This is a genomic window from Stakelama saccharophila (assembly GCF_032229225.1).
GTDB lineage: Bacteria > Pseudomonadota > Alphaproteobacteria > Sphingomonadales > Sphingomonadaceae > Sphingomonas > Sphingomonas saccharophila.
Genome location: NZ_CP135076.1, coordinates 2026026 through 2083696, shown reverse-complemented (window position 1 = coordinate 2083696; position 57671 = coordinate 2026026). Strand labels below are relative to the sequence as shown.

The following is a 57671-nucleotide window of genomic DNA, read 5'->3' as shown; positions in this document are numbered from 1 at the left end:
CCGATGCGCCGATCCATTTCGGCGGGCCGGTGGAACCGCGCCGCGGCTTCATCCTGCATTCGCCCGATTGGGGCGGGCAGGATACCATCGACGTGGCCGGCCGCTGGCGCCTGAGCGCGACGGTAGACATCCTGCGCGCCATTGCCGAGGGCAGCGGCCCGGAACACTGGCTGGTGGCGCTCGGCTATGCCGGCTGGGGCGCCGGGCAGCTCGACGAGGAAATGACCCGGCACGGCTGGTTCAGCACGCCCGGCGATGCGGACATTTTCTATCGGGTAAAGGCGAACGGCCGCTGGGAACGCGCCTTCGCCGATGCCGGCATCGATCCCCGGCTGCTCGCCAACAGCGCCGGCAACGCCTGACCGCATCGCTTCGCCCGGCATATAAAGGAATCTTTATATTGCGTTTGATTTCGGCGGGCGGAATCACTAGGTGAGGGGCTCCGGCGGCCGGGCGCGTTTCGCGCGGGCCGTCTGCACGGGTTTTCAAAACGCAGGAGATCGTACCAGTGGCAACCGTCGCCGAACGCGCAGATCACGTCATCAAGGATATCAGCCTCGCCGGCTGGGGTCGCAAGGAAATCGAGATCGCCGAGACCGAGATGCCCGGCCTGATGTCGGTTCGCGAGGAATATGGCGCGCAGCAGCCGCTCAAGGGCGCGCGCATCACCGGCTCGCTCCACATGACCATCCAGACCGCCGTCCTCATCGAGACGCTGACGGCGCTGGGTGCCCAGGTCCGCTGGGCCACCTGCAACATCTATTCGACGCAGGATCATGCCGCCGCCGCGATGGCGGAGCGGGGCATTCCCGTCTTCGCCGTAAAGGGTGAGAGCACGGCCGATTACTGGGACTATGTCGGCAAGATTTTCGACTGGGGCGACGATCAGACCGCCAACATGATCCTCGATGACGGCGGCGACGCGACGATGTTCGCGCTGATGGGCGCCAAGCTCGACAATGGCGAGACGCTGCCCGAGCCGGAGAATGAGGAAGAGGTCGAGATGCAGCGCGCGCTCAAGGCGTTCGTGAAGCGCAAGCCCGGCTATCTCGCCAGGTCGGTGGAGAACATCAAGGGCGTCTCGGAAGAGACCACCACCGGCGTCCACCGGCTTTATTCCATCGCCAAGAAGGGCGAGCTTCCCTTCCCGGCGATCAACGTCAACGACAGCGTCACCAAGTCGAAGTTCGACAATCTGTACGGCTGCAAGGAATCGCTGGTCGACGCCATCCGCCGCGCCACCGACGTCATGCTGGCCGGCAAGGTCGCCTGCGTCGCCGGCTTCGGCGATGTCGGCAAGGGCTCGGCGCAGAGCCTGCGCAACGGCGGCGCCCGCGTGCTCGTGACGGAGATCGACCCGATCTGCGCGCTGCAGGCGGCGATGGAGGGCTTCGAGGTCGTGACGATGGACGAGGCCGTGAAGCGTGCGGACATCTTCTGCACCGCCACCGGCAATGCCGACGTCATCACCGCCGAGCACATGAAGGCGATGAAGCCGATGTCGATCGTCTGCAACATCGGCCATTTCGACAGCGAGATCCAGATTTCGGCGCTGTCCAACTACAAGTGGACCGAGATCAAGCCGCAGGTCGACGAGGTCGAATTCCCCGACGGCAAGAAGATCATCGTGCTGGCCCGCGGCCGCCTGGTGAACCTGGGCTGCGCCACCGGCCATCCCAGCTTCGTGATGTCGAACAGCTTCACCAACCAGACGCTGGCGCAGATCGAGCTGTGGAACAACAACGGCGACTACAAGAACGACGTGTACGTCCTGCCGAAGCATCTCGACGAAAAGGTCGCGGAACTTCACCTCGAAAAGCTGGGCGTGAAGCTGGAGAAGCTGACCGACAAGCAGGCCGCTTATATCGGCGTGCCGAAGGAAGGCCCGTTCAAGCCGGACCACTACCGCTACTGATCGGCCTGATCCGATCGAGAAAAAAAAGGCCGCGACCTCCGGGTTGCGGCCTTTTCTTCATGTGCTCGGACCGGGCCAGCATTGGCAATATGGCGGAATTGTCTTCGCCTGCGGATTGTGCTTCCGACGATGAAGAAGGATACCACCGTATATGGGTTCCGCGAAGGCGGAGGCGGCTTGCCGGCCCTTTTTTCTCGTCGGTGCTTCCGGCCGGTGCTTCTGGCATTTCGCTGAGCGGCGCGATCGCCTAAACCCGGTGCGATGGCGCAGCGCAGGGCACGACTTCCAAGATGACGGACACGATCACCCTATCGGTCGGCGCGGCGGTCGGGGCGGGGAGCATGCTTGCGATCCTGCTGTTCGCCGGCATCGCCATGCTGGCCCTGGGGCTGCGCGATCGTGCCCGCGCCGGTGCGGACCAGGCCATGCGCCTTCGCCGCGATGTCCTGCTGGAACGGTCCCCCGCGGTTGCCGCGGTCGTGCGCGGTGACGGCAGGGTCGAAACCTCGCGGCGGCTGGGCGACTGGCTCGGCGGCGGCGATGCTCCCGATCGCTGGGACGTCCTGCTCGCCGCGCTCGAGGATGTCGACGCCGCGGCGCTTTCCGATGCGGTGGTCGCGGCGCAAAAGGCGGCACGGCCGTTCCGGCTCACCGTTCGCGCGCGCGGCGCGGCGCGGGTGCTGCTCGTCACGGGCGAGCGGGCGCCCGATCGGCTACACGCGCCGGGCGGGGCGCTGATCTGGTTTTTCGATGCGTCGGAACTGCAGGGCGAGGTAGAGCGCTTCGCCGGCGAGGCGGCGCAGTTGCAGGGCGCCTTCGATGCGCTGACCGGGCTGATCGAGGCCGCGCCCCTGCCGATGTGGTATCGCGGCGCCGATCTCCGGCTGGCGATGGTCAACAGCGCCTATGTCCGCGCGGTCGAAGCCGGCGATGCGGCGGACGTGGTGGCGCAGCAGGTCGAACTGGTCGAGGATTCCGGGCTCGGCGGTCCGCTCGCCAACGCCGCGATCGCCCGCGACAGTGGCGAGCCCCAGATCAGCGTCGTTCCCGCCACGGTCGGCGCGGCCCGGCGCATGCTGCGCGTGCACGACATCCCGCTGCCCGATGGCGGTACGGCCGGGTTCGCGATCGACGTGGAGGAGCTGGAGCAGGCCCGCGGCGGACTGAAGCGTTTCGCCGAGGCGCAGCGCGCGATGCTCGACCGCCTGTCGGCCGGCGTGGCGCAGTTCGGACCGGACCGGACGCTGCGCTTTTCCAACCAGCCGTTCGGCCGCATCTTCGCGATGCGCCCGGAATGGCTCGCCGACCGGCCGGAATTCGACCGCGTGCTGGAACGCATGCGCGAAGTGAAGCGTATGCCCGAGGTCCGCGATTTCCCCACCTGGAAGGATGAGCGCCGGGAATGGTTCCAGGCCCCGGATGCGGAGATCGAGGAAAGCTGGCACTTGCCCGGCGGCACCCATCTGCGCGTCGTCGCGCAACCGCTGCCGGATGGCGGGCTGCTGCTCATCTTCGAGGACCGTACCGAGCAGGTTCAGTTGGCGAGCGCCCGCGACACGCTGCTGCGCGTGCGCACCGCGACCTTCGACAATCTGTTCGAGGCGCTGGGTGTGTTCGCCGCCGACGGGCGTCTCCAGCTCTGGAACAACAAGTTTCGCCTGACCTGGGGGTTCGAGGAAAAGATGCTCGCCACCCATCCGCGCGTCGATGCGCTGGCGGAAGCGGGGGCGAAGCGGCTCGCCAATCCCGACCGCGCGTCGCTGATCGGCCAGCTCGTCCGTTCCGCCACGGTCGAACGCAAGCAGCGCGGCGGCCGCGCGGTGTTCGCCGACGGGCGCCATTTCGAATTTACCGCGGTTCCGCTGCCGGACGGCAATGCGCTGTTCACCATGCTCGACATCACCGACAGCCGGCGGATCGAACAGGCGCTGCGCGACCGCAACGAGGCGCTGGAGGCCGCCGACCGGGTCAAGACGGCGTTCGTCGCCAATATGAGCTACGAACTTCGCACGCCGCTCACCTCGATCAAGGGTTTCGCAGAGATGCTGCACGGCGGCTATGCCGGCGATCTCAGCGACAGCGGGACGGAATATACCGAGGCGATCCTGGCATCGGTGACGCGGCTGGGCGGATTGATCGACGACGTGCTCGACCTGACCGAAGGCGATGATGCCGATCTGGAGCGCGAACGCGTCGATCTCGAACTGCTCGCCCGCGCGGCGGCGGACGCCATCGCCCCGCTCGCCACGGACAACGGCGTCGAACTGGCGCTGGAGGTCGACGGGACGGCCGGCTCTGTCATCGGCGATCAGCGCCGGCTCGGCCAGGTGGTCGAACATCTCCTGCGCCATTCGCTCGGCACGTTGGAAGGCGGCGGGCGCGTATTGCTCCTGGTCGACGGGGACGAGGCCCATGCGCGGATCGTGGTCTCCGACGACGGCCCCGGCCTTACGCCCGACGAGGCCGCGCGCGCCTTCGAACGGTTCGCCCAGCCGGAGATCGCACGCGACGGTGAGCGCGCGCTGGGCCTCGGTCTGCCCCTCGCCAAGCATTTCGCGGAGGCGCATGGCGGCAAGATCGACCTGGTCTCCGAACCGGGCGAGGGCACGATCATCACCATCGAGTTGCCGCGCGCATGATCCTCGCCACCCCCGATGCCAGCCACCGGCTGGGCCGCGAGCTTGCGGCACTCGTCCGGCCGGGCGATGTGGTGGCGCTGTCCGGTCCCCTGGGCGCGGGCAAGACCAGCATCGCGCGCGGCCTGCTCGAAGCGCTCGGCCTGGAAAGCGAGGCGCCGTCGCCCAGCTTCGCCATCGTGCAGCCCTATGACCCGCCGGAGGTGCGGCTGCCCGTGCTGCATGTCGATCTGTACCGGATCGAGGCGCCGGAGGAGGCCGGGGAACTGGGCCTGGACGATGCGCGCGCGGATTCGCTGCTCGTCGTCGAATGGCCCGAGCGGCTGGGCGAGGGGGCCTGGCACGACGCCTTGTGGCTGGCGCTGGAAATGAACGCCGACGGCACGCGAACCTTGACAGCGCGAGTGCCGGCGGCATGGAAGGACCGATGGCCGTCGACATGAATCCGCCCGCCGCCGCCGGGGCCTTCCTCGCCCGAGCCGGCTGGGAAGACGGCGACGTCCTGCCGCTTGCCGGCGATGCGTCCTTCCGCCGCTATTTCCGCATCGTCGCGCCGGGGCGCAGCGCGATCCTGATGGATGCGCCGCCGCCGCAGGAGGACCCGCGGCCCTTCCTGGCGATCGCCCGCTGGCTGACGGAGCGCGGTTTCGCCGCGCCGGAAATCATCGCCGACGATCTGGAGAACGGGTTCGTCCTGCTGGAGGATTTCGGCGATTCGCGCATGCGAGAGACGGTGGACGGCGCACCGGAAAGCGAATTGCGCCTCTACGGCGCGGCCGTCGACCTGCTGATCCGCCTGCACCGCCATGATGCCGCGCCGGTGCGCGCTTATGATGAACCCGAATATCTGCGCGAGGCGGACCTGTTCACCGAATGGTATTGCCCGGCGGTCGGCCTCACGGTGGATTCGGAGGGCTACCGCGCGGCGTGGCGACAGGTGCTGCGCTGCGTCACCGACAGCGCGCCGGTAACGGTTCTGCGGGATTATCACGCCGAAAACATCATGCTGATCGACGGCAGCGATCATCTCGGCCTGCTCGATTTCCAGGATGCGCTGGCCGGCCATCCGGCCTACGATCTCGTTTCGCTTCTCCAGGACGCCCGGCGCGATGTCCCGGCCGAGCTGGAGGCGGCGATGCTGGACCGCTACTGCCGCACGACCGGCGCCGGTTCCGATTTCGCGACCGCCTATCACGTCCTCGGCGCACAGCGGAATGCGAAGATCGTCGGCATCTTCACGCGGCTTTGGAAACGCGACGGGAAGCCGCGTTATGCCGGCATGTGCCCCCGGGTCTGGCGGTATCTGGAGCGGGATCTCGCCGATCCCGCGCTCGCGCCCGTGCGGCGATGGTTCGATGCCAACGTGCCGCGCGGCCGGCGCGGCGATCCGATGGAGCTTGCGGCGCAATGAAGACCGGAAAAACGCTCGCGATCCGACCGCGGCCCGGCGCCGCGGTGCCCGAAACGGCGATGATCATGGCCGCGGGGCTGGGCAAGCGGATGCGGCCGCTGACGGCCACCCGGCCAAAGCCGCTGATCAAGGTCGCCGGCAAGCCGCTGATCGACCATGTCTTCGATCGCCTGCGCACAGCGGGCGTGAAGCGCGCGGTCGTCAACGTCCATTATCTCGCCGATGCGCTGGAGGCGCATGTCACGCGCCGGGTCGAGGATATCGAGGTCGTGCTGTCGGACGAGCGGGCGCGACTGATGGAAACCGGCGGCGGCCTGGTGCAGGCCCGCGACCTGATCGGCGACAAACCGTTCCTGTGCGTCAACAGCGACAATTTGTGGGTGGACGGCCCCACCGACGCGATCCGCACGCTCGCCGCGCAATGGGACGATGCGCGGATGGATGCGCTGCTCTTGCTGGTGCCGCTGGCGGACGCGCACAATCATGGCGGCCAGGGCGATTTCCACGTCGATGCGCAGGGGCGCATCACCAGCCGGCGATCGCCGGGGCGGCTCGCACCCTTCGTCTTTACCGGCGTTCAGATGCTGTCGCCGCGCCTGATCCGGGATTGGCCGGAAGGGCCGTTTTCCACCATGCTGTTCTGGGAGCGCGCGATCGAGGCCGGGCGGGCCTACGGCGTCGTCCATGACGGGCTGTGGTTCGACGTCGGCACGCCGCAGGCGATCGGGGCGACGGAGGCGGCGCTCGCCGATGGCTGAGCGGAACCGTCCGCTCGTCTACAGCATCCCGCCGCACCGGGCGTTCGCCGACGCGCTGGCCGCAGGGCTGCTGCGGCGCTACGGCAAGGATCATCTGGCCTTCGCCCGCGCTGTCATCCTCGTCCCCAACAACCGCGCGCGGCAGGCGATCACCGATGCGTTCGTGCGGCGGGCGGACGGCGGTCTGCTCTTGCCGCGGCTGGTGGCGATCGGCGATCCCGAACTGGATGAGGCGGCGGGACCGCTGGTCGATCCCGCGGGTGGTGCCGAGCCGATTCCGCCGGCGGTCGATCCGTTGCAGCGGCGCCTGATCCTGGCCCGCCTGGTCGGCGAGGAACGCGCGCGCGCCGGCGCGCCGATCGACGCGGCGGAGGCGGTGCGCCTCGCCGGCGACCTGGCGCGCACGCTCGATCAGTTGCTGGTCGAAGAGGTCGATCCGGCCGCCCTGCGCACCCTCGAACTCGACGATCTGCTGTCGCAGCATTGGCGTCGCTCGCTGTCGCTGTTCGAACTCGTGCTCGATCGCTGGCCGGAGGAGCTGGCGAGGCTGGGACGGATCGACCTTGCCGACCGCCGCCGCCGGCTGCTCGACCGGGTCGGCAGGGCCTGGCGCGCCGCGCCGCCGCCATCCTTCGTCTGCGCCGCCGGCATCACCACGGCGGCCCCGGCCGTTGCCCGGCTGTTGCGCGTCGTCGCCGACCTGCCGCAGGGCATGGTGCTGCTGCCGGGGCTCGCCACGACAATGCCGGATGCGCAGTGGGATGCGCTGGGTCCGCACGAACCCGATCCCGAGACCGGTCGGCGCCGGCGCGCGGTCGAGACGCACCCGCAATTCCATCTGAAGCTGCTGCTGGACCGCATGGGCGTCAATCGCGGCGAGGTCTCGATGTGGCGCGGCGGTGGCGAGCACGACGCCGCGCCGGCGCGCAGCCGGGCGATCGCCAATGCGATGGCGCCGCCGCAATTCACGCATGACTGGACCGGTCTGCCGCCCGGCGAGCGCAGCCTGGCGGGCGTCCGCATTCTCGACGCCGCCATTCCCGAGGAGGAGGCGCAGGCCATCGCCATCGCGCTGCGCCAGGCGCTGGAGGAACCGGGCAGGACGGCTGCGCTGGTGACACCCGACCGCGCGCTCGCCCGCCGCGTGGCGGTGCATTGTGCGCGCTGGGGCATCGCGGTCGACGATACCGCCGGCCAGCCCTTGTCGCTGCTGCCGCCGGGCACGCTGCTACTGGCCCTGGCCGATGCCGCGGCGCAGGATTTCGCGCCGACACCGCTGCTGGCGTTGCTGAAGCATCCGCTGGTGCAGGCGGGTGAGGGGCGCACCGCCTGGCTGGACGATGTCCGGCGGCTCGATCTCGCCCTGCGCGGCCCGCGGCCGGCCGGCGGGCTGGCGGGGATGGAGGCGCATCTCGCCGCCGAAGACGTGCGCGATGCGCAGGTGCGGCGCGCAGGCCTTTCCGCCTGGCAACGGATCGGTCCCGCGCTCGCGCCGCTGGCCGATGCCTTCGCTGGCGGTGCGCGCGCGCTGCCGGTGTTCGTCGCCGCCCTTCGCGAGGCGGCACAGCGGCTGTGCGGCGACGCCGTCTGGTCGCGGCCGGAGGGGCGGGCCGCCGCGGACCTGCTCGAACGGATGGAGCGCGACGCCGCGCTCGGCCCGGAACGGGTGGAGGGCGGGTCGGTCGCGCCCATGCTGCGCACGCTGATGGACGAGATCGCGGTGCGGCCGCCGCAGGGCGGGCATCCCCGGCTCGCCATCTACGGCTTGCTGGAGGCGCGGCTGCAATCCGCCGATCTGATGATCCTCGGCGGCCTGAACGAAGGTGTCTGGCCGGGACTGCCGGCGCCCGATCCGTGGCTGGCGCCGCGTATCCGGGCCGAACTCGGCCTGCCGGGGCTGGAGCGCCGCATCGGTCTTGCCGCCCATGATTTCGCCGGGGCGCTGGGCGCGCCCGATGTCCTGCTGACCCGCGCCCGGCGCGATTCGTCGGCGCCGACGATCGCCTCGCGTTTCTGGCTGCGGCTGGAGGCGCTGTCCGGCGGGCTGAAACCGGCCGCGGACCTGCTCGCCTGGGCGCAGGCGATCGACGATCCGGGCGACTACCGTCCGGCCGAACGCCCCGCGCCGTGCCCGCCGGTCGGTGAACGCCCGCGCCGGATCTCGGTGACGGAGGTCGATCGTCTCAAGGCCGACCCCTATGCCTTTTATGCCCGGCGCATGCTGCGCCTGCTGCCGCTCGACGCCGTCGATGCCGATGCCGGCCCGGCCTGGCGCGGGACCGAGGTGCACCGCGTGCTGGAGGCATGGGCCAGGCGCGACGATTGCGCGCCCGACCGGCTGCACGCCCGCGCGCAGGCGATGCTGGCGGAGGCGCATCCCCTGATGCGCGCGCTCTGGGCGCCGCGGCTGATGGAGGCGGTGGACTGGATCGCCGCCACCATCGCGGAGCAGCAACGCGCCGGCCGCGCCGTCGTGGATGTGGAGCGCAAGGGCGGGATCACCGTTTCCGGCGTCGATCTTTCCGGCACCTATGACCGGATCGACCGGCTCGCCGACGGCACGCTGGCGATCATCGACTACAAGACCGGCAAGCCGCCCTCGGCGAAGGCGGTGCGCGCCGGCTTCAGCCTGCAACTCGGCCTGTTGGGCCTTATCGCGGAGCGCGGTGGGTTTGAAGGTGTATCCGGCACCGCGACCGCCTTCGAATACTGGTCGCTTTCGCGCAACCGCGACGGCGGCTTCGGCTATATCGAATCGCCAGTCGATCCGAAGAAGCGCGAGCCCATTCCGGCGGAGGATTTCGTCGCCATCGCCGCCGACAATTTCCGGGCGGAGGCGGCGAAATATCTGACCGGCGGCGACCCCTTCACCGCCAAGCTTCACCCCGAATATGCGCCCTATGCGGATTACGACCAGTTGATGCGCCGCGACGAATGGTATGGCCGTGAGCGGCAATAGCACCGGCGCCCTGCCGCGGCTGGCGGGAACCCAGCGTGATGCCAGCGATCCCGATCGCCATGTCTGGCTGTCGGCGTCGGCCGGCACCGGCAAGACGCAGGTGCTCACCGCGCGCGTCTATCGCCTGCTGCTGCGCGGCGTCGATCCGGGCGCCATCCTGTGCCTCACCTTCACCAAGGCGGGCGCGGCGGAAATGGCGTCGCGGATCAGCGCCCGGCTCGCGCGCTGGGTACGCCTGCCGGAAGCCGATCTGCGCAAGGACCTGTTCGCGCTGGGCGAGGATGCGAACGATGCGGACCTGCTCGCCCGCGCCCGCACGCTGTTCGCCCGCGTGCTCGATGCGCCCGGCGGCGGCATCCGCATCCAGACGATCCACAGCTTCTGCCAGACCCTGCTCGCCGCCTTCCCGATGGAGGCGGAACTGGTGCCGGGCTTTCGGCCGCTGGAGGCGCGGGAGGAAAGCGTCATGGCGCGCGAGGCGCTGGCGGCGATGCTGGCGCAGGAAGCGGCCGATGGCGGCACGCGCCATGCCGAAGCGATCGGCGCCCTCAGCCTGCGGCTGGGCGAGGGGCAGGCGGAGGCGTTCCTCCATGCCTGCGCGCGCTCGCTGCGCATGCTGGAGGCGCTGCCGGAGGGGATTGCCCCCTATCTCCGCCGCGCGCTCGACCTGCCGTCCGGAGAGATCGAAGCCGAACTGGTTCGCGCTTGCGCCGACGATGCCTTCGATGTCGAAGCGCTGCGCCGGATCGCGGCCTGGAACGCCGACTGGAACACGGCCAAGGGCCTGGCGCGCGCCGATATCGCCGCGGCATGGCTGGCGGCAGGGCCGGAGGCGCGTGCCCGCGACTTGGCCAAGCTGCACGACATCTGGGCGCGCGCCGACGGCGCGATGCGCTCGGTCGGTAAGGGCCAGGCGCCGCAGGAGGCCGGATACGGCGATGCGGTCGCGGCGATGCACGAGCGCTGCGCCGGGCTGCTGGCGATGCGCGCGCGCGGCGCCTATGCCGATCTGCTCGCCGCCGCACTCGACGCGGGCCGCGCTTATGCCCGCGAATATGCCCGCGCCAAGCGCCAAGCCGGCGCGGTCGATTTCGACGACCTGATCCAGCGCGCGCTCGACCTGCTGCTCCAGCCCGGCATGGGCGACTGGGTGCGCTTCAAGCTCGATCAGGCGACCCAGCATGTGCTGATCGACGAGGCGCAGGACACCAATTGGGACCAGTGGCGCATCGTCCGCGCCATCGCCGACGAATTCTTCGCCGGGGAAGGGGCGTCGGCCGGCGCGCTGCGCACGCTGTTCACCGTCGGCGACTACAAGCAGGCCATTTTCGGTTTCCAGGGCACGGACCCGCTCTATTTTCGCCTCGCCCACCGCCATTTCGAACGCCTTGCCGGCGATCCGCCGCCGGATGCGGAGGCGCGGCCGCTGGACACCATGTCGCTGTCCGCCAGCTATCGCTCGACACGTCCGGTGCTGGATTTCGTCGACCGCGCCATCGCCCTGCTTCCCGCTCCCGGCATGGGCGAACATGGCGACGCCGCCGGCCATGCCAGCGAGGTGAAGGGGCCGGGCCGGGTCGAACTCTGGCCGCCGGTCGTCGAAGGCGGCGACGCGGACGAGGAGGACTGGATCGACGATGCCGTACGCCGGCAGGCGGCCGACATCGCCCGCCAGGTAAAGGCGTGGATCGACGCCGGCGAGCGCCTGGAAAGCCGGGGCCGTTCGCTCCGACCCGAGGATGTGATGATCCTGGTCAAGCGGCGCGGCGACCTGGCGTCGCTGCTGGTCGCGCGCCTCTATGCCGAGGGGGTGCCGGTCGCCGGCGTCGATCGCCTTCGCCTGAACGCTCCGCTCGCGGTGCAGGATCTGCTCGCGGCCGTGCGCTTCGTGCTCCAGCCCGACGACGATCTCTCGCTGGCGAGCCTGCTCGTCTCGCCGCTCATCGGCTGGTCGCAGGACGATCTCATGCACGCCGCCCGCCGAGAGCATCACAGCCTTTGGCGGCACTTGCGCGAAAGCTGCGCGCCGGACCGGCTGGAGCCGCTATACGATCTTCTGCGCCGCGCCGATCTCACCACGCCCTATCGGTTCCTCGAAGGGATATTGTCCGGCCCGCTCGATGGCCGGCGCAGGCTGATCGCCCGCCTGGGCGCCGAAGCGCGCGATCCGATCGCGGAACTGCTCAACGCCGCGCTCGATTTCGAGCGGCTGGCCACCCCTTCGCTGCAACGATTCCTCGACTGGTTCGATCGGGGCGAGGTGGAGATCGTGCGCGATCCGTCGCAGCCGCGCGATGCCGTGCGGGTGATGACCGCCCACGGCGCCAAGGGGCTGCAGGCGCCGTTCGTCATCCTCGCCGACGCCACGGTCGACCCGACGCGCAATCGGCGCGACATCCTGTCCTGGAAGCCGGAGGAGGGCGGCGAGGTGCGCCTGCCGATCTTCCGCCCGCGCGCCGGGGAACGCGGCGGCTCGCTCGACGCCGCGCTGGCCGATGCCGACCGGCGCGAGTTGGAGGAACATTGGCGCCTCTTCTACGTCGCCGCGACGCGCGCGGAGGAACGGCTGGTCGTCGCCGGCGCCCTCGGCCCGGCCAGCAAGGGAGAGGTGCCGGAGGCGAGCTGGTATGCCGTCGCCCGTTCGGCATTCGATGCGCTGGGCGTGCCGGCGGCAGAGGCGGCGGCGCCGCGCGTCTTCACCGGCCTCGTGCCGCAGCGCCCGGTCGCGGCGGCGCCGGCGGGGCGGGGCGAACCCTCGGCCGCGGCGGCGCTTCCGGAGTGGATTCGCCGCGCCGCGCCGGCCGAGGCGAAGCCGCCGCGCCCGCTGGCGCCCTCGGCGCTGGGCGAGGACGCGGTGGCCGATCCGCCGCCGGCGCCCGCCATGCGCGACGCGGCCGAGCGCGGGCGGCTTCTCCACGCCCTGTTCGAGCGTCTGCCCGCCATCCCTGCGCAGGATCGCCGAGCGGCGGCCCTGCGCTGGCTGGAGGGGGCGCAGGGCATCGCCGAAGCGGACCGGCGCGAAGCCGTCGCCGACGATGCGCTCGCTATCATCGACGATCCCCGCTTCGCCGATCTGTTCGGCCCCGGCTCGCTGGCCGAGGCGCCGATCGTCGCCGTGGTCGCGGGGGAGGTCATATCCGGCACGGTCGACCGCCTGCTCGTCACCGACGGCCATGTCCGCGTCGTCGATTTCAAGACCGGCCGCCGCGTGCCGGGGTCGCTCGACGCGCTGCCCGAATATCACCTGCGACAGATGGCCGCTTATTCCGCCGCGCTCGGCGTCATCTTTCCCGGCCGCCGGATCGAGGCGGCGCTGCTCTATACCGCCGGGCCGGTCCTGTTCGATCTGCCCGACCGATTGCTGGGCCCGCACAAGCCGGGCTATGGGCCGGCGCAGGAAAGCTTGCGAGATGACGCTTGAGCCGCGGCTCGCGCGTTCATACCTACCATGCCGACAGCAGGAGAACAGAATATGGCGACCAAGCCGATTACCGACGACAGCTTCGAAAGCGACGTCATCAATGCCGGCACGCCGGTGCTGGTCGATTTCTGGGCCGAATGGTGCGGCCCGTGCAAGATGATCGGCCCCGCGCTGGAAGAGATTTCGGACGAACTGGGCGACCGGGTGACGATCACCAAGATCAACATCGACGAAAACCCGGAAGCACCCGGCAAATACGGCGTGCGCGGCATTCCCACCATGATCCTGTTCAAGGACGGCCAGATCGCCGCCACCAAGGTCGGCGCCGAACCCAAGAGCCAGCTCAAGGCATGGCTCGAAAGCGAGCTTTGAGGCGAATGCGGATGGCCCCGTTCAGCCGGCATCCGCATTCGCACCGAGTTGCCGACGCCGCAGCGGCCTGCCGATCCGTCGGATGGCGGAGTGGGGCGTCGGCAACCGGACGGCGGCATGAACCGCCCGTCGCCGCAAGCGTGCCGAGCCGCAAACCTGGTCGAGCCGCAAGCCTGGCGAGCACTCCCCGATAGGAGCCCCATTCCCGTTTGCCCTGAGCCCGTCGAAGGGCCGTCCTGAGCGCTTGCCTTTGCAGGCAGTCGAACAGGGCTGCTCTTTCCCCGATCTCAAGGAATGTGGAGGCAGATGGCATCCAAGGCCGGTCGAACGCATCACCGGCATCGCAGGCCCCGACCGGCTTCAGCTCCGATAGTCGGCGTTGATCGCGATATATCCGTGCGTCAGGTCGCAGGTCCAGACCGTCGCGCGGCCGTCGCCCAGCCCCAGGTCCACGCCGATTTCGACCTCGGCGTCCTTCAGATGCGCCGCGACCGGCGTTTCGTCGTAATCCGGTACGGCCAGGCCGTCGCGCGCCACCTGCGTCGCGCCGAACCGGATCGACAATCTGTCGCGCTCGGCCGGCTCGCCCGCCTTGCCCACCGCCATCACCACCCGGCCCCAATTGGCATCCTCGCCGGCGATCGCCGTCTTCACCAGCGGCGAATTGGCGATCGACAGGGCGATCCGGTGCGCGCTCGCGTCGCTTTCGGCGCCCTCCACCGCCACCGTGATGAACTTGCTCGCGCCTTCGCCGTCGCGCACCACCAGATGGGCGAGCTGGCGGCACAGGTCGGCGAGTGCCGCGGCGAACGCGTCGGCGCCGTCGTCGTCCTCCGACGATAGCGGCCGGTTGCCCGCCGCGCCGGTCGCGAATGCCAGCACCGTGTCGCTGGTGGAGGTGTCGCTGTCCACGGTTATGCAGGAAAAGCTCTCCGCATTGGCGCTGCGCAGGGCTGCCTGCAGGAATTCCGCCTCCACCGCGGCGTCGGTGAAGATGAAGCCCAGCATGGTCGCCATGTCGGGCGCGATCATGCCCGACCCCTTGACGATCCCCACCAGCTCGACGCGCTGCCCGCCGACGACGGCGCTGGCATGCGCCGCCTTGGCGAAGGTGTCGGTGGTCATGATCGTCGCCGCCGCCTCCTCCCAGCCGCACGGGTCGGCGCTGAAGGCGGCGGCGAGGCCCGCTTCGGCCTTGTCGGTCGGCAGCGGCACCCCGATGACCCCGGTCGAGGCGACGAAGACGTCCGATGGGGCGCAACCGATTTCGCGTGCCACGGCGGCGGTGATCGTCTCCACCGCCTCGCGTCCGTGCCGGCCGGTGAAGGCGTTGGCGTTGCCGGCATTGACGACCAGTGCGCGGGCCTGGCCCAGCACCAGCGCCTTGCGGCACCATTCGACCTCGGGCGAGGGGCACCGGCTCTGCGTCGTCACGCCGGCAACGGCGGTGTCGGGGGAAAGCGTCGCGAGCGTCAGGTCGCACCGGTCCCAGTCCTTGTACCCGGCGCGCGCGATTCGCAGCGTCACGCCGCCGATGGCGGGCAGATCGGGAAAGGCCTGGGGCGCGAGCGGCGATCGTTGGCTGGACATGGCCGCGGCTATACCGGGCCGCACCGTTCAGGCAAACGGTCCGTGCGCGCTTTCTCCGGCCGCGGCACCGCCGCGTCCTTGCCGCGCGGAAAGGAACGTAGCATGAACAGAAAACGCTTTCCTACACCCCAGCCGCCGTGCCATGGCGAACACGGCGCTTTCAAACCGTGAGTATAATATCGCGCACGCCCGCATACGCCCGCGTGCGCGCGCGGGCCCGTTGAGGTGCGACTCTGTGCGACCTTTGGCGGTTTCGCGCGGGGCTTGGCGGCCGGTTCGGCGTCTTCGCCGCGGGGCAGGGTTTGCCGCCATGGGGCGGGTCGCGCCGTAATGTGCTTTTGATTAGACGAACGGGCTTCGCGTTACTATGTCGGACGCGGCCCGGCCTCGCGCCGGACCTGTCGCTCAGCCGGAAAGATCGATCTTGCGCTTGCTCCTGTTCCTTACCGCGTTGCTGACCGGCCTTTCCGGCGCGGCCGCGGCCGAGCGCACGGCACAGCCGACGCGGATCGAACGGGCCGGGCTGGCCTCGGTCGTCACCGTGCTTGCCGATGTGCGCGCGGTGGCGCCCGCGCATCGCGGCCTGATACAGCCGACGCCGCGCCGCCTTTCGCTGCGCGCCGATCCGCTCGTCCCGGCGCGGGCGCCGCTGTTGCGCCTGCCGTCCGGTATCGATCAGCGCCGCCTGGAATAGGGTTGCCGGGCGCTACCGACGCGCCCGTTCCCTCGCCATTCTCTCGCGCAGCCGCGCCGCCAGGGCGCGCTCGCGCTCATCCATCAGACGTACAGGATAATTTCATGCTCGGCGGACTTGCCAAATCCCTCTTCGGCTCCTCCAACGATCGCTACGTCAAGTCGCTGCGACCGATCGTTCAGAAGATCAACGACCTCGAACCGCAGATGCAGGCGATGAGTGACGAGGAACTCTCGCAGCAAACGGTTCGCTTCCGCGAGCGGCTGGGCCGGAAGGAGACGCTCGACGACATTCTGCCGGAAGCCTTCGCCACCGTGCGCGAGGCGTCGGTCCGCGTGCTCGGCATGCGCCACTTCGATGTGCAGATGATCGGCGGCATCGTGCTTCACCGCGGCGAGATTGCCGAGATGCGCACCGGCGAGGGCAAGACGCTGGTCGCCACGCTCGCCGTCTATCTCAACGCGCTCGACGAATCCGGCGTGCACGTCATCACCGTGAACGACTATCTCGCCGCCCGCGACGCGGAATGGATGGGGCAGGTCTATCGTTTTCTCGGCATGACGGTGGGGGTGATCGTGCCCGATCTCACCGATCAGCAGCGCCGCGATGCGTATAATTCGGACATCACCTACGGCACCAACAACGAATTCGGCTTCGACTATCTTCGCGACAATATGAAGATGGAGCGCGAATCGATGGTGCAGCGCCCCTTCTCCTTCGCCATCCTCGATGAAGTCGATTCGATCCTGATCGACGAGGCGCGGACGCCGCTCATCATCTCCGGCCCGACCGATGACCGCTCCGAACTCTATATAAGCGTGAACGCCATCGTGAAGGAGCTGGGCGACGACGATTACGAGATGGATGAGAAGCAGAAGTCGATCATCCTGACCGAAGACGGCACCGAAAAGGTCGAGCGCGCGCTGGAGGCGGCGGGCCTGCTCGAAGGATCGAACCTCTACGATTTCGAGAACACGCAGGTCGTCCATCACGTCAATCAGGCGCTGCGCGCGAACAAGATGTTCAAGCGCGATGTCGATTACCTGATCAAGGAAGGCAAGATCGTCATCATCGACGAATTCACCGGCCGCATGATGGAGGGGCGGCGCTGGTCCGACGGTCTGCACCAGGCGGTAGAGGCCAAGGAGGGCGTGAAGATCGAGCCGGAGAATCAGACGCTCGCCTCGATCACCTTCCAGAACTATTTCCGCATGTACCCGAAACTTTCGGGCATGACCGGCACGGCGGCGACCGAGGCGGCGGAATTCTTCGACATCTACAAGATGAACGTGGTCACGATCCCGACCAACGTGCCGATCCAGCGCATCGACGACGACGACATCTTCTACAAGTCGCTGGAGGACAAGTTTCTCGGGATCGCCCGGACGATCAAGGAACATGCCGAAAAGGGGCAGCCGGTCCTGGTCGGCACCGTCTCGATCGAGAAGTCGGAACTGCTGTCCGAATTTCTCAAGAAGGAAAAGGTGCCGCACAAGGTCCTGAACGCCCGCTATCACGAGATGGAGGCGCATATCGTCGCCCAGGCCGGGCGTGCCGGCGCGGTGACGATCGCCACCAACATGGCCGGTCGCGGCACCGATATCCAGCTCGGCGGCAATCTCGATTTCCGTATCAACGACGAACTTTCCGACATGGCCGAAGGTCCCGAACGCGATGCCGCGATCGAGCGCATCAAGCAGGGGATCGAGGCGGAAAAGCAGCGTGTTCTGGATGCCGGCGGCCTGTTCGTGCTCGGCACCGAACGGCATGAAAGCCGCCGCATCGACAACCAGCTTCGCGGGCGTTCGGGCCGTCAGGGCGATCCGGGCCTCAGCCGCTTCTACCTGAGTCTGGACGACGATCTGCTGCGCATCTTCGGGCCCGACACGATGTTCGCCAAGATGATGCGCTCCAACCTCGCCGATGGCGAGGCGATGCCGTCGTCACGCTGGCTGACCAAGGCGATCGAGACCGCGCAGAAGAAGGTCGAGGCGCGCAATTACGACATCCGCAAGCAGGTGGTCGAATATGATGACGTCATGAACGACCAGCGCAAGGTGATCTACGAGCAGCGCTCCGACATCATGGACGCCGACACGGTCGAGGACGTGGTCGAGGACATGCGTTTCGAGACGGTGAACACCATCGTCGCCGAAACCTGCCCGCCCGGCACCTATCCCGAGCAATGGGATACGCAGGGGCTGAAGGAACGGGCGCAGGAGATCCTCAATATCGAGGTTCCCATCGATTCCTGGATCGAGGACGAGGACGGCATCGATCCCGAGGTGGTCGAGGAACGTGTCCGGGAGGCGGCGGACGCCGTCGTGGCGCGCAAGCGCGGCGAGATCGAGGACGAGAAGACCTGGCGCCAGATCGAAAAGTCGATTCTGCTGCAGAATCTCGATCATCACTGGAAGGAGCATCTGGCGATGCTCGACGCGCTGCGCTCGATCATCCATCTGCGCGCCTATGCGCAGAAGACGCCGATCAACGAATATAAGCAGGAAGCCTTCGCCCTGTTCGAACGGATGCTGGCGAGCATTCGCGAGGATGTGACGAAGGTGCTGGCCTTTGCCGAATTCAACATGGCCCCGCCGCCGCTGCCGGAAGTGCCGGACTTCATCACCTCGCACTTCGACCCGCTGACCGGCGAGGACGATACCAACGATGTGGACGCCGCCGGTGTCGCCGGCTCGGGGCCGGCCGGTGCATCGCCGCAGCCGCCTTTCCAGACGCCGCAGCCGGCCCGGAACACGCCGGCCGGCGACGATCCGGAAGCGTGGAAGGGACAGGTCAGCCGCAATGCGCCGTGTCCGTGCGGTTCGGGCCGCAAGTACAAGCATTGTCACGGCGCGCTGCAATAGCGCGCCCGAACCGGTGCCGACATGAAAAGGCCCTCTTCCGCGGTGGTGCGGAAGAGGGCCTTTCAAGCAGTCGGGGCAGATCAGCCGCGCTCGGGCGGCCGCACCGTCGGGCCGAGATTGTCGATCACGGCGCGGGCGTCGAAGGCCCGGACATTGTCCTTGGGCTTTTCGCCCCGGCCGAGAACGATTTCCGCCATCGCCTGGTACTTGTCGATGGTGCGGACGTCGATGTCGCGGCCGCCCCAGAACGGGTCGCCATAGGGACCCCAGCCGCCCCAGCCGTAATAGGGCGAATAATACCGCCAATAGGGGTTCCAGCCACCATATCCGAACGGTCCGCCGAACGGATCGCCGGTGGCATAGGTCCGGGTCTGCTTGTCGGTGTCGCGGTGGGCGAGCACGAAATAGTCATAGCCCTGTTCCAGGGTGAGCTGCGCCGCGCGATAGAGCAGATAGCGTTCCACCGTCTCACGTGCGGTGGCACTGTTGCCCTGGAAACTGACCATATAGCGGTCGGGCTCGATCCGCTGGTCGGTATAGCCGGTCGCATTGGCACCGTAGCCGGTCGCAGGCCGATAAGGCGTCGGCGAGGTGCAGCCGGTGACCAGCAACGCGCCGGCAAGCGCGGTCCCGATCAGCGCCTTGCGAAAACGAAAAGGTCGGCGATTGAACATCAAAATCCTCCTGATGCCGGTGGGTCCGCGCTGTTGAACGGAATCGTCGGCTGTATCAGTTCTAACACGTAGCCGAAGGGAAGGCTCCCCCGGCCATTTGCGATGAACGGTGCCATATAGCGGATTGACGGGGCCTGAACAGAAGGGGGCCACGACTTTAAAAGCCGACCAAAGCAATGGCTTGGTTCAAAAGCCGGCGTTGTATGAGAAATCAGCGCGTCAGATAGTCGCTGAAGGCGAAGAGAAACAGGAAGGATGCCCAGATGGCGCCCGCCATCGCAGCCAGTCGGACCAGCCCCTCGGCGCGGCGCAACTGCATGAAGAACAGGGTAATCAGCGCAAGTTGCACCGACAGCAGGACGAGCTGGACGACCAGCCGGATCGGTGTTCCCGGTATCTGGGTGTAGCCGGCACTGATCGCGCCGAGAAGGAGCATGCCCAGCCAGGTGGCGATCGGGCCGGTCAGAAGGTATCGGCGCTCGTTTCGGGTCATTGTCGGCCTGCCAGATACAGTAGTGGATAGAGCGTCAACCAGATGATGTCGACGAGGTGCAGGTAGAGCGCCGTCGCCTCGATCAGGGTATCCCGCCGCGACAGATCCGACCGCCAGTCGATCCAGGCCAGCCGCATGACGGCACCGATGCCGATCGTCAGATGGACGGCATGGACGCCGGTCGCCGTCCAGTAGAAGGCCCAGAACTGCTCCGCCGGTCCATGCTCCAGCTTGAAGTGCGGTCCGGGGACAAGGTGTTCGCTCACATCCTTGTGGTATTCCAGCCCCTTGACGACGAGGAACACCGTCCCGAGCAGGATGGTGAGCCACAGCATGGCGCGGACGAGCGGCATCACCGACAGTCGGTTTGCGCGTTCCGCGATCGCCATGGCGAGGCTGCTCGTCATCAGGATCGCCGTATTGATCGTGCCATACCAGAAGGCGCTTTCCTTCGCGCCTTCCAGAAAGGCCTGTCCGCCGTTCCACCTGCTATGGGCGTAGAACAGGAATATGCCGGCGAAGAACAGGATTTCGGTGGTTAGAAAGGCCCACATGCCGAACGGGACGGCGACCCGCTGGCGCGCCGGGTTCTCGAACGGTTCGTGCAGGAGGAGGTCGTCCGCCATCACGGCTCCTGCGGCTTTTGCGCCTGCTCCACCTCGTCGGGCGTGCTTTCGCGCGGATGATATTTGTAGGGACCCGCTGTCACCTCGGGCGTGGAATCGAAATTCTCCTTGGGCGGCGGCGATCGCGTCTGCCATTCCAGGCCTGTGGCGCCATGCGGATTGGGCGGCGCCTTCTCTCCCTTGAACAGCGACCAGCCGAGATAGAAGAGCGGCCAGGCATATGCGAAGGCGAGGACGGCGGCGCCGACCGAGGACATCACATGCCAGGGCTGAAATTCGGGCGGATAGACGTGGTAGCGCCGCGGCATGCCCATCCAGCCCATGACGAACTGCGGAAAGAAGGTGAAGTTGAAGCCGAAGAACATCGACAGCGCGGCGAACTGGGCCAGGCGCTCCGAATAAAGGCGGCCCGTTATCTTCGGCCACCAGAAATGCAGGCCGCCGAAAAAGGCCGACACCGATCCGCCGACCATGATGTAGTGGAAATGCGCGACGACGAAATAGGTGTCGGTAAGGTGCACGTCGAGCGGCACCGACGCGAGGAACAGCCCCGTCAGCCCGCCGATCGTGAACAGGCCGACGAAGCCGAGGGCATAGAGCATCGGCGCGGAAAAGCGGATCTGACCGCGATAGAGCGTTCCCGTCCAGTTGAAGACCTTGATCGCGCTCGGCACGGCGATGACGAAGGACAGGAAGGAAAATGCGAGGTTGGCGAAGGCCGACTGCCCGGACACGAACATGTGATGGCCCCAGACCATGAAGCCGATAACGGCGATCACCACCATGGCATAGACCATGAACTGATAGCCGAAGATGCGCCGGCGCGCCTCGCAGGTGATGATCTCCGACACCACGCCGAAGGCGGGCAGCACCATGATGTAGACGGCCGGATGGCTGTAGAACCAGAACAGGTGCTGGAACAGCAGCGGATCGCCCCCGGCGCGCGGATCGAAGATCGGCAGGCCGAAGGCGCGCTCGGCCGTAACCAGCAGCAGCGACATGGACAGGACCGGCGTCGCCAGCACCATCACCAGGCTGGTCGTGTACATCGCCCAGGCGAACAGTGGCAGGCGCATCCAGGTCAGCCCCTTTGCCCGCAGCATGTGCGTCGTGGCGATGAAGTTGACGCCGGTCGCGATCGAAGAGAAGCCGACGATGAACACGCCCATCGCCGCAAGCAGCACATGGCTGTTCGAATAAAGCGTCGAAAATGGCGTGTAGAAGGTCCAGCCGGTGTCGACGCCGCCGACCACCAGCGCGAACAGCGTCAGCAGGCCACCGACGACGAAGATGTACCAGCTCAACAGGTTCAGGCGCGGAAAGGCGAGGTCCTTCGTACCCAGCATCAGCGGCAGCAGGAAATTGCCGAGCGTCGTCGGGATCGACGGCACCAGGAAGAACCAGACCATGATGATGCCGTGCAGCGTGAAGGCGCGGTTATACTGGTCGTTGGTCAACAGGTCGGCCGCCGGCGTGACCAGGTCCATCCGGATCAGCGTCGCGGCGATGCCGCCGAGAAAGAAGAAGAACGTGATCGAAAGCGCGTACAGGATGCCGATCCGCTTGTGATCGGTCGTGAGCAGCCACGAGCGGAGATCGGTGCCGTTTTGCAGATAGCTGGGCGAGCGCAGCTCGCGATCGACCAGCGCCGTGGCGCGCGTGCTCATTCGACCGCTCCTCCGTTCGGCGACTTCAGATAGGCGATCAGCCTGACGACGTCGTCTTCGCTGGCGATGCCCTGATAACTCGGCATTACCGGCTTGTAGCCGGCGACGACGTCCTTTTGCGGCCGCAGGATGGAATCGTGGAGATAGGCCTCGTCGACGGTCTTGAACCCGCCATCGGACATCGGCTGCTTTCGCCCGAAGATGCCGGCGAGCGAGGGCGCCCGGACGCGTGCCGATTCCCCGTGGCAGCCGGTGCAACCGAGCTGTCGGAACAGGCGCGCGCCCTGTCCGGCGAGCGTGCCATGGGTGTTCACGCCGCGGCTCCAGCGGGCATAGTCCTGTTTGGGCATCACCACGATGCCGCCGGTCATCTTGGAATGGTCGGTGCCGCAATATTCGGCGCAGAAAAGGTGATAGGTTCCAGGCTTGGTGGCGTTGAACCAGGTTTCCGTATAGCGTCCGGGCAGGACGTCCTGCTTGATGCGGAAGGCCGGCACGAAGAAGCTGTGGATCACGTCCTGCGACGTCATCACCAGGCGAACGGGTACGCCGACCGGTACGTGCAGCGCGTTGATTTCACGCTGGCCGTTGGGATGCTCGATCTTCCACATCCACTGCTTGGCGACGACATGGACCTCCATGGCGTCCGCCGGCACCTCGTACTGCGAGGTTTCCATCGAGGCGGCGAACCAGAAGAGGAACAGCGCCACGAACAGCGTCGCCGCGGTCCAGCCGAGTTCCACGTCGCGCGCGATCCAGTCGGGCAGCCGCCCGCGCCTCGCCTTGGAGCCGCGCCGGTAACGGATCGCGAAACCGAATATGAGCACGCTGACCACGCAGATGATCACGGCGGAAAGACCGACCAGAAGCAACAGGAGATGGTCGATATGCGGGGCGAGGGTCGAGGCTTCAGGCAGCATGCCGGCGCCTCCATGCCATGCGCAGGAAGAACAGCCCGAATGCGAGCAGGATAACCACGCCGCCCGCTTTCAGTGCGGTCGCAATCGTGGCGCCGTAGATGCCGCTCGCCGCGGCGAATCCGTAGCAGACGGTGGCGACATGGGCGAGGAAGCTCTGGTTTCCGCCTGCGCTGCCGCCACTGCTTTTCAGCGCCTTTTCCAACAGGGACGGCACGAGCGCCGTCTCCGGCAGCAGCTTCGTCAGCCTGCCGTCCGCATTGAAGATATAGGCGCTCGCATCATGGGCGTACTGGTCGGTCGACGGATCGTAGACGGCGGTAAAGCCCAGGGCGCTTTCGGCCTTGGCGATCGTCTTCGCATCGGCGCTGAGCAATTCCACGTTGCGGACGATCTCGGGCAGGGAATCAAGCCGCCGCTTCGCCATGGCGCGTGCCTCGGCCGGGCCGTCCTTGGGGTCCAGCCCGAGGATCACGAACGCGACATCCTCGCCGACCCGCATGTCGCCGTCGGCGAGCGCGCCGGCAGTCAGTGTCAGACCTGGGCCGCAAATGTGCCGGCAGGTATAGTCGGCGAACAGCAACACGGTCGGCTTGCCCGCGACAAGGTCGCCCAGACGGACATGCGCGCCGCGCTGGTCGGTCCACATCGTATCGCCGGGCATGCGCGCGTCCGGCGACGGGCGCGTGCCGGCCCGCGCAATGTCGTTGGGGCTCAGTTTCGCGGCAGCAGGTGTTGCCGCCGTGATCGCCAACAGCAGAACGAAAAGCGCCCGCCCGATCATGGTCGCGCCTCCGGCCAGTCGGGAATGCCGTCGCGCAGCACGATCCGCTTTGCCCGCGTTACGGCGGGGTCCTCGGGCTCCGCCGGATCGGGGACGTCCGAGGCGACGGTGGGACGGCTGATGCCGGTATCCAATCCGGGGGCGGGAAATTGCTGCGGCTGGCGATACGTCCCCGGCTGCAGCGTGACATTGAACCAGGTTCCCGTCGCCAGAACGACGAGCAGCAGGCAGAGCGGCACGCCGACGCCGATCAGCGCGCCCTTGCGGAACGGCACGTCCCAGCCTTCGTGGCGATCGTCGGATTCGTCAGCCATGCGCCTCCTGAAGATTGCGGCGACGCGCAAGGGCAAGCGACCATGCCGCCATCCATGTGATGACCAGGGCCTGGACCAGCGCCGCCAGCCACGCTCCGCTCACGAACCAGAGATTGATGAGCGCCAGCGCCAGCAGCGAACACAGCGCCGCGACCCGGCGCCCGGCTTCGCCGTTCGAGAGGGTCAGGCTGATGATCGGCCCGAACAGCCCCAGAAGCAGCGCCGCGCCCGCCATCGCCGACATGGCGTTGTCGCGTTCCAGATACCAGTCGACCTGACTCGGCAAGTCGGCATACCATTTGATCAGATAGTCCATGAAGATCAGATAGCTGAGGGCCAGGCCCATCGCGATCAGCATGTAGGACATGTCGCGCCGCAGGCCGCTGTCGCCGAGCCCGAGGATCAGCAGCCCTGCGCAGGCGCCGCCGATCTGTTCGGCGGTCAGGATCATCCCGATCGACGATATCGGGTGGCCGAGGCTGCCGCCCAGCAGCCAGTCATAGGCGACGATCGAGACCAGAACCGCATAAAGGGCGAGCGAGACGGCAGCGAAGGTCAGCGACGCTCCGCGAACCAGGCATAGACCGACAAAGGCCAGCGCGCCGATGGCCGCAATCGTCCGCCCGGCGATGAACCAGGGGCTGCCCCATACCGACAGGTGGGACGGAACGTTGCTTGCGAACTGCGCTGGAAGGATGGGCAGACCGGCAAGAAGGATGATCGGGGTGGCGGCTGCGATTACGCCGAAGGGGCGCCAGTCCGCGCCGACCACGCGGCCGATCATCAGCATCAGGACCGCACCCAGCACGGGCGCGCCTGCCGTGAGGAATCCGGCCCGCCATCCTGCCGCGACCGCCACGGGGTCGATCAGGAGCGCCAGCAACGCCGCGGCCAGCGCGACAGCTCCGATGGTCCAGGCGCGCATCACCGAGCCTCCCTTTCGGGCCCGGCGACCTGCAGCGTCTTCACATAGGCGGCGATTGCCCAGCGGTCGGTCGGCGGCACCCGGTCGGCATAGCTGTACATGACCCCGTAGCCGTCGGTAATGACGTCGACGATGTGCCGGGGCGGTGCGTCCCTGAGCCGCTCGGTGTGATAAGAAGGCGGGGCGGGAAAGCCGTGCCGGACGACGATGCCGTCGCCCTCGCCGCGTTCCCCATGGCATACGGAACAATAGATCGCATAGCGTTGCTGTCCGCGTTCCAGCAGTGCGGCGGTGATCGGGGGAGCATAAGCGAGCGCCCGGTCGCGCGCTATGTCCTCGAACGCGACGGTGCCTGCCGGCGGCGGTGCGCGCTGCGGTCCGCCGGGCCAGAGGGTGGGGCTTTCCATCCGGTCGTTGCGCGGCTGGTTCTTCATCGACAGGTCGCATCCGGCCGCCAGCGTGCCCGCCGCCACGGCAAGCAGGAGGGAGGGCAGGCACCTCATGCTTCGACCAGGCGGCTGTGGGTGGCCCCGGCATCGGCCAGCAGGGCCATCGCGGAATTGGCGCTGTCGTCCGTGTCGCAGGCGAGCGCGAGGACGAAGCTGTCGCGCGATGCGTGCATCACCTCTTCGAAGTCGAAGGCGGGATGGTTGAGCCGTGTCAGGCGTGCCGCCACGAACAACGCGATCACGCCGCCGACCGCCCCGGAAAGCGCGAGGAATTCCGTCGCCGGAACGATGAAGACCTGCCAACTGAACAGCGGCCGACCGCCGCTGTTGAAGGGGTAGTCGTACGCCGTCCACCATTCGAGGACGAAGAAGGCCAGCGCACCGACAATTCCCGCGACCGCGACCGTCCAAACGACCGCGCGCGCCTGATAATGTTCCGGCAAGCTGGATGGCGGGAAGGGGCACCACTCACCGAGCACCCGAAGTCCGCGGTCGCGCGCATGCGAGCGCGCCCGCACGAACGGCGCCTCGTCGTCGAACCGGGCGATGGCGACGGCGATATGGCTCATGCCTTGCGCTCCCTCGCGAGCAGCTCGCGCGTTTCGTAGATGGAACAGACCGGCAGCAGGCGGGCGAAGACGAGGAACAGCCAGACGAACGCCGACAGTGTCCCGATCAGGATGGCGAAGTCGACGAAGGTGGCGGAATAGAGCTGAAAAAAGCTGGGTTCATAGCCGGTCGAAAGCGTCTCGATGATGATGACGATCCGCTCGATCCACATGCCGACCAGAACGGCAAGCGACACGCCGACCAGCGCGAAGACGTTCGTCCGCGCGCCGGGCCACCAGAAGATCTGCGGCACCACGACGTTGCAGAGGAGCATCGTCACATAGAGCGGCCAATAAGGGCCGTTGAACTCGAAATCGACCACGCGCAGTTCCGCCGCCTCGCCGCTCCAGGCGGCGCTGAACCATTCCATCGAATAGGACGCGCCCATGACGATGGCGGAGGCAAGTAGGATCTTGGCCATGGCGTTGAAATGCGCGGGCAGGATGATGCCCTCCAGCCGCATCGCCCAGCGCAGCGTCAGCGCGATCAGCACCACCATGGCAAAGCCCGAGAACAGGGCGCCGACGACGAAATAGGGTGGAAACAGGCTCTCGATCCAGCCCGGCATCATCGAGGCGGCGAAATCGAGGCCGACGATCGAATGCACCGAGCAGACCAGCGGCACCGCCAGTACCGCGAGCGCGCGGTGCAGGCGTTCCTGCGCCCGCCACTGGGTTGGCGTGCCCTGCCACCCCATGGCGAAGAAGCCGTAGAAACGGCGCCAGCCGCGGCGTCCGGGGCGATCCCTTACCGCCGCCAGGTCGGGGATCAGGCCGACATAGAAGAAGATGACCGAAAACAGCAGGTAGCAGAGAATGGCCCAGAAATCCCACACCAGCGCCGAGCGCCACTGCGGCCACAGACCCATGGTGTTCGGATAGGGCGCCATCCAGTAGAAATAGTTCTGCCGCCCCAGGTGCAGGATCGGAAACAGACCGGCCATCGATACCGCGAACAGCGTCATCGCCTCGGCGAAACGGTTGATCGAGGCGCGCCAATGCTGCCGGGTCAGGAGCAGCAGCGATGATATCAGCGTGCCGGCATTGCCGATACCGATCCACCAGACATAATTGGCGATGGGAAATCCCCACACTACCGCGGTATTGTTGCCCCACAGGCCCGGTCCGTAGGCGAGACTGAACCCTATGGCGGCAAAGCCGATCACGGCCACCACGAGACTGATGCCGAAGGCGATCCAGTAAGATTTGCCGGCCTTTCGGTCCATCAGTGGCGACAGCACCGTTTCGGTGACGTGGTCGAGCGTTTTGACCGAGGGGAGGGTCCACTGTCGGTCGCTGTCGCGGTGATGCGCCTCCATCACGCCTCACCCTCGTCATTGACGGTGCGCGCGAGATAGGTCGTGCGCGGCTTCGTGCCCAGATCCTCCAGCATCGCGTAATGACGCGGATCTTCCTTCTTCCTGCTGACGGCGCTGTCCGGGTCCGAGATGCTGCCGAAGGTGATGGCGTTGGTAGGGCAGGCGGCCTGGCAGGCGGTCACGACCTTGCCGACCGGCGTGCCGTTCGCATCGGCATCGTGCTCCGCGGCGCTGATCCGCTGCAGGCAATAGGTACATTTTTCCATGACGCCGCGGTCGCGCACGGTCACGTTCGGATTGCGCTGCGCGGTGATGGAGGCGTCGTCCGCATCGCCCCAGACCGAACGGCTGGAATAGTCGAAGAAGTTGAACCGGCGGACCTTGTACGGACAATTCGCCTCGCAGGTGCGCGTGCCGATGCAGCGATTATAGACCTGCAGGTTCAGCCCTTCGGAATTGTGGACCGAGGCCTCGACCGGGCAGACGGGTTCGCACGGCGCCTTTTCGCAGTGCATGCACGGCACCGGCTGGAACCCGGTGACGTCTTCCGCGCTGATGACGTAGCGGTCGACCCGCAGCCAGTGCATGTCGCGACCCGCGTCCATCTCTTCCGGGCCGATCACGGGGATGTTGTTTTCCGCCTGACACGCGACCACGCAAGCGTTGCAGCCGATGCAGACGTCGGTGTCGATCGTCATCGCCCATTGCGGATCGGGCGCATCCTTGGCCGCGTGGTTCGGGAGCAGCGTCGGCTGGTGCTTCTTTTCCGGCACCTCTTCGCCCGGCGCGATCACGCGGAAGATCTTCTCCAGCTCTCCGTCCAGCGCGAAGACGCCTTGCGTGCTCACCGTCGGACCGCGCTCGCCGGTCGGGGTGAGCGTGACGGCTTGCGCGCCCGACAAGCGCCATGCGTTTTCGCCGATCCCGTCGGCCACCGCGCCGGAATCGTGCCGGCCATATCCGGCCATGATGGTGACGACGCCGCGTGCCTGACCGCTGGTTCCGCGAGCGGGCAGGGTGATCGATTGCTCCCCGGCCGCGATGCGGATCAGTTCGCCGTCGCCGATCGCCCGCTCGCGCATTTCGTCGATGTTCAGGCGCGCGCTGGCACCCCAGACTTCCTTGCTGATCGGATCGGGGCATTCCTGCGCCCATGCATTGTTGGCGCGCACGCCGTCCCACAGCGTGGGGGAGGGGCGGATTTCCAGGAACGACGCATCAGCGGAGCGGATCGGCGGAAGGACGAGCGAACCCGCCGTCACCGGTTGCGGGCTCGGCGCGCTATCCGGGACGACGCCGGCCACCACCGCTATCTTCCAGGCGGTGTCGTCGAGATTCGCCCAGGTCGTGCGTACCCGTCGCAGGCTTTCGGCGGTCGCCGCGGGATCGCCGATCAGGGCCAGCACGTCGGAGGCCGCGCGGCTGTCGTAGAAGCGCTGGACCAGCGGCTGCGCGATCGACGCCGTGCCGTCGGGACCGCGCCAGTCGTTCCATTCCTCCAGCGGATGGCTGATCGGCAGAACCCAGTCGGACAGCGCAACGGTTTCGTTCGGGAACTGGGATGCCGTGACCGTCAGCGGCACCTGCGCCATCGCACCGGCGAAGTCGAGAGCGGGCGGCGCGGCATATACCGGATTGGCCTCCAGCACGATCAACGTGTCGATCGCGCCGGCATGCATGTCGGCGGCAAGCCCGGTTAGGTCCCGTGCCTGCGTGCCGGTATCGCCGACCGGCTCGATCCAGTCGAGCGGTGCCGCGAGCAGGGCATTGGCCCATGCGGCGAATGCGTGCATCTCCGCCGGTTCGCTGCGGCCGGCGAGGACAAGCGCGCGGCCCTTGGCCTGCGACAGGTCGCGCGCCGCCTTGGCAGCGAATTCGACAAGCGGCGCCGGCGCGTCCGGCGCATCCGTCGCCCCGCCCAGCGCGGCGGCCAGCAGATGCGCCAGGCGCGCGAGGTTCGCCGGGTCCAGCGCCAGCCGCCGGTCCGCCATGGCGCCGGTATTGGTCAGCGACGGCTCCGCGACGTAGAGGCGCGGCGGCGGTGACGCCCTGCGCCGTTCGGACCAGTGTCGGGCGAAGGCAATCTGGTCCGGCCCGGGACCCAGCGGATCGGCGCCGATGGCCAGGATCACGTCCGCATCCTGCGGCCGGGGGCGGGGGAGAAGCCGCTTGCCTGTCGCCATTTCGGCACCGGCAAGGACGGTGTCGTGGTCGAGCGGTTCCCAGGCGACATGGCGTATCGCCGGGAAGCGGCGGCGCAGCCGATTGAGTTCTCGCAGTTGCGTAGGCGAGGTGATGCGACCGGTCAGGATCGCGATGCCTTCGCCGCCGGCCGTCGACCGGCGGGTATGGATCGCTTCCGCCGCGGTGGCCCAGCTCGCGATGCCGGGCGGGCCGCCGACCGTCTGCAGCCGTTGCGGATCGTAGAGATCCAGCAGCGCGGTTTCGGCGAAGAGGTCGGTTGCACCGAGGCTGGCCGGATGCGTCTCCAGCCCTTCGAGCTTGATCGGCCTGCCGTCGGTGACGAGACCGGTTACGCCGCGGCCGTAACCCGCAAGCGGCACCGTTGTGGCATAGCGCCGGATGCTGCCCGGCAGCGTGCCCTCCGGCTGGTTCACGTAAGGATAGATTTTCTGGTTGGGCGGCGTGCAGCCGGCGACGGTGGCCGCCGCGCCGCCGGCGATGAGGCGCAACAACGCCCTCCGGTCCATCTCCCCCCTTACCGATGGCATATCGAACACTCGGTGAGATTGCGGCCGTGATGGGCGATCTCGATCATGCGGGAGCGGGCGAACGCGCGGTCTGCGGGCGTTCGATTCTCGTACGGTGCGCTGTCGAACACCCGCTCCGGCGCCACGATCTTGTCTTCCGGGTCGCGGTGGCACGATACGCACCAGTCCATCGTCAGCGGCGCTGTCTGACGCAACAACGGCATCCGGCGCACATCGCCGTGGCAGGCGGCGCAGGGAACGCCGTTCTTCACATGGACGTGATGGTCGAAATAGGCGTAATCGGGCAGCCGGTTCACCCGCTTCCATTCGAGCGGCTTGCCTTCCGCCAGGCTTCGCCGCACCGGGGCCAGCATGTCGGCGTCGGTGTAAAGCTGCGAATGACAGGTCATGCAGGTATGCGTCGGCGGCACCACTGCGCTGGCCTGCGTCTCGACACCGGTGTGGCAGTAACGGCAATCGATGCCGAGATCGCCGGCATGGTGCTTGTGGCTGAACGGGACGATCTGGTCGACGAAGCGCCCCTCGCCGGTCACATAGCCGCTGCGCGTCACCGCCCCGGCGATGATCGCCAGGCTCAGGGGCACAAGCAGGATCGCGGCCAGGGACCAGCGGGCCCAGCTATTGGCTGCCGGCTTGAACAATTGGCTCAACGCTCGGCATCCTCTTCGACAGAAATGCCCGTAAGGGGCGGGGTGCGCTTTACATGTCGACTATTTGCGTTGGAAACGAAAGGCACCCTCGATGTCGACTCCGGAATTTGCGCTTCGATCCAGTCGGCACAGCGGCTGTATCACGTACGTGTCAGCCTTTCCCGCCGTCTTCACTGACATAGATTAGAAATCGCTCGACCTGGCGCCAGATCGCGGGAGACAGCGTCTATCGCTGGTCGGTCGAGGCGAGTGCCCGTGCCAGCACAGGACGGAGACTCGATGCACCATAGGGTTTGCGGACGACTTCGTAGCCCGCCGCTTCCCCGCCGGCTACTTCCTTGCTGTAGCCCGTCGCGAGCACGATTCGTTGGGTGGGACGGTTTTCGTGGATGTGCCTGGCCATCTCGATCCCGGTCATGTCTGCCATGACGACGTCGGAGAACACCAGGTCGAAGCTGTTGCCGTTGAGCAACTCCAGCGCCTCCCGGCCGGATCCCGCAGCCGTCACCTGCGCGCCGAATTCGCGCAGGAGCGTCTCGGCAAAGGAGCGTACGGCGTCGTTGTCCTCTACCAGCAGAACGCGAAAGTTGGCGGGTATGTTGCCGTCCGGTTCGGCACGTGCTTCACGCGGCAGCGACTTGCGCGATGCCGGAAGGAAAAGGCTTATGGTGGTGCCTTCCCCCTGAGACGATTCGATCTCTACACGGCCGCCGGACTGCGCCACAAAACCGTGGATTTGGCTCAGACCCAGACCGCTTCCCTTGCCCACCTGCTTCGTGGTGAAGAACGGTTCGAAGACCCGCTCCAGCACGTCGGGCGGGATTCCTTCGCCCGTGTCCCCGATCGAAATTCGCACACTGTCGCTTGCGATGTTGCAGGCGCTGATCGTCAACGTGCCGCCACCGGGCATGGCGTCCCGGGCATTGAGGGCGGCGTTGAGCAGCGACGCCTCGAATTCCGCGATGTCGACTTCGAGGGGATGGACTGCCTTGGCGAGATCCAGCTTCACCTCGACCTGCTCTCCGATCGTGCGGTCGAGGACGTCGGAAAAGGTCGTGAGGCGGCTCCGCGTGTCGATGACTTCGGGGGTGAGTGCCTGGCGGCGGCCGAAGGCGAGGAGCCGCCGGGTAAGGTTCGCGGCGACATCTGCGGTTTCCGCGATCGCCGTCACATATCTTTGGCGCTTCTCTTCACTGAGGCCGGGGCGCGCGAGCAACTCGGCGGAGCCCCGTACAACGGTCATCAGATTGTTGAAATCGTGCGCGATTCCGCCGGTCAACTCGCCCAGCGCCTGCAGCTTCTGCGCTTGCGCCAGTGCGATGCGGGCTTCTTCCAGTTCTTCCTGCGACCTGCGCCGTTCCGTGATATCCCGTGTGACTTTGGCGAAGCCGACATGCTCGCCCTGTTCGTCGCGGATCGGCTCGAGTACGACATGCGCCCAGAAAGTCGTGCCGTCTTTTCGTACGCGCTGCGCTTCGCGTTCATAGCGGCCTTCCCGCAATGCAGTGGCGAGCGCGTTTGCCGGTTCTCCGCGTTCGCGTTCCTCGGGCGTGTAGAAGCGCGAGAAATGATGGCCGATGATCTCGTCGGCGGAATAGCCCTTGATGGCTTCGGCCCCCGAATTCCAGTTCGTGACGTTTCCGTCCCGATCCAACATGTAGATCGCATAGTCGTGCACGCCCTGCACCAGCAGCCGGAACCGCTGCTCGCTTTCGTACAGTGCGGTGCGTCGCAGATGCTCTTCGGTGATGTCGCGCGTGATCTTTGCAAAGCCGAGCAATTGGCCGTCGTCGCTCATGATCGCGTCGACTACGGCGTGGACCCAGAATTGCGATCCGTCCTTGCGGACGCGCCAGCCTTCGCCCTCGCACCGTCCTTCGGTCGCCGCCGTGCGCAGAATCTGCTGCGGCAGGCCTCCCTCGCGATCCTCTTCGGTGAAGAAGCAGGAGAAATTGCGGCCGACGATTTCGTGCTCTTCATAGCCCTTGAAGCGCCGGCCGCCCGGATTCCAGGTAATGATCGTTCCCTCGGGATCGAGCATGTAGATCGCATAGTCGGTAACCGCCTCGACAAGCAGCCGAAAGCGATCCGAAAGCGGCACCGTTTGCAAGTCCACTGAACTGTTCACGCGCTCGTTTGCCCCCGGTGAATCGTATTTACCGGCCGCGGATGCGGCCCGCGCATAAATAATATTCGCTATCTGCAGGTAAAGGAGTAGGGCGATTATGCGGTTCGGGAACAAGGATGCCGAACCAGCATCTTCGATGTGGATTCCCGGCAATCCGGAAGCCGGCACCCCGTGATCAGCCCTCCGGCGAACCGGAATCGGGACCGGGAATATCGTCCGCGCCCTCCGCCGGATCGGGCTCCTTTCGCACGGCGTCGTTACGTTTTGCGTCGTCGGATGATTTGCGCCGACTTGCGGCCTGGTGCTTGCGATCCGGTTGTGGTGCGCCGTTTTCGGATTTCTTTTCGGTCATTTTCATCCTCCTCGCGAAAGGAACGCGCCTGGCGCCGATGATGTCCGTGTCCCGCTTCCGATTGCCATTTCGCATATTTGGGGCGCGCCGGGTGGCCGCGATTGGAACATCCCGCTTCCGGCTGCTTTGGCATGATGGAGGTGTCGCCATGGCAATTCGACTGAAGCCGCTGGCCGAGCAGGTCGTCGTTATCACCGGTGCCACCTCGGGCATCGGACTCGTTGTGTCGAGGAACGCGGCAGCGCGGGGCGCGCGCGTGATGCTGGTTGCCCGCGACGGCAGGGCGCTCGAGCAGATTCGCGATCAGATCATCGCAGCCGGCGGCGTGGCCGAATTTGCCGTGGCGGATGTCGGAGACGCCGCTCAGCTTCGCGCCGCGGGCGATGCGGCGGTTGCGCGGTTCGGCCATATCGACAGTTGGATCAGCAATGCCGGCGTGGCGATCTACGGACGGTTGCTCGACACACCGCTGGAGGAACATGAACGACTGTTCCGCACCGACTATTTCGGCACCGTCAACAGCGCCGAAACGGCGATCCGCCACCTGCGCGAACGCGGCGGCGCCCTGATTGCGATCGGCTCCATCGTCTGCGATATACCGACCCCGGTGCTGGGGGCCTATGCCGCCGCCAAGCATGCGGTCAAAGGCTATATCGAAAGCCTTGCCCTGGAGGTCCGCGCCGATGGCCTTCCGATTTCGATCACGCTGGTGAAACCGTCGGGAATCGACACGCCGATCGGCGAGCATGCGGCAAATCACGGTTCCGGCGAGGCGCTGATTCCGCCGCCTGCCTATGACCCGCAACTGGTCGCCGACGCCGTGCTTCACGCCTGCGAGCATCCTGTCCGCGTGGTGACCGTGGGTGGGGTAGGGCGGCTTCAGGTGCTGGCGGGCGTCCATTTTCCGCGCCTGCTCGACTGGATCACGCCCTTCATGCGCCGAAAGCTCTACGACAGGGAGACGCCAAAGACGCGGCGCGATGCCGTGTTCGCCCCGTTCGATGAGGGTCGCGAACGATCGCGCCGCGAGCGGCCGCGGCGGGTCAGTCTCTACACGGCGGCGCAGCGCCGGCCCGCCGGCGCCGCGGCCGTGGCGGTCCTGCTCGGCGGCCTCGCGGCAATGCTGTGGTCGACCCGAAAGACACGGAGGCGGTAATCGTGCAGGCCCCTGGCCGGCAGTGGGGCGTGCGACAGTCGCCGGCCCGGAGCGCAGCTAGGCGTCTGGAACGAGCATAGTCGCTCTTTCGGGCCTGCACGGATTTCCCTCGCAACCGAAACCCCGGCGGGTCGAGGGTTGAACCACCATTGTGCTGCCGCCACAGATGAGCGGGTGGCGAATCGCCTCCTTCGCGGCCTGGTTCGCCGCAGAAGCGGCGCGAAAATCTTCGTCGAGCGCAATGATGACGAGGAGCGGTGGGGCGCATGGAATGCCGAACCGGGACGAAATAGCCGCAGCCCCTTCGACAGATGCGCGCCACGAGCAGGCGTCGATGCGCTACAATGCAGTGGCGCGGGCACTGCATTGGTGCATGGCGGTCCTGATCCTCATCAACCTGCCGCTTGGTCTGCTGCATGAGGAACTGGAACGGTGGACGGGTGCGAGCCCGATGCCGATCCACAAGTCCATCGGGATTTGCGTCCTCGCGCTGGCTTTTGTCCGGCTCTGCTGGCGGATGCGGCACCGCCCGCCGTCGCTGCCGTCGCTGCGGCCATGGGAGCGCCGGGCGGCGGGCGCCACGCATGTCCTACTTTACACAATGATGCTGCTGCTGCCCCTGACCGGCTATGTCATGACCTCTGCCGGCGCTTATCCGCTGGTCTGGTTCTATCTCGCACCCCTGCCGAAGCTGGATGTGGCCCCGGGAAGCATCATGGCGGTAGCGGCGGGATCGGCGCACCGGGTGCTCGGCTGGACGATGCTGGCGCTGGCAACCGGTCACATCGCGGCCGCCCTGCGCCACGGCGTTCTGCTGCGCGACGGGGTGCTGGCGCGCATGGTGCCCTGGCCGATTTCCGGCGCAGACCCGACGAACTTGTATTCTCGGAGGCGGGACGTGTAGGCGGGCGCCACCCATAAGTGCAGGCGGGCCTATGTTCTTCATCTACCGCAATTTCCTGATCACCCTTCTTGCCATGGCTACGGCTCTGCCGGTCGGCGCGAAGGCGAAGGACCGGGACCAGGACGCAGGATCGACGAAAGACATCGTCGTCGACGGCGAAGCGCTCCCGCCGACGGCCGGCGCGGCGGCCTATGGCGTTGCGACGATCGACCGCGAGCGGCTGACCCATTCGGCGTCCGGCCGGCTGGAGGACGTGCTGCGCGATGTTGCCGGGCTGCAGCAGTTCCGCCGCTCGGACAGCCGCTCTGCAAACCCCACCGCCCAGGGCGTGACACTGCGCGCTATCGGCGGCAATGCGACCAGCCGCGCATTGGTGCTGCTCGACGGCGTGCCGCAGGCCGACCCCTTCTTCGGGTATATTCCGTTCAACGCGATCGCGCCCGACCGGCTGAAGGCGGTACGGGTGACCCGCGGCGGCGGGACGGGCCCGTTCGGCGCCGGCGCGGTGGCGGGAACGATCGAACTGATCAGCGCCGGCCGCGACTCGTTGCCGCTTTACGAAGCGGACGGCTTTTACGGCAGCCGCGATTCGCAGATGCTCTCCGCCAGCGTGTCGCCGGACGTGGGCGTGGGATTCGTGTCGTTTTCGGGGCAGTTCGACCGCTCCGACGGTTTCTACACCACGCCGCAGGACCAGCGGGACCCCGCCACGGCGCGGGCGCGATATCGCAACTGGTCGACCTCGCTGCGCATGGCCGCGCCGATCGACGCCGACACGGAGGTGCAGGCGCGCGGTGTGGTCTATCGTGACGATCGCACGTTGCGCTTCACCGGCGCCGACAGCAGCACCGAAGCGAACGACGCCAGCGTCCGGCTGATCCATCGCGGTCCGTGGCAGGTCGATGCACTCGCTTATGTCCAGGCGCGCAACTTTTCCAACCGCGTCATCAGTTCGTCGAGTCACCAACTGGTGCTCGATCAGCGCAACACGCCCTCGACCGGGCTGGGCGGCAAGATCGAGGTGCGGCCGCCGGTCGGCGACGGCCACCTGCTACGGATCGGCGTCGACACCCGGCTGGCGGACGGGGCGTTGTACGAGGATCCCTATAGCGGCGGCGCGGCGACGGCGCATCGCCACGCGGGCGGACAGACGCAGACGCTCGGCCTTTTCGTGGAGGACGACTGGACGCTGGGGCCGCTGGTGCTGACCGGCGGCGGCCGCATCGACCGCTGGACGATCACCGGCGGCTTTTATCGCGAGCTGAGCGCCGATGGCGTGCTGACGCGCAACGACCGCTATGCCGATCGCGACGGCGTAGAGGCGACCGGCCGGGTGGGCGCGCTGTTCCACGCCGGCGAGCATCTGGCGCTGCGCGCCGCGGCCTATACGGGCTTTCGCCTGCCGACGCTGAACGAACTCTATCGGCCATACGTCGTCTATCCCGTGGTGACCGAGGCCAATGCGGCGCTCGATCCCGAACGCATGAAGGGTGCGGAGGCGGGCTTCGATCTGACTCCGGCCGAGGGCGTGTCGCTGGGTGTGACCGCCTTCTACAACCGGCTCGACGGCGCCATCGCCAACGTGACCATCGGTCCCGATCTGCGCCAGCGCCGCAATGTCGATGCGATCGAGGCCAAGGGGGTCGAGGTGAATGCGCGGGCGGAGCGCGGCGCGTTCGCGCTGAGCGCCTCTTACGCCTATAACGACAGCAAGGTTGTCGGGTCGGGCGCCTCGGCGGCGCTCGACGGGCGTGAGCCGGCGCAGAGCCCGCGACACAGCGCCAGCACGACGCTGGCCTGGGCGCCGCGCAGCGGGGCGCTTCTGTCGACGACGCTGCGCTATACCGGGCGCCAGTATGAAGACGATCTGGAAACCGACTCCCTGCCGGATGCCTTCACTGTCGATGCGGTGGCGGAACTGCCGCTGGGCAAAGGAGTGAGTCTTGTGGGGCGTGCCGAAAACCTCTTCGACGAGACCGTCGTGACGCGCAGCGATGCCGGATCCCTCGACCTCGGCACGCCGCGGACGCTGTGGATCGGGCTGAGAATAGGATAATGCGACCGCTGCCGCCGACGCTCCTGACAATCGCTGCGCTGATGACGTCGCCGGCGGCGCTGGCGCAGGCGGAATCGGAAACGGCGCCGAAACCCGAGCCGCGCCGCGACATCGTCGTCACCGCGCCGGGCGGCGATCTGGACGAGGATGACGCGATCACCGTCACCTCCGACGATCTGAAGCGGGGCGGAACGACCGATCTTTCGGGTGGCATGGCGCGCAACGTTGCGGGCGTGTCGCTGTCAGAGGCGCAGTCCAATCCGTTCCAGCCCAACCTCGTCTATCGCGGATTCGTCGCCTCTCCGTTGCAGGGCAATGCGCAGGGGCTCGCCTTTTACATCGACGGCGCGCGGTTCAACCAGCCGTTCGGCGACACGGTGGATTTCGATCTCCTGCCCGTAAATGCGGTGCGCCGCATCACTATCAAGGATGCAAGTCCCGTCTATGGCCTCAATGCGCTGGGCGGGGCGGTGGTGGTCGAGACCAAGACCGGCCGCACTGCGCCCGGCGCGCGGCTGAGCGGCGCCGGCGGCAACTACGGGCGCGGCGAGTTCGCGGCGGAGCTCGGCACGTCCTCGGGGCCGTGGAGCGCCTATCTGGCGGTCAACGAACAGCATGACGGCGGCTGGCGGCGCTACTCGCCCTCGGCGCTCTACAACGGCTTCGCCGATCTCGGCTGGGACGGGGAGAATGCCGGGATTCACGCCAAGGCGATCCTCGCCGATACCGATCTCACCGGCAACGGCTCGGCGCCGGTCGAACTGCTCGCGGCCGATCGGCGGGCGGTGTTCACCTGGCCCGACAACACCCGCAATCGCTTTGCTCGGGTGAGCGTGCATCCCTGGCTGGGGCTGGGGCCGCACACCCGGATCGAGGCGAGCCTGTATGCGCAGCGGCTTCATCAGGAGACGGTGAACGGCGACGCTGCCGACATCGAGCCATGCGAGACGGCGGCGAATACGGGGCTGCTGTGCCTCGAAGCGGCCGCTGACGATGATGATGAGGAAGGGGAGGAGAGCATCCTCACCGACCGCGCGGGCACGCCGATCGCCGATGTGCTGGGCGGCGAGGGCTATGGCGTGCTCAATCGCGGTGAGACGCAAAGCCGCGCCGGCGGCGCGCTCGTCCAGCTCGTCGATACCCGCCCGCTGTTCGGCGGAAAGAACCGGCTGGTGGTGGGCGCCAGCCACGATCGCGGCCGCAGCCGCTTCGCCGCCTCCACCGAACTCGGCAAACTCACCGAAGCCCGCAATGTGGCGGGGCTCGGGCCGGTCATCGAACAGGCGGACAGCGCGATCACGCCGGTCGAGGTGGTCGGTCTGACGCGCTATACCGGCGTCTTCGTGTCGGAGACGTTGCCGCTCGGGCCGCGGCTGTCGGCCGAACTGGGGCTGCGCTGGAATGACGCCCGCGTCTTGCTCGACGATCAGCGCGGCGCGGTGCTCAATGGCGAGCACCATTTCCAGCGGCTCAATCCCGGTGTCGAACTCGATTATGCCATCTCAAGCGCTGTCTCGATCCGCGCCGGCTATGCCGAGACCAATCGCGCGCCGACGCCGGCGGAACTCGCCTGTGCTGATCCGGAGGCGCCGTGCAGCCTCACCAATTTCTTCGTCGGCGATCCGCCGCTCGAACAGGTGGTGGCGACAAGCTGGGAAGCGGGCGCTTCGGGCCATAGCGACGGTGCCTGGACGGTCGACTGGCTGCTTTCCGGCTATCGCACCACCAGCCATGACGACATCCAGTTCGTCGCCGCCGAAACGCGTGGCCGTGCCTATTTCCAGAATGTCGGCGAAACGCGGCGACAAGGGGTGGAACTCGATATCGGCGCGCGCCGCGGAGCGTGGACGCTGCGGGCGGGCTATGCCTTCACAGATGCGACCTTCCGGACGCCGCTCGCGCTCAACAGCCCGGATAATCCCGCCGCTGACGGGGAGGGGCATATCGCGGTGACGCCGGGCGACCGGTTGCCGGGTGTGCCGCGCCATCGCGGATTGGTGTCGGTGGACTATGCGGGCGACGGTTTCACGCTTGGCGGCGACGTGCAGGCGCAGTCGGGGCAGTTTTTGTTCGGCGACGAGAGCAATGACCGGCCCAAGACGGACGGCTTCGCCATCGTCGACCTGCGCGGCAGCATCGCAATCGGACGCGGGCTGAAGCTGTTCGGGGAATTGCGCAACGTGTTCGATGCCCGGTACACGACCTTCGGCACGTTCTCCGAGACCGGCGAGATCGAGCTCGCCGAAGCGCCGGACGCCGGCAATCCACGCAGCCTCGGGCCCGGCACGCCGCGACGGTGGACCGCGGGACTGTCCGCAAGATTCTGAACGAGCCGCTCAGCCCTTCCGCACAGTCCTCCCTGCCGCTCGGCGCCAGCGCCATCCGCTCCACATTACCAATGCCGCCGACGCCCTTGCCGCGTAGAGCTTCGTCCAAATCGGCGTGCGGACGAGATTCGAACGCTGACCGGAACCTGCTGCCGCTGGTGCCGTTCTCCCTTCGGGACTGTGGAGATCGGCTATGAATTACAAGAAGATGTCGCGCGTGCTGGGTTGGTTCAGTATCGGGCTGGGCGCGGTCGAATTGCTGGCCGGGAAGCGGATCGCAAAAGCACTGGACGCCGAAGGGCATAGCCGTACCGTTCGAGCCTTCGGCGGGCGCGAGATCGCGAGCGGCGTGGCGCTGCTTCAGGCTCCCGCGCATGCCGCGCGGGTCTGGGGGCGGGTTGCCGGTGACGCGCTCGACCTCGGCGCCCTGGCGTTGGCGGCGCGGCACTCGCCGAAGAACAAGGCGATCTGGGGAGCTGCCGCCTTCGTGCTCGGGGCGGCGGCGCTCGACACGCTGGTCGCCCGGGGACTGAGCGGTTCTGCCGCCGATCCTTCCGCGCATAAAGCCTTGCCCGCATGATTGCGGGCCCCGACGCTTATAGAGGAGATTCGAGGTGCCAAGACAGATCGAAACACTGACGCTGAACGATGCGCGCCAGCTCATCGCCGCGGGCGAAGCGAAGGCCGAGCAGATCGGCGTTCCCTACAATATGGCCGTGGTGGACGCCGGCGGCAATCTGGTTGCCCATGTGCGGATGGACGGGGCCTGGATCGGGAGCATCGACATCGCGATCAACAAGGCCTTCACCGCCCGCGCCTTCGACATGTCGACCGAGAAGCTGGGCGGCATGGCCCAGTCCGGCAAGCCGCTGTTCGGCATTCACACTACCAATGACGGTGATGTCGTCGTCTTTGGCGGCGGAGCGCCGATCATGCGCGACGGTACGGTGATCGGCGCCGTCGGCGCCAGCGGCGGCACTGTCGATCAGGATGTCGAGGTGCTGCACGCAACGGTATCCGCGTTCGAGGCGGAGAAAGCCTCCTGAATTTCGGGTGAACACCATGTTCACGACTCACTCATGTTAGGGACGAGCCGGTTACCGGTGGTTTATGGCCTGACACGGCACGCTGGAAATACAGCATAAGCGCAAGAGAGGGGCAGGTTTCGATCATGATGCCAGGAGCGACTTATTGCGGCGCACCGCCGATACCCGGCAGCCTTGCTGAGCGATTCAACCTGGACCCCGTTCTCTTCTTGGCGCTTGCCGCGCTCACGCTGCTTCATCTTTGGCACAATAGGCGCACCGGCCGTTCCATCCACAGCGCATCATTCGGCTGGGCGATTGCGACAGCGGCCTTTGTCTCGCCGCTATGCGCATTGTCGGTCTCGCTTTTCGCGGCGCGGATCGGCCAGCACATGATCCTGATCCTGCTCGCGGCACCGCTGATCGCGAGCACGCTTCCAGGTTGGCGGTTTCGTGGCACGGCCGCTTCGCGCTGGGGAGCGGTAGCCGCTTTTTCCGCCTTTTTATGGTTCTGGCACATGCCCGTACCCTATGAATGGACCTTCCTGTCGACGCCGGTCTATTGGGCAATGCACATATCGCTTTTCGGCAGCGCCATCTGGCTGTGGGCGGAACTGATCGACCATGCACCGGAACGGGCGGTGTCCGTGCTGGCCGCCGGAACGGTGGCGTCGGTGCAGATGGGATTGCTGGGCGCGGTGATCACGCTTGCTTCCTGGCCGATGTACCGGCCGCATTATGCCACGACGCACATCTGGGGACTGACGCCTCTGGCCGACCAGCATCTGGGCGGCGTGCTGATGTGGGTGCCCGGCATGGTGTTCTTCCTCTGGGCCGCCCTGCGTTCCTGTAGCGCGCTGTGGCGCAAGCTGGAGGCGGAGCCGGCATGAGCGGCGCGACGCCGCTCGGTTACCTGTCCAGTGCGGGCAGCCGTGCTGCGACGATCGTACCGTTGACCTGGTATGTCCTGATCGTCTCGATCCTCGTGTGCGTCATCATTGGTGCGCTGGTGTGGATCGGCGTCCGGCGGTCGCATTCGAGCGGTGGTGCGGCGGAAACGTCCGCTGCCGCCGTGGCGCGCAACGGCAACGGCATCAGGTGGATCTGGATCGGCGTCGTGCTTACCGCCATTCCGCTCGCCATCGCCCTTGTGTGGACGGTCGGTGCGTTGGCGAGCGTGGCCGGATCCCCTCGGCGCCCGGACCTCCTGCTCGACGTGACCGCGCACCAGTGGTGGTGGGAGGTGAAATATCATGGCGACACGCCGTCCGATACCTTCGCCACCGCGAACGAGATACACATTCCGGTCGGGCGCAAGGTGCTGGTGCGCCTGCACGGCGGCGACGTGATTCACAGCTTTTGGGTTCCGAAGCTGACAGGCAAGACCGACGCGATTCCGGGGCAGGAGAACGCCACCTGGCTGGAGGCCGCCGGTCCGGGAATCTATCGCGGACAGTGCACCGAATATTGCGGGCTCGAGCATGCCAAGATGGGGTTTGAAGTGATCGCCCAGCCAGCCGCCGCGTTCGAACGCTGGCGGACCGCGCAGCTTCAGACGGCGCCGCCGCCGGCCACGCCGGCGCAGGCGCGCGGCCTTGCGCTGGTCCAGTTCAGATGCGGCATGTGTCATGCCGTGCGCGGCACCACCGCCGCTTCCCATTACGGCCCCGACCTCACCCATCTCATGAGCCGCCGCAAAATCGCCGCGGCCACCCTTCCCAACAATCCCGGTGCGCTTTCCGGCTGGATCCAGAATCCGCAGGCGACCAAGCCGGGCGCCCTCATGCCCGACCAGCATCTGAGCGGGCAGCAGCTCGCCGACCTTCGCGCCTATCTGGAGACGCTGAAATGAGGCAGGCCGTGTTCCGCCGCCCCGAAATCGGGGACGACAACGAGATGCTGCGCGCGCGGCTGCACGCGATCTGGGAAACAGCGCCGGGGCTGAAGGGCTGGCTCGGCACCGTCGATCACAAGGAGATCGGCATCCGCTACATCATCACCGCCTTCGTCCTGCTCGCGCTGGGCGGGATCGAAGCGCTGGTGATCCGGCTGCAACTCGCCGGTCCCGACCTCCATTTGCTGACGCCCGAACAGTATAACGAGTTCTTCTCGACGCACGGGATGACGATGATCTTCCTCTATGCGTCGCCGATCCTGTCGGGCTTTTCCAATTATCTCTGGCCGTTGCTGCTGGGCAGCCGCGACATGGCCTTTCCGCGCATGAACGCGTTCAGCTATTGGGTTTTTCTCGGATCGGCGATCTTTCTCTATAGCGGCTTTCTGGTGGGTGCGGGGCCGAATGACGGCTGGTTCAACTATGTCCCCTTTGCCGAGAAGGACTATAATCCCGGCTTCAACCAGGACTTCTATTCGCTGGGGATGATCTTTCTCGGCATCTCGACCACGGTCGGGGCCGCCAATTTCATCGTCACCGCGTTCAAGACGCGGGCGCCGGGCATGTCGATCAACCGCATCCCGATCATGATCTGGGGCACGCTGACCGCCAGCGCGGCCAATCTGGTCGTCGTGCCGGCGGTCAGTCTCGCTTTTTTCCTGCTGTGGATGGACCGGCAGTTCGGCACCGACTTCTTCCAGCCGGCCGGCGGCGGGCAGCCGCTGCTCTGGCAGCACCTGTTCTGGATCTTCGGCCATCCCTGGGTCTATGCGATCGTCCTGCCGGCGATGGGGATGGTGTCGGACGGGCTTCCCGTCTTCTGTCGGCGGCCGCTGGTCGGGCATTCGCTGGTCGCGCTGGCGACCGTGTCGGTGATGATCCTGGGCTTCGGCGTCTGGGTCCACCACATGTTCGCGACCGGCCTGCCGGGGCTCAGCTTGTCCTTCTTTTCGGGCGCGTCGATCATCATCACTTTCCCCAGCGCGGTGACGGTGTTCGCCTGGATCGCGACGATCTGGCTGGGGCGGCCGGTAATCACCACGGCGTTCCTCTATTTCGCATCGATGATCCTGCTGTTCGTCATCGGCGGCGTTTCCGGTTTCATGACGGCGAGCGTGCCGGTCGACTGGCAGTTGACCGACACCTATTTCGTAGTCGCGCACATCCATTACGTGCTGATCGGCATCAACGTCTTTCCCGTCGTCGGCGCGACCTATTTCTGGTTCCCGAAGATGACCGGCAAGCTGATGGACGAGCGGCTGGGGCGCTGGGGTTTCTGGACGATGTTCGCCGGCTTCAACATCGGCTTCCTGCCGATGCACCTGACCGGCTTGCTGGGCATGCCGCGCCGGATATGGACCTATCCCGCCGGCATGGGATGGAGCACGCTGAACCTGGTGACGACGCTCGGCAGTTTCCTGTTTGCGGTCGGCATCCTGATCTTCTTCTTCAATGTCATCAAGAGCCTGCGCAGCGGCGCGCCGGCGGGTGCCAATCCGTGGGGCGGCTCGTCGCTCGAATGGTCGGTCAGCTCGCCGCCGCCGCCGTATAATTTTGCGGTCATCCCCACCGTCGCCTCGCGACATCCGCTATGGGAGGAGGCACTGGACGAGAGCGTGGCGCGAACTTCCCTGACGCGCGGCATGACGCTCGACCAGGGCAAGGAAGCGCTCCACACCTCGCCCATGGACGCCGAGCCGGAACGGATCGTCGCCACGCCCGAGGACAACGTCGCGCCGTTCCTGCTGACCGTCGCGATGATGGTCCTGTTCTACGGCATGCTGCTAAAGCTGTGGATCGTGATCGGTCTGGGCGGGCTCGGCTGCTTCGCCGCGCTGCTCATGTGGCTGTGGCCGCGCCGCAATCTGCTGGAGCGCGCGCCGCCCGACCGGAAGGAGCCCGTTCATGGCTGAGTTCGCGCGATCGGAACCGCAGGAGCTGCCGGTCGGTCCGGTCGGCCGGTCGGGGCCGGGATGGTGGGGCGTCGCCATGCTGATCGCGAGCGAAGCCGCGCTGTTCAGTTATCTGCTGTTCTCCTATTACTATACCGGCGCGAGCGCGCTGCCCGGCTGGCTGCTCGAACCTGCGCCCAAGATGATCCCGACGCTGCCGAACACGCTGCTGCTGCTCGCCTCCAGTGTCGTCGCCTGGTACGGCGAGAAGGGCGTGGAGAAGGGCGACCGGACGCAGGCGCTGGTGGGGATTGGCGGCGCCTTCGTGATGGGATTCATCTTCGCCGGCGTGCAGTGCTGGGAATGGGCGAAGAAGACCTATGGCATGGGCACGACCAGTTACGGCTCGCTCTATTTCACGACGACCGGGTTTCATATGGCCCATGTCATCGTCGGGCTGGTCATCCTCGCCGCGCTGTTCTTCTGGGTACTGGACGATTATTTCTCGCCGCGGCGGCGGATCAGCGTGTCGGCGGGCATCCTCTATTGGCATTTTGTCGACGTGGTGTGGCTGTTCGTCTTCACCACCTATTATCTCACGCCGTATCTGGGATTCGCGAAATGAGCCGGAAACCGGAATCGCTCAGCCATCATCCCGCACCGCAGGCGGAGAAAATCTCGTCCTGGATGGCGTTCTTCATGGTGTTCGGCGGCCCGGCCGCCTGGTTCGTGCAGCTCTGCATCGGCTCGGTGATGGCGAGCTGGCCCTGTTTTCCCAACATGCACCGGCTGGACGAACCGCTGCATGGTTACCAATGGACGCGCGGCGGCGCCGCCATCCTGCTGGTCGTCGCGGCGCTGGTCGCGGCGCTGGCGGCCTGGACGTCCTGGCGCAAGCTGCAACAGGTCCGCGGCGAACGCGAAGGCGGGCACCGGGAACTTTCGGAAGTCGGTCATGGACGCACCCGCTTTCTCGCGCTTTGGGGCACGATTACCGGGGTGAGCTTCACCATTGCGACGCTCGCCACGCTCGTCGCCTTTGTGTGGATGCCGCGATGCGCCGGTTGATCCCGCTCCTCGCCATCGCCGGTCTGGCCGCGTGCCACGCCGACCCGGAACCGGGCACGCGCACGGCCAAGGCGCTGATCGCGCAGCGGTGCGCCTCGTGCCACGTGGTACCGGGCGTGCGCACCGCGGTCGGGCGTGTCGGGCCGTCGCTGAAGGGGATCGCGACCCAGCAGATCATCGCCGGCCGCTATGAAAACACGCCGGGCAACATGAAGCGCTGGATCATGCACCCGCAGCATTTGCTGCCGGGCACCGCAATGCCGGATACGGGCCTCACGGACGCGCAGGCCGAAGCGATCGTCGACTATCTCAACACGTTGGACGGATAATGATCAGACGCAGCCTCCTTCCCCTTTGCCTCGCCGTCGCGCCCGGAGCGCTGCTGGCGCAGACGCTTCCCTCGCCGACGCCCGCGAGCAAGGTCTTCACGCGCGAACAGATCGGCAATTCGCTGGCGCCGCCCACGCTCGACAAGGGCAAGCCGCGCGCCAATCCCGCCGCCGCCCCGCGCGACGATGGCGAATGGACGATGCCCGCCAAGAATTATGCGGCGACCCGCTTTTCGGCGATGCAGGAGATCACCCCGGCGAACGCGAAGAACCTCAAGCCGGTGGTGACCTTCTCGCTCGGCGTCAACAAGGGGCAGGAGGCCGCCCCGCTGGTCAAGGACGGGACGATGTATGTCGTCACCGCCTATCCGAACTATGTCTATGCGCTCGACCTCACCAAGCCGGGCGCGCCGCTCAAGTGGAAGTACAACCCGAAGCCGGCGCCCGCCAGCCAGGGCGTCGCGTGCTGCGACGTGGTGAACCGGGGCGGTGTGCTGAGCAACGGCAAGTTCATCTTCAACACGCTCGACGGGCAGACGATCGCGGTCGACATCAAGACCGGCAAGCCGGTGTGGAAGACGCAGCTCGGCAACATCAATATCGGCGAGACGATCACCATGGCCCCGCTGGTCGCCAAGGGGAAGGTCTATGTCGGCAATTCCGGGGGGGAGCTGGGCGTGCGCGGCTGGGTCGCCGCCCTCGACGAAGGCAGCGGCGATGTGGTGTGGAAGGCGTATGCCACGGGACCCGACAAGGATGTCCTGATCGGCGACGATTTTCATCCCTATTACGCCTCGGACCGGGGCAAGGATCTGGGGGTGAAGACCTGGCCGGCCGATGCCTGGAAGATCGGCGGCGGCAATATGTGGGGTTGGATCAGCTACGACCCCGAACTCGACCTGATCCTGCACGGCACGGGCAATCCGGGACCGTGGAACGCCGAGCAGCGGCCGGGCGACAACAAGTGGACCACGGGCATCTTCGCGCGCGATCCGGAAACCGGGGCGGCGAAATGGTTCTACCAGTTCACGCCGCACGACGAGCATGACTATGACGCGATCAATGAGCAGATCCTGCTGGACATGCCGTTCGCGGGCAAGATGCGAAAGGTGCTCGTCCGCATCGCGCGTGACGGATACGTCTATGTCATGGACCGTCATACCGGGCGGGTGCTGTCGGCCGATCCCTACGGGCCGGTCAATTCGTCGAAGGGCGTCAACCTCAAGACCGGCCGGCTGATCCTGAACCCGGCGAAGAAGACCAAGCTGGGCCAGGTCGTGCGCGACATCTGCCCCACCGCGAGCGGGGCCAAGGACTGGAACCCGAGTTCGTTCAGCCCGAAAACAGGGCTCATCTACATCCCGCACGAAAATCTGTGCATGGACTGGATGAATCTGGAGGTGAACTACATCGCCGGCACGCCCTATGTCGGCGCAGAGGTGCATATGAAGCCGGGGCCGGGGGGCAATCGCGGCGTCGTCACCGCATGGGACCCGATCCGGCGAAAGCCCGCCTGGGAATACAAGGAGAAGTTCCCGGTCTGGTCCGGCACCGTGACGACCGCGGGCGGGCTGGTCTTTTTCGGGACGATGGACGGCTGGTTCAAGGCGCTCGACGCCAAGAGCGGCAAGCTGGTGTGGAAGTATAAGGTCGACAGCGGCATCATCAGCCAGCCGATCAGCTATCGCGGCCCCGACGGCCATCAATATATCGCCGTGCTGTCCGGCGTCGGCGGCTGGGCCGGAGCGGTCGTTTCCGGCCCGGTCGATCCGCGTGACGGCTCGGCTGCCCTCGGCTTTGTCAACGCAATGTCCGATCTGCCCAAATACACGACTGCCGGAGGGTCGCTTTATGTCTTCGCGCTTCCGCACTAAGATAGCCGTAGCAGCGGTCGTCCTGCTCGCGGCCTGTGGCAAGGGGGCCGGCGATCGCTCCATGCCCGCCGAGCAACCCGACCACGAAGGCGTGATCGATACCGCGCTCGCGCCAGGTTCGACGCAGCCCGCGGTGACGACCGACCCGCGCGCCGACCAATATTACGACAATGCCGAAGCGGTCGCGACGGGCAAGCGGCTCTATCACCAGTTCAACTGCGTCGGCTGCCACTCCAACGGCGGCGGCGGCATGGGTCCCAATCTGATGGACGATGTGTGGATCTATGGCGGCCGGCTGACGCAGATCCACCAGACGCTGGTCGAAGGGCGTCCCAACGGAATGCCCGCCTGGGGCGGCCGTATTCCGGACGATCAGCTCTGGAAGATCGCCGCCTATGTGCGGTCGATGTCGCTGCCGGCAACGCTGGCGGCGCAGCACGGGCCGACGCCGTCGCAGAATCCGGCCCCGGTGCCGCGCAAGGCGGACGCGCATGCCGGTTGGGCGCCGCCGCGCGACACTACCAACGATTATACCTCGACGGTGAAGGGGCCGGGCCAGTGAAGGGAATTGCGGCGTTCGCAGCGACGCTCCTTGCCATGTTCGCCGCGTCCGCATCCCGTGCCGACACGGTCTTCGTCTCCGATGAGCAGGCCGATGTCGTCCATGTGATCGACGGCGATACGGGTCGCGTGATGGGCCAAATCGCCACCGATGCCCGGCCGCGCGGCATGGCTGTGTCGCCGGACGGCAAGACGCTCTACGTTGCAGCGGGTGACGCCGACACGATCGACGCCATTGACGTCGACACGCACAAGATCGTCCGCAAGCTCGATTCGGGCACGGACCCCGAGCGTTTCGTCGTCAGCCCGGATGGGAAGCGGCTCTACATCGCCAACGAGGACCATAGCGCGGTTTCCTTTCTCGATCTGTCGAGCGGTAAGATCACGAACGAGGTGACGGTCGGACCGGAACCGGAGGGGATGGCTGTCAGCCCCGACGGCAAGCTGGTGATCGCGACTTCCGAAACGGCGAGCACGGCCCACTTCATCGATGCCGCCACCGGCAAGCTGAAAGACAGCGTGCTGGTCGGGACGCGGCCGCGCGCCGCATTGTTTCTGAAGGGCGGCAGCGAATTGTGGGTGACGTCCGAACTGCGCGGACTGATCGCGATCTTCGACGCCGGGACGCATAAGATCGTCGACCGGATCGATCTGGTGAAGCTGTTGCCCGATCTCGATCCGGTGCAGGCGGTGGAACTGACGATCACACGGGACGGCAAGCGGGTCTTCGTGGCGCTGGGACGGGGCGACCATGTCGCCGAGATCAACCCCGCCACGCACCAAGTGGTACGCACCTTCCCGGTCGGGCATCGCAACTGGGGTATCGCGCTGTCGCCCGACGAGACGAGGCTCTATGCTGTGGCGGGGCTTTCCGGCGACATGACGATCATCAACCTGGAGACGAACAAGGTGGAGCGGACGGTGAAGCTGGGAGGACGGCCATGGGGCGTCGTCGCGGTGCCATGAGGGCGATCGTCCGCGCCATGGCGGCGGCGGTCGCGCTCGTCGGGATCGGCGCCGCGCCGGCGCCGCTCGATCCGCAGCGACAGGCCGATGCCGACCGAACGCTGGTCGTCTGCGCCGATCCGAACAATCTTCCCTTCTCCAACCGGGCGGGCGAGGGGTTCGAGAACAAGATCGCCGAGTTGGTCGCGAAGGATCTGGGCCGCGAGGTTCGCTATGTCTGGTGGGCGCAGCGGCGCGGCTATGTGCGCAACACGCTGCGGGAGCGGAAGTGCGATATCTGGCCGGGCATCGCCAGCGGCCTCGAAATGGTCGCAACGACGCGTCCCTATTACCGGTCGAGCTATATGTTCGTGACGCGTGCCGACCGCGATTTGGCCGGGCTGACGCTCGATGACCCGCGTCTCAAGTCGCTTTCCATCGGAATCCAGATGGTCGGCGACGACGGCATGAACACACCGCCCGCCCACGCCATGGCGGTGCGCGGCCTGATCGACAATATCCACGGCTATATGCTGTACGGCGACTATCGGCAGCCGAACCCGCCCTCGGCCGTGGTGAAGGCGGTCGCCGCCGGCGATGTCGATGTGGCGATGGTCTGGGGGCCGCTGGCGGGATATTTCGCGCAGCGTTCCGACGTGCCGCTGCGGCTGGAAAAAGTCACGCCATGGCTGGACCAGGCGCAATGGCCGATGGTGTACGATATCTCCATGGGCGTGCAGCGCGGCGAACCGGCGCTTCGCAAGCGGGTGGAGGCGATTCTCGAACGGGAGGCCCCCGCGATCCACCGCATCCTCAAATCCTATGGCGTGCCGACGGCATGAGCCCTTTGGCGACTTCACCGAAACAGTCGGCGCGCTCGACCGAAGCACCGGATGACCGACGATGATGCGCCCAGGTCGCGATGTAGTCCTTCAGCATATCGTCGTTCCTCGGGGCGGCCGTCAGCGGTGATCGCCGGTTTCCGCTAGAACAGCCCGGCACCACCGGCGCGCAGCGGCCCAGTCCTCATGCGTTCCCTTCCGATCGACCCTGACCCGGCAAGCGGTCGCGAGACGTTCAGCCGATCCGGGTCGATAATAAACGATAGTGCGGCGTCCGCTGCCGCCATAGACGCTCAACGACCGCAATCTCGTATCCTCCCGCGCGGCGCTGGCCATTCCGTTCCAGGCCGGAAACGGTTCTGCGTTGATCAGTCCGGCTGCGAAGGCCTCGTTCGATCCCTCCGCCGCAGACCGGAACAGATCGGCTTGCGCGCCGCCGCTCTTGAAGCTGGCTGCCGGGGCGATCTGCGCCTGCTGCGCAATCAGTTGGGCGGCCATCATCAGCGGCGGTGCGATCATCATATGGTGCTTCGTGCCGGCGCCGGCCCGAGCGCGCGATACGGCGGACGCCGGCCAGGTCCACACCGCCCGGTCACGCCGCGAGCTGGGCGAGCAGGGATTGTAACTTCCGATCGGCTTCGCTCGTCTCCCGATGGTTCGCTGCCAGCGGCCCGAGTGTCTTTTCATGTTCAAGGCGTTCGGCCAACACCTGTGCCGTTTCGATGGAAACCCGTTCCGCCTGAAATGCTTTGCGCATCGCTCCGACCAATGCGACGTCGAGGATCGGACCGGATGCGGTGCTTTGCGTGTCTCGCACGGCGTCGTCGAGGATGCCCTTCATCCACAGATTCTCAGGGCCGGAAAGATCATATCCGGTCTGTTCGAGGCGCTGAGCGCGGGCAGCATAATCTCCATGGGCGTTCTCCATGGCCTCGCGCAACGCCTGGTTTGCTACCGGGGCGATGATTTCGGGCAGCCGGCTCGCCGCCGCCACACAGCCGCTGTGCAGGTCCTGGATGCAGACCTGAAGCAGTTCGGCATTATTCGAAGTCTTGCTCATGGAAAGCAGAACCGGCCGCAGAGAGGAGATGTTCCGCAGGCGGGGCGCCGCGTGCCTCAAGAACCTTCGAAGTAAATCTCGACTGCCGCCGGCCGGAAAGCAGCCTCGGGACTATTTCGTTTACGTAGGTTAGTCCTGCGTTTTTCATGGGAACGCGCGCCTGCCGCGCCGTGTTGAACCGAAGGACAAAAGATAACGCGCTATCGACCTAATTGCACCGGAGGAGTCAACATGGCCGCATCACGGGATACCATACGTCCGCTTTTCGTCACCGGCCTTCGCGATGTGCATGCGCTGGAGAATCAGGCGCTCGCCCTGATGAATCGACAGGTCGAACATCTGGAACACTATCCGGAGGTGGAGGCGCGGCTGCGCAGCCATATCGATGAAACGCACGGCCAGATCGCCCGTGTGGAAGAAATCCTGGAAAGCCTGGATGAAAAGAATTCTGCCGTGAAGGACGCGGGCATGACCATGTCCGGGAACTTGGCCGCGCTCGCCCACACGGCCGCCGGTGACGAGATCGTCAAGAACAGCTTCGCCAACTACGCCTTCGAAAATTACGAGGCGGCGAGTTATACCGGCCTCATCACCATGGCGGAGGAGGGCGGCTTTGCGCAGGCGGTCACGGGCCTCAAGCAATCGCTCGATGAAGAGCAGGCCATGGCGCAGTTCATTATCGACGGTCTTCCGATGGTTACTCGTCAGTTCCTCCAGCGTCGCGCCGCCGGCGAAACGGCGAGCCACTGACGGACGCGGGCAGGGAACTGCCTGTCTCTGGCGGAGAGGTCGCGAAACGGGCGAGCAAGGGGCAGCTTAGCCGGTCGTACCGTATTTTCGGAGCGGTCGAATCTTGTCGACGTACGGAGAATCCGCTGTTCCCGGTATAGACCGCCTGCTCCGGTCCGGCCTGGCGCGGCCGAACGCGATATTGGCGATGCGCGCGGCGCGCGATCCGCTGCGGATCGGGTCGCAGGCCGCGGTTGCGGCCGTCGTCACCTTTCTGGTGGTGCGTGCCTGCGGACTGGAATACGCGTCATGGGGCGTGATTTCGGCCCTGTTCGTCACCCAGGAAGATGCGGACGCGACGCTGCGGACGGGCCTCGTGCGTATTGCTGTCACTATATTGGGAACCCTGGCCGGTCTGGTATCCGTCTATCTTCTGGGCGGCAGCGACAATGTGATCTGGCGCATCGGCGCGGTGGTCTTCATTCTCTATGCGGTTGCGGAGCGGTTTCCGGCATTTGGCTTCGGCACCATGGCCGGGGTGATCGTCGCGCTGGATGCGGATGCGACGGTACTGGACGGCGCACTGGAACGGGCGATCGCGATCACCGTCGGCACCGTTGCCGGCGTGGTCGCAACCCTCGTCATCTGGCCGGAAAGCGCCGGAACCCGCGCGCTGCGCAGCGCGCGCGGTTTGTTGTCGTCGGGCGCGGACCTGGTCCGCGCCGAATTCGATATCCTGCTGGGCCGGAGGAACCGCCGCGATCTCGACGCCGATCACGATCGCTTTCTCGACGATATCGGCCGGGTGCGCGTGCTCGGTCGTTCGGCGCATCTGAAGCATGGTTCTGCCGAACAGGCCCGGCAAATGGCGGACGCCATGTACCGGATATGGCACAGCCTCGTCATAATCGACAGATTGTGCGAGCAGCCAAATGTCGGAACGCTCGTCCGGCAGGACCGCGGATTATGTGTTTCGCTGGCACGGGTGGGAAAGGCCGGCGAGGCCTTTCTCGATGCCGCCGCGTCGGGCAGGGGGGATGACGGCCACATGGCGAAGCTGGAAGCGGCGATCGACACGACCAGGAAAAGAGTGCCCGCCGATGCCGCCGGCGAACTGCTTTCGCTTGCCTTCGGCCTGGAAGAATTCAAGCGCACGTCGCGACGCCTGAGCGAGTTGCTGGCAGCCGCCGGTCGGTGATCCGACGCGGTGCCGCTGGAACTTCCACGCAGGACGACGGACATGCTCCCCTAGCGAACTCGATTGCCCGGCGGGACAGACATTCCGGCTGTGACCACCGCACCGCCATGTCGAAGATGCGCTCGGGAAAACGAAGTCCATGCGACGCAGCCGGCCGGACGCGAGAGGCCCGCCGACCGGACGAAGGCCCGGATGCGCGATCTGTGGCCGGTTATCGTGGCAGGGCGAACGCGAGTACTTCGTCGCCGATCGGCGTTTCCATGAAATGGTGCCCGCCCGCCACGATCACCAGATACTGGCGGCCCTCGGCCTCATAGACCATCGGTGTCGCCTGCCCGCCTGCCGGTAGTTTGTGGGTCCATAACGTCTTGCCCGAGGCGAGGTCGATCGCACGGATCAGATTGTCGGTGGCAGCGGCGATGAAGATCAGGCCGCTCGCCGTAACGACCGCGCCGCCGTTATTCGGCGTGCCGATGGTCAGCGGCAGCATGGACGGGATGCCGAACGGGCCGTTGGTCCGCGCGGTACCGAAAGCGCGATCCCAGATCGTCTTGCCGGTCGCGATGTCGATCGCGCGCAACCCGCCATAGGGGGGCTGCTTGCACAACATGCCGGTCCAGGGCAGGCGCCACCCGGCATTGACGTCGATCGCGTAGGGCGTGTTCGCCTGCGGATCGCCGGCGCCCTCGGCTCCGCCGATCTCGCCGCGCGCCTGGTTTCTGGGTGCCCAGCCTTTCTTCTCGGCCTCGGCGCGGGGCACCAGCCGAACATAGTTGGGCATATCGTTATAGTTGGCGACGATCACGCCGCGACGGGGATCGACGGCGATTCCGCCCCAATCGGTGCCGCCATTATAGCCTGGATATTCTATCGATCGCCGGTCGGCGGTCGGCGGGGTGAAGAAGCCCTTATAGCTCGCCTTCCTGAACTGGATACGGCAGATCATCTGATCGATCGGCGACATTCCCCACATGTCGCGCTCGCTCAGCGGCGGCTTGCGCAATGTTTGCCATTTCGAGACGATCTGCGTCCTCGCGCGCTCCTGCGGCTCGACGCCGCCGCCCGGCGCCCTGATCGTTCCGATCGGCGTCAGCGGCTTGCCCGTGCGGCGGTCGAGGATATAGATGTCGCCCTGCTTCGACGGCAGCACCAGGGCGGGTGTGCCCTTGTAATCGATCAGCGTCGCCTGCGCGCCGAAATCGTAATCCCAGACGTCTTTCTTAACCGCCTGAAAGTGCCACACGGGCTTGCCCGTTTCGACGTTCATTGCGACGAGCGAGGTTGCGTAATGGTTTTCCGGCGGACGGCGGCTCCCGCTCCAGTAATCGGCGGCCGCATTGCCCATCGGCAGATAGACGAGCCCGAGTTCCTCGTCGCCCGAAGCGGTCGTCCACATATTGGGCGTGCCGCGCGCCCATTCCCGGCCGGCGGGGGGATAGCCGTTCCATTCGGGATGCATCATGTCCCACGCCCAGCGCAGCTTTCCCGTCACCGCATCGAAGCCGCGGATGACACCCGACGGCGCCCAGCGGTTCTGTCCGTCGAGCACCTGGTGCCCGGTGACCACGACCCCGCGGACGATGGTCGGCGCGGAGTTGATCGAAACGTAGCCCGGCGGCGTCCGTCCCATGCCGATCTTGGTGTCGACCTGCCCGTTCGACCCGAAATCCTGGCACGGCTGACCGGTGTGCGCGTCGATCGCGAATAGCCGCGCATCGAGCGTGCCGAAGATGATCCGCTTCGCGCACGCCGTATCGGAGGCCGCGTCGGGAACCTCGTAATAGTCAACCCCGCGACACGCGGCGGTATAGGGAATGGCGGAGTCGGGCACATGCGGATCGAAGGTCCAGCGCTTTGCACCGGTCGCCGGATCGAGCGCGACGATCCAGTTCTTCGGCGTGCAGACATAGAGCGTATCGCCGATCTTGAGCGGCGTATTCTCGTCGCCATAGGTTTTGGCGACGTCCTCTGACGAGGGCATGTCGCCGGTGTGCGTCAGCCAGACCTGCTTGAGCCCGCCGACATTGGCCGGGGTGATCTGCGCGAGCGGCGAATAGCGACGCGCGGCATAGGAGCCGCCATAGGCCGGCCAGTCGCCGTCCGCTTGCAACGGCGAGGGATCGTGCATCGTGCCGGTGGCGGCGGGAAGAGCGGCAAGCACCCGGTGCGCATCTCCGCGGGCGATGGTATAACCTGCGACGATGAAGACGACCAGCACCGCCGCGATCGTGCCGAAGGCGTACCGCCAGCGATGTGCCGCCCGGGTGAGGGTTGGCATGACCAGCGCGACCGCCACGAGCAGCACCAGCGGCGCAATCAGCCGCGGCACCAATGCCCAGGCGTCGGCGCCGACTTCCCAGAAGGCCCAGGGAATGGTCAGCAGGAAGACCGCGACGTAGATCCAGCCGCCGAGCAGACGGCCACGCGCGAGCAGGATACCCGAGACGAGCATCGCGAGACCGGTGATTACATAATAGAGCGATCCCCCGAGCGCGGCGAGCCACGCACCGCCGGCGGCGAGAACCAGACCGATAAGCCCAACTATCACGCCAACGATGAGCGCCGGCCAGGAGATCGAGGTGCGGGGTGCCTCAGGCATGGCAGTGTCCTTGCAGGAAAGGCGCCGTCGGACGGCCGATGTGGTTGCGGATCGACACGGCGTGCAGAGGCGGGCGCGTGCGGGGCCCAAATGGATGATTCCGGTCGAATCTGCGTGACGACGTCCCGGCTGGCGGCAATTCGCGCATGTCTTGGTCGTCCCTCCTCGATTGCCTGTGCGCCAACACCCGGCGAGAGCGTAGCGTTCCGAGCGGAACAGTGGAACAGCGAAATGGCGTCCGTGTGTCCATCGCAGATCGCCTCCACCGCATTTATTCACACGCACGAGAGTGAGTATTGACTCCGACGCCGCCTTGATCCATTCCCCTGCATATGCCGGCGATCGAGATCGGCACTTGGGAGGGAGAGCATTGCATGAAGGAGCGTCTTCTTGCGTCCGCATCGGCGGTCGTCTTCATTCTGGCGCCGGGCGTCGCCCTGGCGCAGGACAATGTGTCCGCCAGCGAGCAGCAGGATGCGCAGTTGGGCGACGATGGTGATCAGCAGGACCGCCGTACAAACGGAAACGAGATCGTCGTTACCGCGACCAGGCGCGCCGAGTCGCTTCAGGACGTTCCGCTCAGCATCACCGCTTTTCAGCAGGAAGAACTGACCGAAAAGGGCATCGTCGGCTATGAAGGCCTCGCACGAGAGACGCCGGGCGTGGTGGTCAACAAGCCGACAGCCAACTTCAACAACTTCACCGCCCGCGGCATTGCGACGAACGGCTACGGCGCGAACCTGCAGGGCACGGTCGCGATCTACATTGATGAATTGCCAATCTCCGCCAACGGCAACTCCACGATCCTCGATCCAACCTTGTTCGACGTCGAGCGTGTGGAATTTCTCCGCGGGCCGCAGGGCACCTTGTTCGGTTCGAATTCGCTGGCCGGGGCTGTTCGCATTCTGACCAAGAGCCCGGATGTCGACAAATTCGATGCGGCGGCGCTGGTGGACGTCGGGCTCACCGACGGCGACGCGCTTCGCCAGCGCTATAACGGCATGGTCAACATACCGCTGGTCGACGAGCATCTCGCCCTGCGCGTCGTGGGTTTCTACCGGCACGAGGATGGCTGGGTCGATAATCTGGGCACGGGTGTGAAGGGGGCGAACGTCCTTGAAGACTATGGCGGCCGAGCGATGCTGCAATGGGAGCCGAACGATCGCTTCAAGGTCAAGGCGATGGTCCTGCACGAGAACAGCAAGCCCGAGGATTCGGCGCTGACCAACCCCGACCGGGGCACGTTCGTCCGTTATTCGGATCGTCCGGACCTCTTCCAGGCCAAGCTGACGAGCTACAATCTCAGTCTCGACTGGGATCTCGGCTTCGCCAACTTCGTCAGCTCGACGACCTATTCGACCTTCGACCAGGCCTTCGTGGTCGACCTCGCCGGCACCTTCGCCCAGGCATTCCCGTTCGCGCTCGACGCCTATGCCTATGACGATATCTATGTTCAGGAGATGCGGCTCGCTTCGTCGACCGGCGGGCCGTTCGAATGGGTGCTCGGCGGCTTTTACTACGACAAGGAGCGGCAGGTCGATTACGGCTACCGTTCGAGCCGGGAATATCTCGCCGCGCGGGGCTTCACCGGCCTTTCGGACGAATATTATCAACGCTTCACGGGTGTGGGCACGCAGAGCGAACTCGCCGGATTCGGCCAACTCACCTATCGCTTCTCCGATGCGTTCTGGCTGACCGGCGGCGCGCGCTATACATCGACCGAAGTATGGTCGTATACGAAGGCGGGCGGCTACAACAGCAACTATCTCGCCGCCGCGCTCACGCCCGGATATACGGGTCCCCTGACGGTGACACCCATCGCCGCCGCGACCGGCCGCAGGCTGACCGACGACAGGGTATCGTACAAGGTCAGCGCCTCGTTCAAGCCGACCCGGTCGATCACCACCTATGCGACGGTTTCCACCGGCTTTCGCTCGCCCGTCGCCAATGCACG

49 protein-coding genes (2 of these 49 cut by a window edge) are annotated in these 57671 nt (G+C 66.5%); 30 read left to right on the top strand and 19 right to left on the bottom strand.

What is annotated here, in order from left to right:
* From RPR59_RS09695 to trxA, 9 genes are all read left to right on the top strand, one after another.
* Positions 1-362, top strand: partial view of a YqgE/AlgH family protein gene (locus RPR59_RS09695; protein ID WP_313913493.1) — the 3' portion only. The gene continues 199 nt to the left of window position 1, outside the view; the window shows 362 of its 561 coding nt (coding positions 200-561); its start codon lies beyond the left edge, outside the window; its stop codon occupies positions 360-362.
* 146 nt (positions 363-508) lie between these two features.
* The gene (gene ahcY / locus RPR59_RS09690; protein WP_313913491.1) at positions 509-1915 is read left to right on the top strand and encodes an adenosylhomocysteinase; all 1407 of its coding nucleotides are present in this window, start codon (positions 509-511) and stop codon (positions 1913-1915) included.
* Between the two features lie 290 nt (positions 1916-2205).
* Positions 2206-4554, top strand: coding sequence for a sensor histidine kinase (locus RPR59_RS09685; RefSeq protein WP_313913488.1), 2349 nt, complete (start codon positions 2206-2208; stop codon positions 4552-4554).
* Positions 4551-4994 (top strand): tRNA (adenosine(37)-N6)-threonylcarbamoyltransferase complex ATPase subunit type 1 TsaE, encoded by a 444-nt coding sequence (gene tsaE / locus RPR59_RS09680; protein ID WP_313913485.1) that lies wholly within the window; start codon positions 4551-4553, stop codon positions 4992-4994. The genes RPR59_RS09685 and tsaE overlap by 4 nt, the downstream gene beginning before the upstream one ends.
* Complete coding sequence (locus RPR59_RS09675) at positions 4991-5962, top strand: aminoglycoside phosphotransferase family protein (RefSeq protein ID WP_313918446.1); 972 nt, start codon at positions 4991-4993, stop codon at positions 5960-5962. Before tsaE ends, RPR59_RS09675 begins: the two co-directional genes overlap by 4 nt.
* The gene (locus tag RPR59_RS09670) at positions 5959-6720 is read left to right on the top strand and encodes a nucleotidyltransferase family protein (protein WP_313913483.1); all 762 of its coding nucleotides are present in this window, start codon (positions 5959-5961) and stop codon (positions 6718-6720) included. Before RPR59_RS09675 ends, RPR59_RS09670 begins: the two co-directional genes overlap by 4 nt.
* Positions 6713-9679, top strand: a complete 2967-nt coding sequence (gene addB / locus RPR59_RS09665; protein WP_313913481.1) for a double-strand break repair protein AddB — start codon at positions 6713-6715, stop codon at positions 9677-9679. Before RPR59_RS09670 ends, addB begins: the two co-directional genes overlap by 8 nt.
* Positions 9660-13100, top strand: a complete 3441-nt coding sequence (addA, locus tag RPR59_RS09660) for a double-strand break repair helicase AddA (RefSeq protein ID WP_313913479.1) — start codon at positions 9660-9662, stop codon at positions 13098-13100. The genes addB and addA overlap by 20 nt, the downstream gene beginning before the upstream one ends.
* A gap of 51 nt (positions 13101-13151) precedes the next feature.
* Entirely contained in the window at positions 13152-13472 is a 321-nt protein-coding gene (gene trxA / locus RPR59_RS09655) for a thioredoxin TrxA (protein WP_313913477.1), read from the top strand.
* A 360-nt stretch (positions 13473-13832) separates the two neighbouring features.
* Here the strand turns inward: trxA and argJ are convergent, their stop codons facing one another.
* Positions 13833-15062 (bottom strand): bifunctional glutamate N-acetyltransferase/amino-acid acetyltransferase ArgJ, encoded by a 1230-nt coding sequence (gene argJ, locus RPR59_RS09650; RefSeq protein WP_313913475.1) that lies wholly within the window; start codon positions 15060-15062, stop codon positions 13833-13835.
* Positions 15063-15486: 424 nt separating this feature from the next.
* Here argJ and RPR59_RS09645 point away from each other — a divergent pair, with 424 nt between their 5' ends.
* Entirely contained in the window at positions 15487-15756 is a 270-nt protein-coding gene (locus tag RPR59_RS09645) for a hypothetical protein (protein WP_313913473.1), read from the top strand.
* 104 nt (positions 15757-15860) lie between these two features.
* The gene (secA, locus tag RPR59_RS09640) at positions 15861-18620 is read left to right on the top strand and encodes a preprotein translocase subunit SecA (protein WP_313913472.1); all 2760 of its coding nucleotides are present in this window, start codon (positions 15861-15863) and stop codon (positions 18618-18620) included.
* A gap of 80 nt (positions 18621-18700) precedes the next feature.
* Here the strand turns inward: secA and RPR59_RS09635 are convergent, their stop codons facing one another.
* The 15 genes from RPR59_RS09635 to RPR59_RS09565 form a co-directional block, all read right to left on the bottom strand.
* A complete protein-coding gene (locus RPR59_RS09635) occupies positions 18701-19294 on the bottom strand; it encodes a CC0125/CC1285 family lipoprotein (protein WP_313913470.1) in 594 nt (197 codons plus the stop codon).
* 211 nt (positions 19295-19505) lie between these two features.
* On the bottom strand, positions 19506-19787 hold the full coding sequence (locus RPR59_RS09630; protein WP_313913468.1) for a hypothetical protein: 282 nt from the start codon (positions 19785-19787) through the stop codon (positions 19506-19508).
* Positions 19784-20413, bottom strand: coding sequence for a cytochrome c oxidase subunit 3 (locus RPR59_RS09625; protein WP_313913466.1), 630 nt, complete (start codon positions 20411-20413; stop codon positions 19784-19786). The genes RPR59_RS09630 and RPR59_RS09625 overlap by 4 nt, the downstream gene beginning before the upstream one ends.
* Positions 20413-22080: a cytochrome c oxidase subunit I gene (ctaD, locus tag RPR59_RS09620; protein ID WP_313913464.1), complete on the bottom strand. Its 1668-nt coding sequence runs from the start codon at positions 22078-22080 to the stop codon at positions 20413-20415. Before ctaD ends, RPR59_RS09625 begins: the two co-directional genes overlap by 1 nt.
* Positions 22077-23000, bottom strand: a complete 924-nt coding sequence (gene coxB / locus RPR59_RS09615) for a cytochrome c oxidase subunit II (protein WP_313913462.1) — start codon at positions 22998-23000, stop codon at positions 22077-22079. Before coxB (RPR59_RS09615) ends, ctaD begins: the two co-directional genes overlap by 4 nt.
* Positions 22990-23781, bottom strand: coding sequence for an SCO family protein (locus RPR59_RS09610; protein WP_313913459.1), 792 nt, complete (start codon positions 23779-23781; stop codon positions 22990-22992). Before RPR59_RS09610 ends, coxB (RPR59_RS09615) begins: the two co-directional genes overlap by 11 nt.
* Positions 23778-24095, bottom strand: a complete 318-nt coding sequence (locus RPR59_RS09605; RefSeq protein WP_313913457.1) for a hypothetical protein — start codon at positions 24093-24095, stop codon at positions 23778-23780. The genes RPR59_RS09610 and RPR59_RS09605 overlap by 4 nt, the downstream gene beginning before the upstream one ends.
* Positions 24088-25020 carry a hypothetical protein gene (locus tag RPR59_RS09600; RefSeq protein ID WP_313913455.1) on the bottom strand — a complete coding sequence of 311 codons (933 nt, stop codon included), beginning with the start codon at positions 25018-25020 and terminating at the stop codon, positions 24088-24090. Before RPR59_RS09600 ends, RPR59_RS09605 begins: the two co-directional genes overlap by 8 nt.
* Positions 25020-25523, bottom strand: a complete 504-nt coding sequence (locus RPR59_RS09595) for a c-type cytochrome (protein WP_313913453.1) — start codon at positions 25521-25523, stop codon at positions 25020-25022. Before RPR59_RS09595 ends, RPR59_RS09600 begins: the two co-directional genes overlap by 1 nt.
* Complete coding sequence (locus RPR59_RS09590) at positions 25520-26038, bottom strand: DUF3341 domain-containing protein (protein WP_313913451.1); 519 nt, start codon at positions 26036-26038, stop codon at positions 25520-25522. The genes RPR59_RS09595 and RPR59_RS09590 overlap by 4 nt, the downstream gene beginning before the upstream one ends.
* On the bottom strand, positions 26035-27396 hold the full coding sequence (gene nrfD, locus RPR59_RS09585; protein ID WP_313918443.1) for an NrfD/PsrC family molybdoenzyme membrane anchor subunit: 1362 nt from the start codon (positions 27394-27396) through the stop codon (positions 26035-26037). The genes RPR59_RS09590 and nrfD overlap by 4 nt, the downstream gene beginning before the upstream one ends.
* Positions 27396-30089 (bottom strand): 4Fe-4S dicluster domain-containing protein, encoded by a 2694-nt coding sequence (locus RPR59_RS09580; RefSeq protein WP_313913449.1) that lies wholly within the window; start codon positions 30087-30089, stop codon positions 27396-27398. Before RPR59_RS09580 ends, nrfD begins: the two co-directional genes overlap by 1 nt.
* A gap of 26 nt (positions 30090-30115) precedes the next feature.
* A complete protein-coding gene (locus tag RPR59_RS09575; RefSeq protein WP_313913446.1) occupies positions 30116-30778 on the bottom strand; it encodes a cytochrome c3 family protein in 663 nt (220 codons plus the stop codon).
* A 226-nt stretch (positions 30779-31004) separates the two neighbouring features.
* A complete protein-coding gene (locus RPR59_RS09570; protein ID WP_313913444.1) occupies positions 31005-32894 on the bottom strand; it encodes a hybrid sensor histidine kinase/response regulator in 1890 nt (629 codons plus the stop codon).
* A gap of 187 nt (positions 32895-33081) precedes the next feature.
* Positions 33082-33258 (bottom strand): hypothetical protein, encoded by a 177-nt coding sequence (locus RPR59_RS09565; protein ID WP_313913442.1) that lies wholly within the window; start codon positions 33256-33258, stop codon positions 33082-33084.
* A gap of 148 nt (positions 33259-33406) precedes the next feature.
* Here RPR59_RS09565 and RPR59_RS09560 point away from each other — a divergent pair, with 148 nt between their 5' ends.
* The 16 genes from RPR59_RS09560 to RPR59_RS09485 all read left to right on the top strand — a co-directional run bounded on the left by RPR59_RS09560 (position 33407) and on the right by RPR59_RS09485 (position 50131).
* Positions 33407-34414: an SDR family oxidoreductase gene (locus RPR59_RS09560; RefSeq protein WP_313913440.1), complete on the top strand. Its 1008-nt coding sequence runs from the start codon at positions 33407-33409 to the stop codon at positions 34412-34414.
* A 373-nt stretch (positions 34415-34787) separates the two neighbouring features.
* Entirely contained in the window at positions 34788-35318 is a 531-nt protein-coding gene (locus tag RPR59_RS09555) for a cytochrome b (RefSeq protein WP_313913438.1), read from the top strand.
* Between the two features lie 31 nt (positions 35319-35349).
* Positions 35350-37374, top strand: coding sequence for a TonB-dependent receptor plug domain-containing protein (locus RPR59_RS09550; protein ID WP_313913436.1), 2025 nt, complete (start codon positions 35350-35352; stop codon positions 37372-37374).
* Complete coding sequence (locus tag RPR59_RS09545; RefSeq protein WP_313913434.1) at positions 37374-39701, top strand: TonB-dependent receptor; 2328 nt, start codon at positions 37374-37376, stop codon at positions 39699-39701. Before RPR59_RS09550 ends, RPR59_RS09545 begins: the two co-directional genes overlap by 1 nt.
* Positions 39702-39894: 193 nt before the next feature.
* Complete coding sequence (locus RPR59_RS09540) at positions 39895-40281, top strand: hypothetical protein (RefSeq protein WP_313913432.1); 387 nt, start codon at positions 39895-39897, stop codon at positions 40279-40281.
* A 34-nt stretch (positions 40282-40315) separates the two neighbouring features.
* On the top strand, positions 40316-40747 hold the full coding sequence (locus RPR59_RS09535) for a GlcG/HbpS family heme-binding protein (RefSeq protein WP_313913430.1): 432 nt from the start codon (positions 40316-40318) through the stop codon (positions 40745-40747).
* A 332-nt stretch (positions 40748-41079) separates the two neighbouring features.
* Entirely contained in the window at positions 41080-41616 is a 537-nt protein-coding gene (locus RPR59_RS09530) for a cytochrome c oxidase assembly protein (RefSeq protein ID WP_313913428.1), read from the top strand.
* Positions 41613-42578: a cytochrome c oxidase subunit II gene (gene coxB / locus RPR59_RS09525; RefSeq protein ID WP_313913426.1), complete on the top strand. Its 966-nt coding sequence runs from the start codon at positions 41613-41615 to the stop codon at positions 42576-42578. The genes RPR59_RS09530 and coxB (RPR59_RS09525) overlap by 4 nt, the downstream gene beginning before the upstream one ends.
* Complete coding sequence (locus tag RPR59_RS09520) at positions 42575-44533, top strand: cytochrome c oxidase subunit I (RefSeq protein ID WP_313913424.1); 1959 nt, start codon at positions 42575-42577, stop codon at positions 44531-44533. The genes coxB (RPR59_RS09525) and RPR59_RS09520 overlap by 4 nt, the downstream gene beginning before the upstream one ends.
* Entirely contained in the window at positions 44526-45137 is a 612-nt protein-coding gene (locus tag RPR59_RS09515) for a cytochrome c oxidase subunit 3 (RefSeq protein ID WP_313913421.1), read from the top strand. The genes RPR59_RS09520 and RPR59_RS09515 overlap by 8 nt, the downstream gene beginning before the upstream one ends.
* A complete protein-coding gene (locus tag RPR59_RS09510) occupies positions 45134-45580 on the top strand; it encodes a hypothetical protein (protein WP_313913419.1) in 447 nt (148 codons plus the stop codon). The genes RPR59_RS09515 and RPR59_RS09510 overlap by 4 nt, the downstream gene beginning before the upstream one ends.
* Positions 45568-45909 (top strand): c-type cytochrome, encoded by a 342-nt coding sequence (locus RPR59_RS09505; protein WP_313913418.1) that lies wholly within the window; start codon positions 45568-45570, stop codon positions 45907-45909. Before RPR59_RS09510 ends, RPR59_RS09505 begins: the two co-directional genes overlap by 13 nt.
* On the top strand, positions 45909-47783 hold the full coding sequence (locus RPR59_RS09500; RefSeq protein WP_313913416.1) for a methanol/ethanol family PQQ-dependent dehydrogenase: 1875 nt from the start codon (positions 45909-45911) through the stop codon (positions 47781-47783). Before RPR59_RS09505 ends, RPR59_RS09500 begins: the two co-directional genes overlap by 1 nt.
* A gap of 61 nt (positions 47784-47844) precedes the next feature.
* Positions 47845-48345: a c-type cytochrome gene (locus RPR59_RS09495; RefSeq protein WP_313913414.1), complete on the top strand. Its 501-nt coding sequence runs from the start codon at positions 47845-47847 to the stop codon at positions 48343-48345.
* Positions 48342-49310 carry a PQQ-dependent catabolism-associated beta-propeller protein gene (locus RPR59_RS09490; RefSeq protein ID WP_313913412.1) on the top strand — a complete coding sequence of 323 codons (969 nt, stop codon included), beginning with the start codon at positions 48342-48344 and terminating at the stop codon, positions 49308-49310. The genes RPR59_RS09495 and RPR59_RS09490 overlap by 4 nt, the downstream gene beginning before the upstream one ends.
* Positions 49307-50131 (top strand): substrate-binding domain-containing protein, encoded by an 825-nt coding sequence (locus RPR59_RS09485; RefSeq protein ID WP_313913409.1) that lies wholly within the window; start codon positions 49307-49309, stop codon positions 50129-50131. Before RPR59_RS09490 ends, RPR59_RS09485 begins: the two co-directional genes overlap by 4 nt.
* 120 nt (positions 50132-50251) lie before the next feature.
* On the opposite strand, the gene RPR59_RS09480 is transcribed toward RPR59_RS09485, so the two are convergent.
* Both RPR59_RS09480 and RPR59_RS09475 read right to left on the bottom strand, forming a co-directional pair.
* The gene (locus RPR59_RS09480; protein WP_313913408.1) at positions 50252-50653 is read right to left on the bottom strand and encodes a hypothetical protein; all 402 of its coding nucleotides are present in this window, start codon (positions 50651-50653) and stop codon (positions 50252-50254) included.
* Between the two features lie 70 nt (positions 50654-50723).
* A complete protein-coding gene (locus tag RPR59_RS09475; protein WP_313913407.1) occupies positions 50724-51191 on the bottom strand; it encodes a DUF892 family protein in 468 nt (155 codons plus the stop codon).
* A 285-nt stretch (positions 51192-51476) separates the two neighbouring features.
* Here RPR59_RS09475 and RPR59_RS09470 point away from each other — a divergent pair, with 285 nt between their 5' ends.
* Together RPR59_RS09470 and RPR59_RS09465 are read left to right on the top strand one after the other, a co-directional pair.
* Positions 51477-51941, top strand: a complete 465-nt coding sequence (locus RPR59_RS09470; protein WP_313913405.1) for a ferritin-like domain-containing protein — start codon at positions 51477-51479, stop codon at positions 51939-51941.
* Between the two features lie 187 nt (positions 51942-52128).
* The gene (locus RPR59_RS09465) at positions 52129-53118 is read left to right on the top strand and encodes an FUSC family protein (protein ID WP_313913403.1); all 990 of its coding nucleotides are present in this window, start codon (positions 52129-52131) and stop codon (positions 53116-53118) included.
* A gap of 211 nt (positions 53119-53329) precedes the next feature.
* On the opposite strand, the gene RPR59_RS09460 is transcribed toward RPR59_RS09465, so the two are convergent.
* Entirely contained in the window at positions 53330-55717 is a 2388-nt protein-coding gene (locus tag RPR59_RS09460) for a membrane-bound PQQ-dependent dehydrogenase, glucose/quinate/shikimate family (protein ID WP_313913401.1), read from the bottom strand.
* A gap of 374 nt (positions 55718-56091) precedes the next feature.
* On the opposite strand from RPR59_RS09460, the gene RPR59_RS09455 reads away from it, so the two are divergent.
* A protein-coding gene (locus RPR59_RS09455) for a TonB-dependent receptor (protein WP_313913399.1) crosses the window boundary here: on the top strand, positions 56092-57671 show its 5' portion. It continues 721 nt past the right edge of the window; the window shows 1580 of its 2301 coding nt (coding positions 1-1580); the start codon lies at positions 56092-56094; the stop codon falls past the right edge of the window.

Bases quoted from the DNA above. Each gene is read 5' to 3' on its own strand.
- RPR59_RS09625 (WP_313913466.1), bottom strand. From the start codon at position 20,413: ATGGCGGACGACCTCCTCCTGCACGAACCGTTCGAGAACCCGGCGCGC.
- RPR59_RS09605 (WP_313913457.1), bottom strand. From the start codon at position 24,095: ATGGCTGACGAATCCGACGATCGCCACGAAGGCTGGGACGTGCCGTTC.
- secA (WP_313913472.1), top strand. From the start codon at position 15,861: ATGCTCGGCGGACTTGCCAAATCCCTCTTCGGCTCCTCCAACGATCGC.
- coxB (WP_313913426.1), top strand. From the start codon at position 41,613: ATGAGCGGCGCGACGCCGCTCGGTTACCTGTCCAGTGCGGGCAGCCGT.
- argJ (WP_313913475.1), bottom strand. From the start codon at position 15,062: ATGTCCAGCCAACGATCGCCGCTCGCGCCCCAGGCCTTTCCCGATCTG.
- RPR59_RS09630 (WP_313913468.1), bottom strand. From the start codon at position 19,787: ATGACCCGAAACGAGCGCCGATACCTTCTGACCGGCCCGATCGCCACC.
- RPR59_RS09565 (WP_313913442.1), bottom strand. From the start codon at position 33,258: ATGACCGAAAAGAAATCCGAAAACGGCGCACCACAACCGGATCGCAAG.
- RPR59_RS09515 (WP_313913421.1), top strand. From the start codon at position 44,526: ATGGCTGAGTTCGCGCGATCGGAACCGCAGGAGCTGCCGGTCGGTCCG.
- RPR59_RS09635 (WP_313913470.1), bottom strand. From the start codon at position 19,294: ATGTTCAATCGCCGACCTTTTCGTTTTCGCAAGGCGCTGATCGGGACC.
- RPR59_RS09600 (WP_313913455.1), bottom strand. From the start codon at position 25,020: ATGCGCGCCTGGACCATCGGAGCTGTCGCGCTGGCCGCGGCGTTGCTG.
- RPR59_RS09670 (WP_313913483.1), top strand. From the start codon at position 5,959: ATGAAGACCGGAAAAACGCTCGCGATCCGACCGCGGCCCGGCGCCGCG.
- RPR59_RS09685 (WP_313913488.1), top strand. From the start codon at position 2,206: ATGACGGACACGATCACCCTATCGGTCGGCGCGGCGGTCGGGGCGGGG.
- RPR59_RS09460 (WP_313913401.1), bottom strand. From the start codon at position 55,717: ATGCCTGAGGCACCCCGCACCTCGATCTCCTGGCCGGCGCTCATCGTT.
- RPR59_RS09505 (WP_313913418.1), top strand. From the start codon at position 45,568: ATGCGCCGGTTGATCCCGCTCCTCGCCATCGCCGGTCTGGCCGCGTGC.
- nrfD (WP_313918443.1), bottom strand. From the start codon at position 27,396: ATGGAGGCGCATCACCGCGACAGCGACCGACAGTGGACCCTCCCCTCG.
- RPR59_RS09500 (WP_313913416.1), top strand. From the start codon at position 45,909: ATGATCAGACGCAGCCTCCTTCCCCTTTGCCTCGCCGTCGCGCCCGGA.
- RPR59_RS09495 (WP_313913414.1), top strand. From the start codon at position 47,845: ATGCCCGCCGAGCAACCCGACCACGAAGGCGTGATCGATACCGCGCTC.
- RPR59_RS09560 (WP_313913440.1), top strand. From the start codon at position 33,407: ATGGCAATTCGACTGAAGCCGCTGGCCGAGCAGGTCGTCGTTATCACC.
- RPR59_RS09545 (WP_313913434.1), top strand. From the start codon at position 37,374: ATGCGACCGCTGCCGCCGACGCTCCTGACAATCGCTGCGCTGATGACG.
- RPR59_RS09675 (WP_313918446.1), top strand. From the start codon at position 4,991: ATGAATCCGCCCGCCGCCGCCGGGGCCTTCCTCGCCCGAGCCGGCTGG.
- RPR59_RS09555 (WP_313913438.1), top strand. From the start codon at position 34,788: ATGGCGGTCCTGATCCTCATCAACCTGCCGCTTGGTCTGCTGCATGAG.
- RPR59_RS09550 (WP_313913436.1), top strand. From the start codon at position 35,350: ATGTTCTTCATCTACCGCAATTTCCTGATCACCCTTCTTGCCATGGCT.
- RPR59_RS09540 (WP_313913432.1), top strand. From the start codon at position 39,895: ATGAATTACAAGAAGATGTCGCGCGTGCTGGGTTGGTTCAGTATCGGG.
- RPR59_RS09485 (WP_313913409.1), top strand. From the start codon at position 49,307: ATGAGGGCGATCGTCCGCGCCATGGCGGCGGCGGTCGCGCTCGTCGGG.
- RPR59_RS09480 (WP_313913408.1), bottom strand. From the start codon at position 50,653: ATGATGATCGCACCGCCGCTGATGATGGCCGCCCAACTGATTGCGCAG.
- tsaE (WP_313913485.1), top strand. From the start codon at position 4,551: ATGATCCTCGCCACCCCCGATGCCAGCCACCGGCTGGGCCGCGAGCTT.
- RPR59_RS09520 (WP_313913424.1), top strand. From the start codon at position 42,575: ATGAGGCAGGCCGTGTTCCGCCGCCCCGAAATCGGGGACGACAACGAG.
- RPR59_RS09510 (WP_313913419.1), top strand. From the start codon at position 45,134: ATGAGCCGGAAACCGGAATCGCTCAGCCATCATCCCGCACCGCAGGCG.
- RPR59_RS09610 (WP_313913459.1), bottom strand. From the start codon at position 23,781: ATGATCGGGCGGGCGCTTTTCGTTCTGCTGTTGGCGATCACGGCGGCA.
- ctaD (WP_313913464.1), bottom strand. From the start codon at position 22,080: ATGAGCACGCGCGCCACGGCGCTGGTCGATCGCGAGCTGCGCTCGCCC.
- coxB (WP_313913462.1), bottom strand. From the start codon at position 23,000: ATGCTGCCTGAAGCCTCGACCCTCGCCCCGCATATCGACCATCTCCTG.
- RPR59_RS09590 (WP_313913451.1), bottom strand. From the start codon at position 26,038: ATGAGCCATATCGCCGTCGCCATCGCCCGGTTCGACGACGAGGCGCCG.
- addA (WP_313913479.1), top strand. From the start codon at position 9,660: ATGGCCGTGAGCGGCAATAGCACCGGCGCCCTGCCGCGGCTGGCGGGA.
- RPR59_RS09475 (WP_313913407.1), bottom strand. From the start codon at position 51,191: ATGAGCAAGACTTCGAATAATGCCGAACTGCTTCAGGTCTGCATCCAG.
- trxA (WP_313913477.1), top strand. From the start codon at position 13,152: ATGGCGACCAAGCCGATTACCGACGACAGCTTCGAAAGCGACGTCATC.
- addB (WP_313913481.1), top strand. From the start codon at position 6,713: ATGGCTGAGCGGAACCGTCCGCTCGTCTACAGCATCCCGCCGCACCGG.
- RPR59_RS09595 (WP_313913453.1), bottom strand. From the start codon at position 25,523: ATGAGGTGCCTGCCCTCCCTCCTGCTTGCCGTGGCGGCGGGCACGCTG.
- RPR59_RS09465 (WP_313913403.1), top strand. From the start codon at position 52,129: ATGCGCGCGGCGCGCGATCCGCTGCGGATCGGGTCGCAGGCCGCGGTT.